Here is a 57,671-nt window from a genome sequence, read left to right on the forward strand (position 1 = left end):
ATTGCCAATTTAATGGCGGGGAACAGTGTGTTGCTGAAACATGCCGAAAATGTGACCGGAACGGCCAAACTCCTGAAATCGATATTCGATACGGCGGGATTGCCCGAGGGACTCTTTAGTGTCTTGGTGATTACCCACGATCAATCGGACACCATCATAGAACATGAATTGGTGCGGGGAGTAACCCTGACGGGGAGTCCGGGTGCCGGAAAGAAAATTGGCGAAAAAGCCGGTGGCGAACTGAAGAAAACGGTATTGGAGCTGGGCAGCAACGATGCCTACCTTATTTTGGACGATGCCGATATCGATTTGGCCGTGGAAAAATGCATCCAGGGACGTATCTATAACAACGGGGAAACCTGTATTGCCGCCAAACGCTTTATTGCGACGGAGGCGGTCTATGACGAGTTTCGGGAGAAATTCGTAAAAGGCATGAAGGCCCTGAAACTAGGTGATCCAACCGATTCGGAAACGGATTTAGGTCCTATGGCGCGTAAAGATCTTCGGGAAAAATTGCACGAACAGGTACAAAAGAGTGTAGCGAACGGCGCCGAAATCCTATGTGGTGGGGTGATGCCCGGTGGCGAAGGCTATTATTATCCAGCGACCGTCTTGGTTCAGGTAAGTGAAGGACAACCGGCGTATGACGATGAGTTATTCGGCCCGGTAGCCTCATTGATCAAGGCCAAGGACAATGAAGATGCCATGCGCATTGCCAACGATAGCCGATTCGGACTCGGAGGCGGCATTTTTTCCAAAGATGTAGATAAAGCTATAGAAATGGCCAGCAAACATTTTGATACCGGAATGGTGTTTATCAACTCCTTTGGCCTGGCCGAACCCAATATGCCTTTCGGAGGTGTCAAGAACTCGGGGTACGGACGCGAACATGGTGGATTCGGGATGAAGGAATTCGTAAATGCGAAGTCCATTATGATTGGTGACGCGTAAGAAAAACGAAACCATGAGTCTTTAGAAAAATATGGACGAAAGCAAAGGGGTAATCGAACGGTTGCCCCTTATTTTCATACTACAGACACGACAAACCGATTATATTTAAAGGAAGAACGTAAACGCTCCCTTGGGGATAACTTAAAATTACTAAAAACCCATTGTGGATTTTGAACCTGTCATCTTGATCAAAGGGTCAGTTCGAGTGATTTTTCGCAATGCAATGAAGAAAAATTGTATCGAGAACCTTTTTATGACCCAAAGGGTTCTCGATACACTTGATTTTCGATGGAAAAAATCGAAAATCAACCCCTCGAAGGGATACTTTTATGTGAAATTTTTAAAATGCATACGAAATAACCTAACACAAAAACGATATGATGATACAAACAATAACCTTAAAAAAGCGTCCAGTAGGGGCGCCTACCCTAGACAATTTTGAACTTACGGAATCCGAAAACGACCTGACCCTAAAGGATGGGGAAGTGCTTTTGGAAACGAAATACCTTTCCGTGGACCCTTATTTACGGGGACGGATGAGCGATGCCAAATCCTATGTCCCTCCTTTTGAAGTGGGACAACCTCTCAATTCCGGCATCATCGCGGAAGTAATCGAATCCAAGAATGAAAACTTTAAAAAAGGTGATTTTGTGAGGGACCGATTGGATTGGAAAACGCTACAAATATCCAACGGCGAAAACCTTCAAAAAGTGGACCCGGACAAAGCGCCCTTAAGTGCCTATTTGGGTATTGTAGGGATGACGGGATTAACGGCCTACTTGGGGCTGCATGAAATCGGAAAACCGAAAAAAGGGGAAACCTTGATCGTATCCGGTGCCGCCGGTGCCGTGGGTAGTGTGGTGGGGCAGATCGGGAAAATCTTGGGCCTTACGGTTATTGGCATTGCCGGTTCCGATGAAAAGGTGGAACTGTTGAAATCCGAATTCGGTTTTGACCGGGGCATCAATTATAAGACCACGGACGATATAAAAGCTGCCATTAAGGAGGCCGCACCCAACGGTGTGGATATCTATTTTGACAATGTGGGCGGGGAAATCTCCGATGCAGTGCTCTTCAGCATCAACAAGTTCGCCAGAATCATCAATTGCGGGGCGATATCGGTTTATAACAACACCGAAACACCGACCGGGGTGAGCGTACAGCCTTTTTTGATCAAAAACAGTGCCTTAATGCAAGGCTTTATCGTTTCCAATTACGCCGATAAATTCCCCGAAGCCATGCAGCAGTTGTCCAAATGGTTGGCCGAGGAAAAATTGACCTATCGGGAAACCATCGTGAAAGGATTTGAAAATACCCCACAGGCCTTTTTGGACATGATGGATGGCAAGAAAAAAGGAAAAATGATCGTAAAAGTTTAATTGCCTGTCCCCTGAGCGGCTTGTACTGAGCGGAGTCGAGGTAAGTCGAAGGGGAATCAGGTATAAAAATGTGATATGTCTCCCCCAGCGACCCGTACCGAGCCTTTCGCTCTGCTGCGCAAGGTGCGTCCAAAAAAACATATATTCTTTTCACCCAATGCCTAAGGTAAACTAAAGTGGAAATACCTCGAGGGGTTTTTCACTTCTAAAAGAGACAAAACAACATAAAGGTAGAGTGTGGTATTTACGCTTCATGTTACAAGCTAAAACCTTCATTTTATGACGAATACCCAAATTATATTTTGTCAATAGCAATCATTTCACAACATATAACCCAGGGTTGGCAACATAATTTTTATACTAAGAAATTAAACCTTTTCTTTGAAAGTAAAATACTACAATTTAGATTTCAGTAATGAAAAGAACTGCCCTCTCCTTGGTGACGGCCAACGTACTCCTAGTACTAGGGACTTACTTTTCATTCTCCCAATCCAATTTGGATTCCTTGAATTTTATACCGATCAAAGCACCTATATCCCAAAATACGGTCACCGAGATATTTGAGGATAAACACGGTTTTCTCTGGGTCGGGACCACCAAAGGTATCAATAGGTACGACGGTAGCGATTTTAAAGTTTTTGAAGAATCACGTGATAGTACTTTGGGCTTGACTCATGGCCATATTGAATATATATACGAGGATCTGAAGGGAACGTTGTTGATCGGCACCAGCAGAGGGCTTAACTTGTATGATGAGAAGCTAGCGGTCATTAGGCCCTATCCATTCCAAACGGAAGGCGGGAAAATACAGAGCGAGCATATCATGGTGATCAAAAACATTCAGGAATCCCTATGGTTGGGAACCTCTGAGCATGGTCTGTACCGTTATCATACCAAAACAGGAAAAACTGGACATTTGGAGTTTCCGAAGTCGGAACAGGACAAACCGAACAACAACCGAATTATTGAAATATTTCCCTTGGCCAACCAGGACTATTTCATCGTAACGGAGGGCAAAAGCTACATTATCGATGAAGCGTTGACCATAAAGCAGGAAATCGATAACCTACAGAACACAAGCAGTGCCCTACAAATAGGTGCCTCCCAATTTTTTCTTGGTATGCGGAATGGGGAACTCCTAATTTATAACTTAAAAGAGGGCTCATTTACCGCCGAGAACCCGATTATGGTCAGTCAAGGCCATGCCCTATTGGCCATGGAACAAGATGATTGTGGTAATGTTTGGTTGGGTACGGAGAATGGCGGACTGTCCCTCTACCAGCTAGCCAACGGTACAATATCCAATACGAAACTGGATTATAAAAATCCAAGTTCCATACCCAATAATTCCATTTGGTCGCTACATAAAACACGAAATGGGGTCATGTACGTGGGCACCTACAAGAAAGGAATCAGCTTTTACGACAGGAATTACTACAAATTTCAAAAAATAGCGGCAAACCCTTTTGACCGTAATTCACTGAGCAATAATATCGTAACGTCCTTCGCAGAGGACAAAAATGGGGGCTTATGGATTGGAACGGACGGTGGCGGTCTCAATTATTGGGATAGGAAGGCGAACCGTTTTGAACATTTTTCCTTGGATGTGGGCAACTTGAACACCAACGTGGTGCTCACACTGACTTTTGATAAGGATAAATTATGGATCGGTTCCTGGGGTACGGGTTTTACCATTTTTGATACGGCTACAAAAGCGTACGAAGTGTGGGATACGACGAACTCCTCTCTTTCCTCCAATAATATCATTGATCTTTTAAAGGATAGCAAGGGTAGGATATGGATTGCCAATTTTAGGGGAGGACTGCAAGTGTACCACCCAGATACGGAATTGTTCGAAGATATAGAACTGGAATCCGAAATCTATAGTGAAAAAATTTCCTCGGTAGCACGTTTATTGGAGGACGACGAAGGCACTATATGGGTAGGTACGGAAACCATGGGCGTCTTTAGGCTAATTGAGGAAAACGGTGCTTGGTCCCATGATCAATATCACAATTTGAGCGATACCAATTTCCTGAGCGATAATTTTGTGAACGTACTAACCCAAGATGATGATGGCAATATCTGGGTGGGCACGCAGGCGGGACTCAATAAATTTGACCCTGAAAACAACACCTTTACATCCATTACCAAAGCCGATGGATTGCTAAGCGATGCGATACGGGGATTGGTACAGGATGTAAATGGCTTTTTATGGATCAGCACGGATAAGGGCATTACCAGATATGAGGAAGAGACCGGCGAGTTTTTGGATTATGACATGTATGATGGCCTACAAGGCGATGAGTACAATTCCTCTGCCTTTTACAGGACTTTCAATTTTGATATCGTTTTTGGCGGCCCAAATGGGTTCAATATTTTCAATCCCAAACAGGCGGCAAAACAAACGGACGCCCCAGTAGTTTTGCTGTCCGACCTTAAGATCTTCAATACATCCGTTCGCCCAAATGATCGTTTTGGGGTTTTGCAGGAAGACATCAACCAAGTGGATTCCATAACCCTCAGTCACAAACACTCGGTTTTCAATATTGAATTTAAAGCGCTGACGCTAAAAGCGGCAGAGAAAGTGCGTTATGCCTATTATTTGGAAGGGTTTGAAAACAAATGGAACTATGTTGGAAACAAAACATCGGCCACCTACACCAATTTACATTCCGGAGATTACGTACTACACGTTAAATCCACAAATTCAGATGGGATCTGGAATGCCAATGAAAGGCTGCTTCACATACGCATTACTCCTCCCTTTTGGAAAACATGGTGGTTTGGCTTGATCTTGACCTGTTTTATATTAGGACTGATATATCTAATCCACTACATCCGCATCCGGAGCCTTAAAGCAAATCAATTAAAGCTGGAAAGAAAGATTTCCGAACGTACCAAGGAGCTTCAAATCCAACAAAAAAAGCTACTAAAGGCCGCGGATGAGCTATCCCTTCAAAATGAGGAAATACAACGATTTACGTATTCGGTAACCCACGATTTAAAGAGCCCCCTGAGTGGAATAAAGGGAATTGCGAACCTTATTCCAATGGATATAAATTTGGCCGAAAACCCCGATATGGAAAAATATCTTGAAATGATACATACCTCCTGTGATACCATGGGCGACCTAATTGGTGATTTGGGAAAAATGGCAAGAATTGGAAAAATAAAGAACGAAAATGAATTTTTGAATTCAAACGAAATCATCCAACTGGCACGTAATTTAGTTTGGGGTAAATTGGAGGTCAATCACATTGCATTGGAAATTCACGAAAACTTGCCCACTATTTACGCGGATAAAAACAGAATGATTCAGGTTTTTAGCAACCTCTTGGACAATGCCATAAAATATATGGGAAACCAAAACAAGCCATTGATTGTTGTTAAAGCTAAAAAAACTGAAAAGGAAGTAGAATTTCAGGTCATAGATAACGGATCGGGAATGGATAAAGAATCCTTAGGAAAATTATTTTCTCCGTTTGAGCGATTTCACCCAAATGTTAAGGGAAGTGGTCTGGGCCTTTATATGACAAAACAAATTGTTGTGTCGCATGGTGGGGACATTAGGGCAGAATCCAGTGGAAAAGGAAAGGGAACTACCTTTTTTATAACGCTACCAAACACCAGACCGGGCATTGAAGATCGGCACGAAACAAAAAGTTGGGATACAATAGCCTCCCTTTGATTGTACCAAGGAAGTAGCTCTTGGCCGTTTTAATATGTACATTTTAAAAACATTACATTTCAAGGGATGCCTGTTGACCTTCGATTCTAGGCAAGCTACTCCTTCATAGATTTGGGCACTACACTTAAAAACCTAGCTGAGGTGGGCGGAAAGTTATATCGATTGGTTTTGGGTACCTTTGACAAAAACGAGCCAACCCTATATAATGAAACCCTTGAAAACCCTAGTCTCCTTTCTTATTTTATGCTTTATATCGAATTCGGTTATGGGTCAATTGGTCAATATCGAGTCAAAGCGCATGCAAACAGATTCGACCCGATTCGCCCTAAAAAGCGATGTGCTTTTCGATTACACGGATAACAATGGGGATTATATATTCCAAGTGGCGTCCAACCTTACCACGCAGGTAAAATCCAAGGATTTAAACAAAATTTACTTTTTCATCGGTAACTATAAGCTCATACGAAGTAAAGCCCAGGATTTTCAGAACACCTGGTTTTTCCATGTGCGGTATAATCAGAAATTGTCGAAGCTATTTCGCTTGGAAGCCTTTGTCCAGAACCAGAACAATGCCTTGTTGACCATTACGAGTCGGAATTTGGTCGGTGCCGGTATTCGGTTAAAGTTTTTATCCACCGAGCGAACCACCGCTTATTTTGGGAATGCGTATATGTATGAAATTGAAGAAGTGGCGGAAACCGACCAACGATTCTTCAATCACAGAAACAGTAGTTATCTCTCCGTTAACCAAGCGTTTAAAAATACCAAGTTGGATATAACCGGAACGGTATATTTTCAGCCCCTGTACGATGCCATCAACAACCACCGAATTTTATGTCAGCTGAAAGCGGAATTACCTATTAGTAAAATTATTAGCCTCTCTGCACTCTATAACTACTTCTACAGTAGTTTTTCGCCAATCAGGGAGAATGACCGTGCCTCCAACGTTAGCTTTGGACTGACGTTTACGATTTAAATCTATTGGGTTTAAACTTTTTCTAGCCAATTATTGGGAAAATACAATGGCTTTATCCGTTTTGAATACCAGTAGGGAAAAGTTCGCAATGAATGTATTTTGAATCTTTGATATTATGATTACAAAACTGTACCATTTTCCAACCAACGTTGCAAAAGCGGTTCATTATGGGAAATGGCCACAAGATGAAATTTTTTGAATTTTGTAAGCACCCGTGATTCATTTAGTTTTTCCATACAGACGGAAACAGGTGAAAAATAGTTGGAATGAATTAAAAGTAATTCTCCGTCCCTTTTTAAAAGATAGCCCACGTGGCCTTCATCAAAACCTATAAAATAGAGTCCTTCGTGAGTCAAACGATCGATTTCCGCCAAGGCATTCTCCGGGGTTTCTTGTACAAAACTTTTAATTTCAGACCCACAACTGATCATTTTTGCTTCATCTAAGGGCGATTTTTGGGCCAAGGTATATCGATTTAGCTTTACACCCATATCACGTAAGGTGGTAGATATAAAATATCCACATGCTATTTTTCCTTGATTGGGAACTTCTGTATGACCCCCGAAACTCCAAGGTGTGCCATACCAGTGTGGAAGGATTTCATTAACCAACTGATTGGTGAAGGCCTTTTTAACGTGGTCAAGGGTAATAGTGCCTGTCCTAAGGTCTTTCTGTAATTTTACTCGTAGGGATTCGGCGGCCGTTTTGGTATTTTTATAGGAAATGGCGATACTATCGGAATCCATCTCAAAAAGTGCTGTTTTCTTTTCGTTATCCTCCTTTAATTCTTCAAGAGGCCCTTTCATTTCCGATGCATGGGATACATCCCTATTTTTACCGGCATTCACCTTAGAGGGAAGTGTAAAAATCAGGGAAAATAATAACGAAAGATAAAACATGATTTTTCCAAGTGCTCGTGTTCCTTATAGTAAAGTAACGTATTCATTACGAATTAAGTATGTATAAAAAGTTAAATCCTGCACCTTAACTTCCCCTATTCCCTAAATACTGAGGTTAACCCCCCACCAAACTTCGTAATCCCTAGGTACCAAAGGTCGGTAACTTTGAAATCCTTGATCGGCAATCTTAAGGCCTTCAATTTCATTTTTTTCATTTCGCACGTAAGCGATGAAAATGAAGGAATGTCCGTAGGGGTCCAGTTTCTTCACATCAGCTCCCTTTACCACTTTTTCATAGTCATCCTTAAATCGCCATACCTGCATCAACGCCCCGGGTTGCAACTCCCCTGCCCAAACCCCCTTTGTATCGACTAAGGTTCCCATACCGGCATACGCCACAGCCCCTGCGTTTCCCTTGCCTCTGTAGGCTTCCGGAAGGCTTCGCCAACCCCTTTTCGTATCGGAAGCGGACACATAGAGTAAATTATAGACCTGTTTTGGGGTATACCTCTTTGTGCCCATATATTCCGGTAAGTCCTGATAAACGGAGTGGCCATGGATTTCTTTGTAAGCTTTTTCAAAACGGGTTTTACTCACGGTGAGACAGTGGCCCGTGGGTTCCTTATTCTCGCTTTTTAAATAGTTCTCAACGATTCTTTGCGCTACCAGACTTTTAGGAGTTACATCAACAGATACTGCCTTATCCCTTTGTGCTAGCGAGTCCAATGTACTAATTGCGTTCAAAGGAGTCATATTTAAAGGCAGGTTAATGTAATCATGGTCATCAAATACATAACTCCAGGTATTCGACCTTGTTCGATGGCTGTTTGGCCGTTCTAGCATAACTTTCTCCTCTGGTGCGGCTAGAGTTATTCTTTGCTGGATATTTTGTTTGGAAGCACAACCAACCAAAACAAATCCAAAAGTAATATTACCTATAAACCACTTACAGAACTTTCTAAGCCCTTTGGATAACAAAATGCGGGTCATTTTTAGCCAACGGTTCTAATTACTACTCTTTCACAAACACCATACAATGTTGCCAAGGAAGGTTGCCATCATTTTGCTTTAATGTAAACCCTCCAGCTTCCCACTCCTTTGTGGCTTGGGCCTCGGTCATTTTATGGAGCTCCTTTATGGGAACGCTCCTATCCTCTCCTCTATACTCGATCAGAAATACAGCTCCATCCGGTTTCAGCGCTTTTTTTATGGATGCAATCATTTCTTTCGGATAGGCAAATTCGTGATAGACATCCACCATCAGCACCTTATCGACCGCATTTTCCGGAAGGTTGACACTCCTTTCACTTCCCAGTACAATTTGAACATTCGGTACATTTTGGGACTCTTTTTTTGAGTCGATGGCCGCAAGCATTTCCTTTTGGATGTCCACGGCATACACGGTTCCTTGTTTTGCCTTAGGAGCCATTTTAAATACATGGTAGCCGGAACCCGCCCCGATATCGGCAATGACATCCGTGGGCTGAATATCTATGTTCTTGAGCAATTTGGAGGTGTTCTCCTCTTCCTCACGCTCCGGGCGTTCCAACCAGTTCATGCCTTGAAATCCCATGACATAGGCAATTTCCCGCCCCATATACCATTTCCCGATTCCATTTGGGTCGCCCTTCTTATAAACATACTCCCCAGTGGCATCCTGTGCCTGCCCCTTACACGAGCAAACCATAAGTAAACCGATGCATAGAAAGATTCTGGTTGCCATACTTCTTGCTTTCATCATTCCGATTTAATATCCAGCCGCTTGACCATCCTTGCGGGATTCCGACGCACCCGAGTATACTTTATTTTCCAAATCGACACCAATGGCCTGATAGCCTCCATACATGCCTACCCCAAAACCAATGCGATGGCCTTTTTTTCGTAATTCCCGTCTGGTTTCAGGTGCAAAACCGGACTCAAGATTCAAGGTGCCTCCGTTGGTCATTTCGGATCCTGTAGGCTGTGAACTTCCTGTGTGTCGCATTCTGGGTGCATCCCCAGCTTCCTGCAAATTCATACCAAAGTCAACAACGTTCACTACAATCTGTGCATGGCCCTGGGGCTGAACGGCCCCGCCCATGAGTCCGAAACTTACCCACGGTTTACCATCCTTGGTAATGAAAGCAGGGATTATGGTATGAAAGGGGCGTTTCCCCGGTTCCAGGGCATTGGCATGCTCTTTATCCTGTACATTGAACATTTGTCCCCTGTTCTGGAGGACAAATCCCAATCCGTCCGGCACCATGCCAGAGGCAAATTCGGAATAAATACTTTGTATCAAGGAGACCATGTTGCCGTCCTTATCGGCTACGGTCAAATAGGTTGTATTACCCGTTTCAATTTCCATATCCCCTGCGGGATAGGTATCGGCCGCTTTGTCCATGTTTATAAGCTTTCTTCGTTGCGCAGCGTATTCATCCGATAGCAATGTTTCCAAAGGAATTTTGTTGAAATCCGGGTCGGCATAGAACTTCGCCCTATCTTCATAGGCCAGTTTTTTTGCTTCCGTGAGCACATGCAGGTATTCGGTACTGCCAAAACCCATCCCCTTGATATCAAATCCCTCCAGGATATTCAATATCTGCAGGGCTGCTGTACCTTGTCCGTTGGGCGGCAATTCCCAAACATCATAACCCCGATAGTTCACGGACACAGGTTCCACCCAATTGGAAGTGTGGTTGGCCAGATCTTCATAACGTAAGAATCCGCCGTGCTTTTTCATGTAGCTGTCAATCGTTTTGGCAATAGAACCCTTGTAAAAGGCATCCCGACCCTCTTTGGCAATAAGCTGATAAGTATTGGCTAAATCGGTATTTACAAACACCTCCCCCTTCATAGGCGGACGGCCCTTGGGCATATAGGTCTCCGCAAAACCGGGCTGGTCTTGAACCGATTCATAGTTCGATACCATTTCATAGGCGATGACCTCGGATACGGGAAAGCCGTTGTTGCCGTAGTCGATGGCGGGTTTTAGGATATCCTGCATAGGTATTTTCCCGAATTTTTCATGGAGCTGAAACCAACCGTCCACACAGCCCGGTACCGAGACGGGCAGCGGTCCGTAAAACGGTACGTATTTCATACCATTATCCATAAAATAATCGATGGAGAGGGATTTTGGTGCCCTACCACTTCCATTGAAACCGTACAGTTTTTGTTCCTTGGCAGACCATACGATGGCGAAGATATCGCCGCCAATACCACAGCTTGCAGGCTCCACCAAGCCAAGCACCGCATTGGCGGCAATGGCCGCATCCATGGCACTACCCCCTTTTTTAAGGATGTCCAAGGCAGCTTGGGTGGCCAAGGGCTGACTAGTGGCGGCCATCCCGTTTTGGGCCAGAATTTCTGAGCGGGTAGTAAAGGTTTCTCCGGTGAGTCGGTCTTGGGCATTTAGTACGGCCCCCAAGGCAACCAAGGCAACCAAGGCAATCATGGTGGTTACAAATTTCATTTTCATAGGTTTTTGGTGACAAAAATGTTTGACCGGAAAGGCACGGTCGTCTTATACCCTTAAATATAAGGATAGTCCATTCGAATTTCACGACTTTTATAAAAATTGATGCACAAGGAAGCGCAAAAACCCTTCGGTTCCCCTTTTTTGAAGTGGTCGTGAACAGGGACGGATAGCCCTTAAATTTATTCTTTGATTCGTTTAAAAGCGCTATCCCGAATAATCACGGCAATTCCCGGATTTTTATATCACGGAACCAGGATTCAAAATACCAATTTTGGAGAGCAATCTTTCCTTTGGTGGCCTTCCCAAAGGCGGGCCGGTCCTTAAAATTGGAGGCTGCGACCGTTTTGGACCATTCTGGAGCCGTTAGATCCACATCCGCTGTACGTATCCCATTGAGATAGAATTGAAGCCGGCCATCTTGTTGCACGATCTTGGCGGTGTTCCATTGTCCAGTGGGATGTGCTTCGGCCTCATTGGTTTGTGGATACAGGCCCCAAAGGCAACCGGGTCTTTTTAGGGGCGTATTTGTATCCGAGTGTTCAGGGTCCAATAGTTGATATTCTGGACCGGTCTCATAGGTCGCACGATACACTGGGGTTTCCTGAACATTGATGAAGACACCGCCGTTACCGCGAAGGCCCATTTGCCACTCGAATTGAAGTTCGAAGTTCTCGAATTCGGTATTTGTTACCAAATCCCCAAATACTCTGCTTTCATCTGTAGCGTTGCAATAAATGGCACCATCTTTCACTTCCCAAGCCGAAAAGCTTGTAGAATCGGGTTTATTAAACAAATGCCACCCGTCCAGGGTCTTACCATCAAATAGTAACCTCCACCCCTGCTCTTTTTCGATATCCAACAATTGATTGTGAACCTTGTTTTTAATGGCGAGTTCCTTGGAGCGTTCAATTTTGAATTTCGCTTTTTCTTCCTGCTGCTTACAGGAAAAAATCAATAGCAAAAAACATAGAAAACTAAAGGAAATGCGATTTAATGAAATGGTCATTTGATCATTTTGAATTACTTACTATCGTTCATAAACTTGATTTGGGTGCCATACCCAAAAGTTTTCTAAAGTAACCAAAATTTACTTAGGTGCTGATAGTAATGTAGTTTTCTACTATGACAAGTATTCACGTCTACCACCAATTCCAAAAATAATCGTTGTTGGAAAATATTTGGGTAGTTTCACCCGTAAAAATACTCTCGAACCTTGGCGCTGCCTTTTTAAATGCCTTATTACCTTTAATTATCTGTTCTAGATACGAGTTATAACCATTGAATGATTCATATCTACCTACGGATACCCTACCAATCTCAATCTGATTATTCTTGTAGACATCGTAAATTGGAAAATTCTGTAACAGTTCGGGTATTTTGGGTAATGCTATGGATGTGATTTTAGAGCTATCAAAAAACAAATTCCATTGATAGGGCGCCCCTATATCATAGCCACCTTCCATATAAATTTCACCTATCGAATGCCCTGTTCCAGTGGTCGAAATTTGTACTTCGTTATTTGTCATTGAAAAATTAACGGTCCAATCTGGAATGCTAATATTATCCCGGGGAATACCTAAACCTTTGGATTGATAATTGCCTGAATTAAAAGTATAGGCATGGGAATAAAACTGGGTATTTAAAACATAATTGTATCCAAAACTGGCATTGGCTCCATATCCGTAACTCCAAATTTGATGGTAGATATCATTGACTTCACCTGTTTGATTAAAAAAACCATAAATACTTAAATTCTTTGTTTCGGTCATATATTCTGCAGGTGTCATAATTATTTGTTTATCAACTAAATTGTCCTGAACGAAATCTGAATAATTAATCTCGAAACCGGAAGCTATAGGCCTCTCAATCAATAAGTAACTGTAAAAATTGGTAATGGGATTAAATCCATACATATATGCAGGATCCTGAGTATTCATCATGTTTGAACTTGTAAAATTGGTAATAAGGGGATCGCCTGCTTCATTAGAGGAAAAATAATAATCTCTTCCAAAAAAGGAGAGCTGTAAATCCTGAGGTTTTCCATTAATGGGATAATACGTACCGCCATCCCCGGTGTAACGAGTGGAGGTCTCCAGGGTAAGTGTATTTAGGTTTTCTAGATTGACATTGGTTATACTGTACAAATAAGAAGCAACACCATTTGACCCCAAAGATGCAAAAGTTATGGTGAATTCTTGATCTATAGCAAAGTTCTCAACTGCATGTAATTTTACTTGTCTAGAATCATGGGTGAGTTGTTCAATATCAATCAAACTACCGTCCAAATTCGAAGCTATGACATAATGAGAAGCAGGGATATTATAGCTTAAATAATCATCCGGAATATTTAAAGTAAATATGAGCCGCTGTAATAATATACTCCAAATAGAAATGGTTTTATTACCCAAACTATCCGTGGCAATAAATTTAATTTTTCCTTCTCCTAATTCAAAAAGGTCAGGATTGAAATCAAAACTAATTTCTGTAGTTAGATCAAATTCATGAATCAACTCATCCCTAAAGTATAGTTGAAGTGTATCTACCTCTGAAAAGGAATCGGTTACAACTGGATTTAGGGTAATCTGTTCATCGATTATCATATCCGGTTCCAGCGCGTCCAATACTATCTCAGGTCCTGAGTTGTCGACAAGAAAAGTAACAGTGTAGGAGGCTGTATTACCTGCTAAGTCAGAAACCTGAATTTGCAATTCATTGGGTCCATCTTGAAGGTTTGATGTGTCTAGGTTAAAATTGTACTTATTTTCTTGAGCATACGGTATCGATTGTCCATTAACAAGAACAGAAACTGAGGAAATTTCGTCATTATCCGTAGCGGAAAACATAATTGCATTATCAATTCCCTGTAAAATTTCACCTTCTTCTAAGGTAACTTCCGTTATTAAGGGCATATCATTGTCTATTATTATTGTAAATTCTTCAAGAGTTTGATTATCAGCGATATCCGTCACTAGAATACTCAATTTATAATCCGCATTTTTTGAACTAATGACCTGTTTTTTTGCGGAGAAAGAAGTCAAGTCTAAAATCAATTCATAAGGTGCGATTAAATCCTCACCAACTTTTTGATCATCAATAAACGCTTCCACTCTTTTTATTCCACTTTCGTCCTTAGCATCAATACTTATATTTACGCTACTACCCACTTTTATTGGCCCCATGCTTAAATTGGGAATACCTGCTATAGAAACCTCTATTACCGGTGCTACGGTATCAGGAATTTTTTGTTGCTCTTCTTCGGTGGAACATGATTGCAATGAAACAACGAATAAAATGGAATAGCATAGTTTTCTAATCATAAAAGGTTGGTTTTATAATTTTGGCTATGTAAAAAACATGACCCAAATCTTTTTAATAAGAAGGTAACGAATATAGAAGCATTTTCTTACAAGACTTACTATTTATTCCACATTTTATTTGGAAATAACTTTAAAAAAAGCTGTTGTGCGATGCCGAGACTTTTTATTTTTTTTTAAATATTACTGTGTTACTTACCTTTTTGGACATGCTGCGCATTAAGTAACTTACACTTTTTTGGTATTTATTCTTTCACATACCAGTTTAAGAGAATTATGGTGAGCTAGAATCCATGTAACCCAATCAATATAGGTATTTGCTACAGATACTAGTATCTCAACGAATACCATATTTTCTTAACAAACATAATTAATGACCGACCTAAGAGCTTCAGAAATATGTTACACCTCCCAAAAAATTTACATACAAAAAAGCCCATTCCAAACTTTTGGAACGGGCTTTTTGGATCGGACCTTAATTTTCCGAATTATTTTTTCATATTCACAAAACCAATAGGTTGCAATAAGGTTTCCATTTTAGCAATGTGCAGTCCTTCACCGGTACCTTTAGCCGCAATTCCTGGCGTACCTTTGGGCAGATCATAGGATTCCCCAACGCTGGCAGCCCCATACCCTAAATCCGACATAGAGCCTGCTGTGATTCTGCTTAACGGGTTTTCTCCTAAATTTAGGAATCCCGTCATCAACTCGTTGTTGAGAGCTCCTTCATCCCAGTGCCCAAAACGGGTGCCTGGACCAAAGTCGCCTTCGATGGGAAGCTCATCCGTACCACCTTCCGCATTCCAGAACACATTTGCTTTTCTACCTGCAAAATAAGGAGCATCGGGCGTACCGACACGTAATGTTCTATCAAAACCAAAAGGTGCTGTGTTCCATAAGGTACCTATTCCTAGAACATGGCCCATTTCGTGCACGATGACCTCTTCGAACAAATCCAATTGCTCCAGAAAATCCAAGTCGGCCACATCAAAGAACATCACTCCGGATAGTGTCAGGAAATCATCAGTTCTCACAAAGCTTGGCCCTGCCTGACCTAAAATATTCCCTGGACCGTCAATGGGTGCCAACGCTACTTCGATTATAATATCATCCACGGTTCCTTCCTCTACAACAGGTGGCAACCCATCAAATGCGGAAGGTAATGTACCCGTAAAAGATGGAACATCCTTTATGATTATCCGTTCCCATCTGGCAGCGGCAGCCTCAAAGACTTCAGCCTGCCTATCCGTAGGAGGTAACAAATACTTCAACGTAATGTTGAATCGTCCACGGTCCACCCCCGCTGCTGTTGTTGTTTTAAATGCTCCTTCGCCCAAATCATCGATGATTATGGGATCGACCGTACTGGATTTTAATGCCAATTCCATTTTTTGTGCATCCCCCATATCGGGTTCCGGGGAATCCATGGAATCTTCCGTACATGAAACAAATAAAAAAGCACCACAAAGGGCGCCAGATACTAGAAGCTTTGAAAAGCCTACATTCAAATTAATTCTGTTTTTTTTCATTATTAATGTTCGTTTTAATTAGTTGTTAAAAATTATAACATTTAATAGGTTTGAACAAATAAATATCACGATTTTCGATGTATGCACCTTATGCATCAAATCAACCTTATTTCATTTGAACCAAACTTCTTTTGAAAAAGACAGGGGTTTCCAAAAAACAACTGAGAACTAGACACCAAACCACAGCAATCTACCTCGTCACCTTACTTATTTCCTCGTTACCAACAATATTTTTGCGATTCCTGTACCCTTTTGGAACTTTAGGGTGAGAATTAGTTGCATGCTGAAAATCATATTTGAAAAGAAATACCGAAAACTGGGTAACCGAAGACGCTATTATTTCTTTGGGTGTTTCCTTATGTTTTTAGGTCAACTAAGGGCCCAAACCACCTTTGCCGATACTTTTTCAACGGTTTCCTACTCCAGGAATGACGGAAATACCAATTGGGCTACCAACTGGATTGAATCCGGGGACAGCAACAATGGCCCCACGGCACAATATATCCGCATCCAAAGTCAGCAGCTTTACATGTATTATATATGGTCTGAGGAAATTCGAAGAACCGCAAACCTATCCGGGGCAACCTCGGCAACCCTGAGTTTTGATTACACCACCAATAGTTTGGGAGGAACTAGGCAACTGGGTGTTTATATTTCCAGTACGGGCGGTGCCCCATATACGCAAATAGGGACACTTTCCGGTAGTGGCGCATTTTCCCAGGATATATCGGCCTATATTTCGGCAAACACCACGATACGCTTTGCAAAGTCGAACGCCAACTGGAATTCCGATGACAACGCCAGTATTGACAATATGCTTCTCAGTGCTGTGATACCTGTGGATACGGACGGTGACGGCATCGAGGATGTTGCCGACCTTGATAATGACAATGACGGTATTCTGGATTGGGACGAATGCACCTTTACGGCCACCACAACACAAAATTTCACTACTTCCGGGGGTACTTCGGTCACCAATACCGCAACCTCCGGGCGTGGTATTATGTATATTGATTTTATCTCGATCGACAACTCCTTTAACCTGACCGTCAACGGAACGGATATAGCTACCGAGTTTCAGTTCCAGCCTGGGGCACCCGGCAATTTTGCACGGTTCAGTACGGGCTTTACCTATGGACAGGGCGGGGTTCCACAACTTTGGTCCATGACAGGAACGCTGGCCAACCCCATGCTACGGGTAATCGTGGACGCCGATGGAAACCTGAAACTTTTTGGTGCGCAATCCCCAGGCGGCACCCTTTTACCATTAACCTTGGATACACCACCTGTAACGGTGCCATGGAATCCTTCAGGAACCAATACGATCACCATTGGGCAGTTCGTGACCGGACCAACCAACATGAACGGGCAGATCAGGTTCAGTGGGGAATGCGATACGGATGGCGACGGGATCTTTAACAGATTTGACCTGGATAGCGATAACGATGGCATCTATGACGCCGTGGAAGCAGGCCATGGACAGGCGCACACAAACGGTGTGGTGAATGGGGCCGTTGGTACGGACGGGGTTCCCAATTTGGTTCAGACCGACCCTAACGGCGGAAGTACCAACTACACCTACTCCGATAGCGATGGCGATGGTATTTTGGACTCCATAGAACTGGATTCCGATAATGATGGGTGTAACGATGTTTTGGAAGCCGGATTTACGGATACCAATTCGGACGGACTCCTAGGCCCAAACCCCGTTACCATGGATGCCAACGGTGTAGTCACCTCTGGATCGGACGGTTATACGGTGCCTGCCGATGCCGATGCGGACGCCGCGTTCGATTTTAGACAGGCCGGAGTACCGCCCAGTATAACCACACAGCCCTCGGATACCATAATTTGTCCTGGATGTAGTGGTAGTCTATCGGTTTCGGCAACGAATGCCGACACCTATCAATGGCAACGGTTTATAGGAGGTCTTTGGACGGATATTACGGACAATGCCATGTTCAGCGGTTCAAATTCGGCTACCCTCAATATCACCAATCCCACTCCTTCGCAAGATGGGGAGCAGTACCGAGTTGTCTTGACCGATGTTGCCTATATCTGCGCACAGACCACCAGTGCCACCGCCAGCCTACAAATACAGGTAAACACCATCATAACCAACAGACGCATTACCTATAGGGTACGTAAGAATTAGTCGGGCTTCCCAAAGACATACGTAAACCCCAAAAAAGGACGTCAAAATTCGTAAGTTCATTTTTTGGCCATTTGCGTCCCCATAAGTCAGTATCATAATTTACTTTTGCCAAAAATATAGGATATGGCATCAGGTTTTTTTGCAGTACTGGATGATGTGGCAACACTTTTGGACGACGTAGCTACCATGAGCAAGGTGGCCACCAAAAAGACCGCCGGAATCTTGGGGGACGATTTGGCCGTAAACGCCGAGAAGGCATCCGGATTTGTTTCCAAGCGCGAAATCCCCGTGCTTTGGGCGATTACCAAAGGTTCCCTGCTCAACAAGCTTATCATTCTTCCCATTGCCTTCTTGCTGAGTGCCTTCCTTCCTGTTGCCGTAACCATCATCCTGATTCTTGGTGGACTTTATCTGGCCTATGAGGGTGCCGAAAAGATATACGAGTTCTTTTTCCCCCATCACCACGAGGTACCCACCATAAAGGAGGTAGCCCCCAGTAAAAAGGATATCCTTGAATTGGAAAAGGAAAAGATAAAGTCCGCCATACTAACGGATTTTATTTTATCCGTAGAAATTGTAATCATTGCCTTGGGTACGGTCATAAATGAACCACTCACAACACAGATTGGGGTGGTTACGGTAGTAGCGCTTTTGGCGACGGTAGGTGTTTACGGTATCGTTGCCCTGATCGTACGGATGGACGAATTTGGATTGCGACTTATCAATTTGAACGAGGAGGACAATAGTTTTTCGGATAAAGTGGGTCGGTTTTTTGTAAATGCACTTCCAATCGTAATAAAGTCACTTGCCGTTATTGGAACCATAGCCTTACTTTTGGTATCCGGGGGAATCTTTGTACACAATGTACCATTTCTTCATCACATATTCCCCAGCATACCATCCATTTTGTTGGAGTTCGTCATAGGACTTGCAGTCGGTCTTGTGGTACTGCTGCTTGTTAAAGGAATAAAGAAAATCTTTAAAAAATAGGTTGCAACTTATCTATCGTTGATTTCCACCAACTTGTCCTCGTTCCATTCGCCGCTGGCCACTACATCACCTTCTGAATCGAAAAACTTACCAGAACCACTTCGTTTGTCCTCCTTCCACTGACCTGCGTATTTTTCTCCGTTCGGCCAAAAATAGGTGCCAAAACCGTTTCGAAGGTCATCTTTGAACTCCCCGGAGTAATATTCGCCATCTGGCCAATAAAAAGTTCCCTGTCCATGGCGTTGATTGTTCTTCCAATTTCCCTCATACCTGCTTCCGGTTGCCAATAACGCTATGCCATAGCCCTGTGCCTTTCCATCCTTCACCTGACCTATATAATGTAGCTGGTTTCCCTTTCTACTCTTAAAAGTGAGATATTCTCCAAAGGATTTTTGCTTTAGTTGCTTTTTGACTCGCTCCAATTGAAGCTTGGTCTTTTCTAGATTAAAACTTAGGGAGTCGAACTGCCGTACTGCAGCTTCTTCTGATAGGGTATTGATTTGTAGACTATCGGCATTCAAGATGCTACTGTCCTTTGGATTATTGGGATTTCTATTTTGGTTCAGCAGTTTTTCCGCGAGCGCGATGCGAAGCGGAATGCCCATTTTGATTTCCTTGCTCCTGTTGATGGTATCACTATATGATTTTATGGCCAATTCGTAATCGCCTTGCAACAATAGGGAATCCATTTGGGCCAAACGCTCAAAATCCTTCAAATTGTCCAGAATTACTTCCTTTTCTTCCTTAAGTTGGCTTATTTGATGCTGCTGCTGGACGAATCTATAAAGCAATAACATGACCCCTAAAATGGCAACAGCTAAAGCACTAAAATAAAACACTTTTCTTGACTTCATAGTCGGTTCATTTGGTACACTAATACGTACGGTCTAATCCGTCATATGGATTTCCGGAAGTTTATTTTTTATACGCCTAAAATCTGGGGAAAAATACATATGGAAGCGTAGGGTCCACCCTTGTTTGTAATCCCCCGCAAAGACGCGGTCCTGCCCTTGGGAGTACATAATCCCTGCCGCAAAGGTGAGCCGTGGGGTCGCGATGTAACCCAAGGTAGTGGTCAATCGCAAATCTTCCATTGGGCTAGCCACAACGGCCTTGCCACTCTGCATGATAAGTTCCGCTTCTGGGGAAATATAATAGGTTTTCGGTTTTAATTGGGTATCGTTCAGGGGGATTTTAGCGCGAAACATATACCGCCACCGATTCCGGAAAATATATTCACTATTTTCCGCAAACCCCTGTGTCCACCGATGCTCGATACGAATCCGATGATACAACATGGCGGAATATAAGGGCATAGCGAACTGGTATTGATGCCAAATACGCCACTCGGGAACCACATTTCTGTCCGTGGATTCTTCATCGGTATTAAAATTGACGCGCACTACCCCACCCAAACTAAAGTTGGTTTTTTTATCGTAGATGTAGCCAATGGCGTGTCGGTTATAAATTTGAGCGATCTGCCCAATGAACGGGGTGTTCTCCGTTTCCTCGAACCTGAAATGGGTCTGGGCATCCCAGAAAAAACGCTTGCCGATTCGTATGTTCCCGTAGGTATTGAACCACACCTTGGATACGGGCTCCTTATATTTTGAATTTTCCGGCAAAACTATGGGTTCGGATTCCTGTCCGTAGGTAACGAAAACAATCGCCAAAAGGGAAAGGATACACCCAAAAAAGTTCAATTTACCTTTTCTCATGCCTAGTCTTCTTTTGGGATTTGCTGTTGGAACAACTTCAAGATCTCTTCTGCCGTTCGTGCCCTTTTAAGTTTTCCTTCCAATTTTCGGGTTTCCTCGTTTCGTAAATCCACCATTCGGTTATTGGCATACACAATCTGTTCCCGTAATAAGGCAAACCAATCACATTCCCCTGTTTGTGAAATAGTTTGTACAAAATAAGGCACCAAAATATCCCTATACGCCTCCACGATACGCTTTTTGACCTCTTCCTCCATGACAGTTGCCATGAAGGGATTCCAGATATCGTCCGTATAGAGCGCCTTAATTTCTTTGATTTTTTCCGGAAAATTGGAAAGAAGTTTGATCAGGGATCTGATATCCTCCAAACAGGATTGTAGGTCTTCCCCAAAACTCAATTTTTCGCCCGGGTTGGAAATATTTGCATAGGTTGCCAATTTTTGATTGGCCGTATCGCCCAAATTTTTCAAGGCATTGGCATAATTTTCCGGAAGCTGGGGCAATAGGGAATCGATTTGCTTTTCAATACCGTTGTTTACGGAAATTAGGTTGGTCTCCAGTTCTTTTAAGGATTGGATCTGAATATCGTCCGATAGTTTATTAGACAGTTGGTCCATGACATATTCCATGCTCATTTGGGCATAGACACTTATTTGCTCCATGGCTTGAAGACCACTACCTTGAAAGTTGAAAGCATCGGCTTCGGGCAGTTGAAATGGCTCTTGCCCGACCTGTACCTCGATAGTCTTATCGGGAATTCCGACCGGAAAGATACGCTCTTCAATAGTGGATGGATTTACAAATTCAAAAATTTGATTTTGGTAAAGATCTACATAGGATTCCAAGGGACTCAGAAATTCCGATACCAATTTTTCGGTAACCGAATACCAATACTGAGCATCGGTATCCGTTCTTCGGATAATATTGAGGTGGCTATTGGAAAGGATAGTCTTGGACAGTTCCGATGCTTGGGTCAAATTATCGGAAATCCGTTCCAAGGTCTCCTTTTGAAGGCTGTCCAAAGCATACACAGGAACCTGTACCTTTATATTCGTATCAAAGGGAACAGAGCCCAATTGTGTAAGTATCGAATTGATCTTTTGGTACGCTTCGCGGTTCCTGGACAACAGTTGCAACGTGTTGCCCTGACCTATCTTATCCCGCAAGTTATATCGTAAAAGCAACAGGAATCGGTCGTCCAAGGAAATCGTCTCGTACCGTGGTGCCTCCGTATCGAAAATCACGACCTCCTCACCAGTAGCATCAAAAACGATTTTTTGTAGGAGTCCGTCTTCAAAGTGCCATGTTTCGTCCACTTCCAAGGCATTGCTTCCATAACTGGTCCATGCATCATGCGCCAAACCGTTTCTAAGAAACCTTCCAACAAGCGCGCTACTATCACTTTCTATCCTGAAGCTTTGCTGGGGAACGCCCTTTTCAAAGTTGAATTCACTATGGAACAGCTTGTTCGTTACTTCGGAGTTTTCAACCTCCTGTACCGAAATCTGCCAATCGCCATCCGGGAGACCGTCGGATAAAACACCGGTCGCCATTTCCTGGGTGCCGCTGACCAAAATCCGATATTCAAAGTCCACGACCTCGCTTTTACTGTCCGAGGTATATTTTCCAAATTGAAATTGCCACGGACCATTGGCCAAGGCGTCGCTAAAACTGCCCTTGATGGTAAATGAGGCGTCCTGTTCTTTCAATAAGGTCTCCAAATTGGACTTTTGAAACAAAAATGGGCCATCCAGCAGCGTATCGGTTTCCGAAGTATAATACTGATAACGTGCATTGCCCGTGTATTTTCCAATTTGGAACGGTCCTTCATATTCACCTTTTTCCTGAGCAATCAGTAAGGTCTGACAGAAAAGCAGAAAAAGGAGTGTGAATCCTTTGTATGTAAACCTATTCATGCGGCAAAAATAGTGTTTAAGAAGCATTTAGATAGCGTTAACACCTTGTTGATTACAAAATGAATCTTTTGGGTCAAAAAAGAACGCTAAAAGATTAACCTAGACTTTCTATAACACGAAAGGCACGGTCTATTTCTTCCTTTGAATTATAGACATGAACGGAATGACGGATCATTTTATCGCCCACGGACCGAGGCTGCAATCGCTCCTTTTCCCACATGGCTGTTTGCAAATCGGGTCCCGAAATACCGGCAACACCATAGGTCGTAATCCCTGCGGCCATTTCCTCATTCGTGGAGGAGTAAATGGTAACATGCGGAAGCTGTTTTAGACCATTGCGCAAATACATGCCCAATTCCTTGATCCTCCCCAGCCATTGTTCCGCCCCAATCGTATTGAAGAAATCCACCGCGGCATCGTAACCGGCCAAAAGTCCGGCATTCCCCGTACCATTTTGCATGAGTCGGAATCCATGGTCTTCCTGATTGTCCCAATTGTAACTGGCGATGGTGGACCATATATCCGAAGCAACATCCTTGTTGATGTACAAAAGGCCACTTCCGGCAGGCGCCAAAAGCCATTTGTGCAGGCTGGAATAATAAGCATCGCAGCCTATGTCCCGTACATCTACCGGAACCTGCCCAACACACTGGGCGCCGTCCAATACCGTAAAGATACCCATATTCTTGGCCTTTTGGCATATTTCCTTGACCGGCATCACCGTTCCATAACCTGACACGATATGGGGTATGGCAATGACCTTCGTTTTTTTGGTTACCTGCTTAAAAATAGCGTCCACAATTTCCTGCGGGTCGTTGGCCGGTTCTGGTAAGATTGCCTGCTTGTACACACATCCCTTGCGTTTTGCCAATAATTGCCAAGCCCCAAAGCCACCACCGTGTTCCTGATTTGTGTTCAGCAATTCGTCCCCGGGCTTGAGGTCCAGCCCCATTCCTACATAGTTCATCCCAAACGTCGCGTTTTGGATAAGACTGATTTCCCTAAAATCACAATTGATAATGTTCGCCAACTTAGTGCGAAGTTCTTCGTACGAGAAATAGCCGCTCAACAATTTGGGACCTGAATTATTTTTATAGTCGATGGTGGCCGCCTCTACATTGTAATGCAACATATGGTACATCATTTTGTCTAACACGTACCCCGGTGTTGGGCCCATGGTCCCATTGTTAAAATAGGTCTGTCCTTCTTTTAGGGGGAATTGCTTCCGAACGGAATTCCAATACGCATCGTCATAGAAATCCGTTTTTAAAGCCCCTAAGGACCACTCCTTTTTTTGGTCAAAGGACAGCAATGGGGCTGAAAGCAAAGCCAAAGCCCCTTGTTTTAGAAATTTTCTTCGGTGCGACATGGCAAAGGTTGCTTACTTGAACATTCAAACAATTTATAGATTCACTTTTTGTTTCACGGCTTGAAACTGTTGCTGCAAATCCTTGAATCTTTGTACTTCTTCATTGCCCGGTTTTTTATCGGACCCACCTAGGATGTTGGACAGATAGGAAATCTGGGCGACCATCATCTGTTGCGGATAGGCCCCGTCATCGTTTTTTATTGATTTTAATACATTTTCCAAGGCTTCTTTCTCCGCTTTGTCCTTGGTTTCCTTGATTTTCTTTTCCAAGGAATCCTGGAATTTTCGAGCTTCGGACAAAAGGTCGTTTACCTTGTTTTGTAGGGCCAACTGCTCCTGTATCATTTCTTGGGAAACCCCTTCCCGCTCCAAACGGGGATCCATCAGTATATCGAAGGTTTGCTCGGTAGATTTTCCGTCCACCGTCAGTTTGACGGTATAGGATCCTGGCAAAACCATGGGGCCATTTTTATAACTTCTGCTTTTGTTGGAATTCCAGGCCCCTTTTTGCCTTAGGTCCCATGCAAAACGATTGATACCTTTCTTGGTTTCCAATTTGGTGTCCACATACTCAAAGATCATACTCAAGCCCATATCCTCCACGGATTCCTTGGTAGATCTTAATTGGGTGGAATCACTCACGATGGTCGCCACCGTATTTCGGTCCGAGTCAAGTATTTCAATGCTTACCCCATTTTTGTAATCTTGCGGTAGGTAATAATCGATGCTTACGCTGGTGGATGGATAGTTGGGGAAATCACCGGAACCCCATGGCGATCTATAGCGATAGGTATCTTCCGGTTTGAAAACTACCGGTTCCTCGCCTAAGGCTGTTATTTTGGAATCCCTGATGGCACTCACATCGTCCAAAATCCAAAAACCGCGTCCCATAGTGCTCAATATCAAATCACCGCGATGCAGGATAATATCGGTAATGGGAGTTATAGGTAAGTTTTGCTGAAAGGATTTCCAACTTTTCCCGTCATCGAATGAAATGAACATCCCATATTCCGTTCCCAAATACAATAATCCAGGGGTTTTAGGATCTTCTCTGAGTACCCTCGTGGTATGGTCCGATGGAATGCCATTGGCCTCGGTACTCAACACCGTCCAGGTTTTTCCATAATCTTCCGTTTTGTATATATAAGGTTTTTCATCGCCCAGTAGATGTCGGTCTACGGCAATATAGGCTTTGGCAGGGTCGTATTGGGAAGGTTCAACGGACTCCACCCTTCCTCCTTTAGGGAGTTTCTTAGGGGTGACATCGCTCCAAGTCTGTCCCCCATCTTGGGTTACCGAAATAACCCCGTCATTGGAACCTGTCCAGATAAGCCCTTCCTTTATTTTTGACTCCCTGATGGAATAGAGAGTACTGTAATACTCCTCCCCGGTGATGTCCCTTGTGATGGGACTACCGGAAATGACCTGTTTATCGTCCTCATTGGCCGTTAAATCTGGGGAAATGGTTTCCCAAATTTGACCGTTGTTCCTCGTTTTATGAAGATATTGAGAACCCATATACACTACATCCGGATCATGGGGAGAAACATGAATGGGTGCTACCCTTTGGAACCTGTATTTTAAGTCTTTTGGATTATGTCCGTAAATATTGGAGGCCCCAATGGAGTATTCGCGGTCCGTACCCGTAAGCTTGTTAAATACGCTAAACCGACCTTTACAGTTGTTGTACACCACATTAGGATCGCCAGGTTTTGGGATGGCTGGACCGGTTTCACAGCCGCCCACATCCATCATGATCTGTGTACCCTGCGGACCACTGGCTGTCGGTGCCGAACTGGGAATAGCTATGGTGGTATTGTCCTGTTGCGCCCCATAGACCCAATAGGGATACTGGTCGTCCACGGCCACCTGATAGATTTCGGCCGTGGGCTGATTGAATTGTGTGGACCACGTCTTTCCCCCATTGTGGGAAACGTTCGCCCCACCATCATTACATTGGATCAACAGATCGGGATTGTTGGGGTTTAACCAAATATCATGGTTATCACCGTGAGGTACGCTCATACGTTTCCAGGTCTTTCCGCCATCAACCGATTTTAATAGCGGATTTGCATTGGAGTAAACGATATCCGGGTTGGTGGGGTCCAATTCAATGTTGGTATAGTAAAAAGGTCGGTTTACAAGTCCCTCATTGCTGGAGGTTTGGGTAAAGGTCTTTCCTTGATCTACGGATTTATAGACCCCTCCTTCCTTTCCCGGTGCTTCTATTACAGCGTACAGAATACTGGAGTCGTTAGGGGAAACGGCCAAGTCAATTTTTCCAATGAGGCCTTTTGGCAGTCCATCTTCCAATTTTACCCAGTCCTTGCCGCCGTTCACGGATTTATAAATGCCCCCTTCAGAATTCTCTCCGCCCGAAATAATGGTCCAAGGGGTTCTTTGCGCCTTCCAAGCAGCGGCGTACACCACATTCGGGTTACCGGGTAGCAATTCCAGATCGGCAAAGCCCGTTTCATTGGAGACGAAAAGCACCTTTTCCCAGGTATTTCCGCCATCCATAGTTTTGTAAATACCCCGTTCCTCATTGGGTTTAAAGGCATTTCCTATGGCAGCTACCCAAACGATATTGCTATTGGTCGGGTCAATTTCAACGGCACCGATCTGTCCGGCATTTTCCAAGCCGATATGTGTCCAGGTTTTCCCAGCGTCGATGGATTTATAGACCCCTTTTCCGTTGATAATATTACTTCGAATGCCATCCGAACCCGTACCCACATAGACGATATTGGGGTCATTTTGGGCCACTTCGATAGCCCCAATGGACGGTGTCTTAAAAAATCCATCAGAAACATTGTTCCAAGTGGTCCCGTAATCGTCCGTTTTCCACACACCCGCACCTGAAGCTCCCAAATAAAATGTACCCGGAAGCATGGGCGTACCCGTCACGGTGGTGACCCTTCCTCCCCTGTTGGGCCCGATCGTGCGGTATTGGAAAGCGTCAAAGTTTTGGGAAAAAACGGTAAGTCCTAAGAACAGGAAAACAGTGGATAGCAATAGCCTTTTCATGAAAAATGATATTTGAATGTTGGTTTCGCCTAAAGTTACACATTACTCCAAGTTTACCAATTTCCAAAATGGATTTTTAGGATTATCGAAATTCTTTGGGGTAGGATATGTAAAGATTCCGATAATCCATCGGGATATACTTCAAATTTCTATTTGTGCTGTTGTGCCAACCACTCCATAATCGTAACGGGCCTGCTGTCGATAAGGACCGGGCTACCATCATAATCAAAATCGGCATCATTGGCATGGGAATAGATCCACGACCAATGCCCTGGAAAATGATAATCTTCCCCACCATACATACCATTCAAATCGGTTACATGGTCATAGAGGGATAAATGCACGTTGGGTGCACCAGCGGCCACCAATCTTTCATAAAGGGGTACTACGGTTTTTTCGGGAACGGTAGTGTTATCGTCCTTGGAATGCACGAACCATATAGGAATATTAATTATGCTGTTCAATTGTGCCTCCGAGATGAACTCATTGTGATAGGCCAGCGCACTAATGTAGCCAGCTGCGAAATAATCAGGATGGTTCAATAAGAGTTTGAGACTCATGTAACCCCCATTGGAACAGCCACCGATATAGATTCTATCCTTATCGATTCCCGGGTTTTTACCTACGTAATCCTTGATCAAGGCCATCAAGGCCTCGTTGTAAATATCATTGGTGTTCCCCCGTGTATATTCCCCGGACACACTCTGCATCCAAAAGGTGGGCGTCTGGGGTGCCAGTACATAGGCACCTTTAAATATTTCCTGAATCTCTGCGGAAGCATAATTGACAGCTTTGTTGGCAATAAGGGGAATACCAGGGTCGGTGCCACCTTCCCCACCACCATGAAGCCAAATGATCAATGGAAAGCTTCCGGTGCCTTTGGGTTTAAAACTTCCATAAGTAAGGTCGATATCCTTATGGCTAAAAGTTCCCGTTAAATCAAAAATATCAAGGTCGGGAATCATTCTTTTGCCTTCCTTGTCCCACGTTGTTCCCGAAGGTACATGGGTAACGGTCAATTCATAATCGATCCATTGGTTACTGGCCCTGCCATTGGCACCTCGATAATATTTGATTGGGGAACTTAATGGGTCGTTGGGTGCTACCATGAGAACCAATGTCGTAAATTCTCCAGTCTCACTGCGGTCCCCATCTGCATTGGATGGATAGGCATATAACACATTCCTGGTTCCTTGGGCTTCCCCCTCCCGCATTTCTACATTTTCCTTGCTTCGTATAACCTTCACCTCATAATCTCCAAAAACAGCGGGTGTTTCGGATTCAACTTTGGGTACGATTATCTTGTTAACGGCCGGACCCCAATCATAGGCATCAATTAGTAAGGTGTACGTGCCCTGCATGTCGCTTTGGGCCGAAATGGTTAAAAGGGGAAAAATCAAAAATGCGAGAAGAATTTGATGGATGCGTTTCATTTTCAGTCGGTTTAGACTTTGAAAATAAACGATTTCCTTGATTTCACAAAACCCTCCACAGGAATACAGTGCTACCTTTCAATAGTTTTCAATCGAAGGAAGGCTTCCTGCAGCATTTTTGTAATGGGCCCGACATTATTATTCTGATAATATACATGGTCATCCATTTGCCGTATGGAAGCTATCTGTGTGCTCGTACCTGTAAGGAAGGCCTCGTCCATCTCACGGATTTTGTCCATTGGAACGGCCTCCTCACGCAATTCCAAGCCCAATTCTTGGCAAAGCTGAACCACTACCAAACGGGTAATGCCATTTAAAATAAATTCATTGGCCGGATGTGTATACACCACCCTATCCTTCACGAAAAAAACATTGCAATGCGAAGCTTCCGTAACCATGCCGCTTCGGTATAACACCGTTTCATAGCATTCTTGCTGCATGGCCTCCTCGTTGAGCATCACGTTGCCCAAAAGAGAGGTCATTTTAATATCGCATCGGGACCACCTAAAATCTTCCCGGGTAATCACATTTGCATGCAGGGTATTGATATCGGGCAACACCTTAGGAAGTGCATACATAAAAACCGTAGGCCTTATGTCTTTTGGAAAGGAATGCTGTCTGGGGGCAACACCCCGTGTAATTTGAATATATAGGAAACAGTTCTTTCCAATAAGGTTTGTAGCTGCCAGCAATTTGTTGACTTCCTCAGGTATTTGGCCGACATCATACCGAATATTGATTTTTGAAAGCCCCTCTGCAAGCCGAGCCAGATGTGCCTCCTCGTAAAAAAAAGCTCCATTGATCTGGGCCATGGCCTCATAGATGCCATCGCCAAAAATAAACCCTCTGTCAAAGACCGATATTTGGGCTTTTTCAGAAGGTATGATTTCTCCGTTCAGATATACTTTTTCAGGAAACTGGGCCATGATTAGTTGGAAGCTACTTGGGTATCGGAATACGTAACCCTGTAAATGGCGTCTCCATAATCATCGGATATCAACAAAGACCCGTCTTTCATCCACAGTAAATCAACGGGTCTGCCCGTTACTTTCTGGGTCTCGTCATTCAACCAACCATCGATGAAGGGCTCCGTACCCTTAACTTCACCATTTTCTATATCGGCCAGCATAATTCTATAACCTACCTTTTTACTTCTGTTCCAGGAACCATGCTCGGCGATAAACGCTTTTCCATTGTAAGATGCTGGAAACATAGTTCCTGATTTAAATTTCACCGCCAAGGGTGCCACATGTGCTCCCAAAGCTTTAGCAGGTGGCACAAAATCCGAACAAGGACGTTGATCACCAAATTCCGGGTCTTTTACTGTACCTCCGTGACAGAAAGGATAACCAAAATGCTGACCGGCCTCGGTAATATGGTTCAGTTCACAAGGAGGAACATCATCGCCCAACATATCCCTGCCATTGTCCGTAAACCACATCTCACCTTTATCATCCCAAGTAAAGCCTACGGAATTCCGTACGCCGTGGGCGTAAATTTCACGGTTACTTCCGTCGGGGTCCATTCTGGTGATGGTGGCAAAACGTTCGTCTACCACGGTCGAATCACAAATATTGCAGGGGGCACCCACAGGAACGTATAATTTATCATCAGGTCCAAAGGCAATATATTTCCAACCGTGATGGAATTCCGTTGGATAATCATCATAGACCAATTCCTTGTTCAATGTACCACCCAACTGGCTTTCAATATTGGGATATTTCCATAGACTACCTACCTGGGCAACATACAGGTCTCCGTTTCGCATGGCAATTCCGTTGGGAACCTCCATAGTATCGAGCACCATGACCGTTTCGGCTTTATAGTCCCCATCTTTGTCCTGTATAGCGTATACGGTGTTCTCGTTTCTGGTTCCGACAAACAGTGTCCCGTCAGGTCCCAAGGCCATGGAACGTGCACCATCCACTCCCCTGGCATATACCTTTATCTCAAAACCATCGGGTAAATTCAAATCCAATAATGCCAAGTCCGTACTATCCATGGGTACTTCCTCCTTGACATCAGCGCTTTCTTCCTTCTTGTTTTCCTTACAGGAAAATATGCTGAATGCCAGTGCAGCGGCACAGAAAATTTTTAAAAGTGATATTTTGTTTTTCATTGTATTTCAGTTTGCCGCTAAGATACTGAAGCATCCTTACATATTGAAAAATTTTCAATCATTCCCATTGCTCAGAAAAGGGATTATCCTCCCGAAAGGTTTAAAAATCAAAAGCTAAAAACCTGTTCGGTTTTTAGCTTTTGATTTTGGTTTTTTGAAAGTGCCAATCCTTCAAATTGCCCAGTTCAAAAAAAATTATTTGTTCTCACCGGTTACTGTTACCACATGCTATTATTAAAACGTGAATTCCTTTTTCGATGCGATTATTCTGCGTTCAATCAAAATCTTCTGTAATAATATTCTTTTTTGGAATATCCAATTCCAACAAGGCATTATACACACTATCCATCATTGGAGGTGGTCCGCAGAGGTAAAACTTTTTGTCAAGATTCTCGGTGTGGTTTTTAATAAATTCCTTGTCAATGGTACCATGGGGAAACTTGCTGCTATGTTCATCGGAAAGTATATTGATAAAATCTTTTCCCAGCCACCTTTCAAAATCGGATTGAAGAATAATATCACGCTCCCTTTGATTACCAAAGATCAATTTGTTGCCTTCTAAATTTCCTTTTCTGGCCAAATCCTTGATAATTGCGATAAATGGGGTAACTCCTGCCCCACCGGCCAAGAAAATTCCTGGTCCTTGATAAGAAATTGCCCCCCACGAATCACTTATCAACAGCGAATCTCCCTGTTCCAATGTCTGTAATTGATCGGTAACTCCATCGTGGTCCGGATACACTTTGATGGTAAACTGTAAGAAACCATCATCCGGCAAACTGGTAAAAGTAAAGGGTCGTTTTTCTTCTTTCCATTTGGGTTGGTCAATGGACATTTCGCAAGCCTGACCCGGTGTAAAATCATATCCCGAAGGTCTGTCCGTCTGTATTTGGAGTACGTTATGTCTTATAAATCCTATATCTTGAATATTTATTTTATGTGCCATCTTCTTTTGTCTTTTTCTATTTGCTCTATTTTTTTAGTTCTATAAATGAGACCCTCATCGAGGGATTTGTTTTTGTAAATTAAAGATTTTCAATAATTTAAATAATTAATTATCAAGTACTTAAAAAATTTTAATCGTGTAAAAATCATCTAGGAGACCGAATCCAACGCTTTTCCGATCAAGGTATCACCTTCCAAAATTTCAAACGTTTCGTTCGTACCGGCATCTTCATGTAAGGCATGAACTAAGGTTTGGGCCACATTGTCACGGGTAATGGAACCATGCTTTTCAAAATGCCTTTTTAAACTAATCTTTCCTGTTCCCGTATCATTCGTCAATGAACCGGGCCGAACAATCATATAATTTAAATCCGTAGATTTTAAGTATTCGTCCGCATTATGTTTTGCTTGTAAATACTCTTTAAGATCTTCTGTAGTTTCTGGATTATCAGCCCCCATAGAACTTAACATTACAAATCTTTTTACGTTAGCGTTTCTGGATGCATCGATTAATCTCTTGGCTCCTTCCTGGTCTACAGCTACAACTTTTTCACCTCCTGAGCCCGCGGCAAAAATGACTTTATCAATATTTGCAACGGTATGTGTGATATCTTCCTCCAGATCACCTAAAACCGTATCTATCCCGTCGTTTTCAAATTGCGCCAATTGTTCCTTCTTACGAACCATGGCAACAGGATTAAAATATTGGGACTTTTTTAGTAGTTGAACTACTTTTTTGCCAGTAGTACCATTGGCACCGGCAACTAATATATTTTCCATAGTGTGTGTCTTTTTCATTTATGTTAAGATAATAGGAAAGAAGTATGAACCTTACCCGAAATAGTGTAATTATTAGCTCAAATCCTGAATAAAAAAATAACTAGCCAGTGTTTGAAAACAGCATATTTATCTTGGATTTAAGTCAATCCCAGTATTATAAAACTATTACCTTATCGGAGCATTATTAATCTTAATTTGAGAATATGAGTAATCAAAAAGAAAAAACCTACAATTCAGATATTACAAAAGAGGATTTGAACGCTTTGGGCGAAAAAACAAAAAATTCGAGAACCGATCAAGGAGATGACCAACAATTACAGGAAAGGGAAAAAGACGTGGATTTTGCAGGTTCTGATTTGGATATTCCGGGTCGGGATTTACCAAAAGACAGAACCAGGAAAACGGTTAAGGACGAAGAAAATCAATTGTACAGTCAGGGAGGTTCAGGAAATGAGGATTTGGAACGGAACAAGGACCATATCAGATGGACTTTTGAATTAACGATATAAAAAAGCAGCCTAGATGGCTGCTTTTTCTTTGCAATGTGTTTTTATTTCTATGCTAAACTGACATTTAGTACGATTTCCGTATCCAATAATTTGGAAATGGGACACACATTTTTTGCCTTCGTAGCAATTTCTTTAAATTCCGAAGCTTCAATTTTCGGTACATCACCTTTAAGATCTAAGGTCACTTTTACAATCTCCCCGTCCTTAAAGGACACCTTTGCGCTTACGTCAAGCGTATTGGGTGTATAATCAGCCTCACCAAGCAAAAAACTCAGTTGCATGGCAAAGCATCCCGCGTGTGCCGCTCCAATGAGCTCTTCGGGATTGGTACCTTTTCCATCCTCAAATCTCGTATTGAAGGAGTATTGGGTATTTTCCAAAACGGTACTATCCGTCGTTAATGTTCCGTGTCCTTCTTTTCCACTTCCTTTCCATTGTGCTTTCGCATTTCGTGTAAAATTCATTGTATTTTTTTTATTGTTAAAAATTAATTCAATCTCTACTGAACCGACTCTTCTTACTTGTGGGTTTCATAGTCTATATAACCCTCTTTGCCTGGCGTGTAAAAAGTGTCTTCGTCCCAGTCGGCCATATCCCAATCATTTTTAAACCGTTCCACTAAATCGGGGTTGGATACATACAATTTCCCAAAAGAGACTAAGTCGGCATTTCCACTTTCGATGACTTTATTTCCAGATTCCTGGTCAAAACCACCGTTTATCATTAATGTGCCATTATACATGGGTCTAAAATGTTCCGCTATGTTCTCAACCGCAAATGGGATGTCTGAGACATCATTAAAAGGTTCCGAAAGATGTATATATGCAAGGTCATATTCATGATCCAATTTTTTAATGATATACTCAAAAGTTGGAATGGTTTCCTCATCCATGGTCATTCCAAACATTCCATTTAAAGACGGATTAAAGCGAGCTCCAATCTTGGATTCGGGAATAACCTTTTTGACTTCATCCAAAACTTCAAAAAAGAATCGTGCCCTATTCTCGATGCTACCGCCATATTCATCCGTTCTTGTGTTCGAGGTTGCATTAAAAAATTGATGAAAAAGATACCCGTTTGAAGAGTGGATCTCAACGCCATCAAATCCCGCCTTAACCGCATTTTGGGCTGCATTTTTAAAATCCTCGATTGTCCTGGCAATATCTTCTTTGGTCATTGCCTTTGGTATGACCGTATCCTTAAAACCTTCTGGGGTATACGATTTTGCCTCTGGGTTGATGGCGGACGGAGCTAAAGGCAAATCCCCATCGTGAAAATCTGGATGGGACATTCTACCCACATGCCATAACTGAATGAAGATGGTACCGTTTTTTTCATGAACTGCCTCGGTTACCTGTTTCCAACCCTCTACCTGCTCTTCAGTGTGTATTCCAGGTGTATTTATGTAGCCAACCGCTTCTTCGGACACTTGTGACCCCTCAGTGATTATGAGTCCGGCCGAAGCTCTTTGCTGATAATAAATATCATGTAGGCCTTCTTCCGGTTTTTTGGCCTCGTTCGCGGCCCTACTTCGGGTCATGGGGGCCATGACCACCCTATTTCTTAACGTAAAATTTCCTTTGTTATATGGTTTTAACAATGCTTTTTCGCTCATAATCAGTTTTGAATAAATAATGGATTTCTTCAAATATCCTTCAAACAAAGGATAATCATTAACTCTAATACCTAAATTAGTATCGGAAATAATAACAAACTACAAAGGAGCACTTTTTAAGACTTTTCAATCTTTGTTAGACCGATAGTCGAAAATGCATTTTATGAATCCAAACCGATGATTTACATGAATTTTAGCTTCTTTTTTGCGGTATGGAAAAAATAGACTCCTAAAATTTGAGTAAGTTGCACCGCCAATAGAAATATCCCCCGCATGAGCCAACGTGGGATTCATAAAAAACAACCTAAAAATTCGAGATAATTATCGGAAGGATTTCTCGATTACCAAATTAACCAATGAAGGATTACCTATGCACCATTGTGTGCCTATTTCTTTTCGTCCACTTAGTAACCGCACAAAAAAAGAACACCGACTATCGTTTACACATTAAAAAGACGAACCACCCCGTAAAAATCGATGGTATTGGTGATGACCGGGCGTGGCAGGATGCCGAAGTCGCTACGGACTTTTTTAGGGTACTTCCTATGGACGACGGACTGGCCACCGAACAATCTGCCATAAAAATGACCTATGACGATAAAAACCTCTATCTGTTGGCCACCTTTTACAATGCCACCGAAGCCAATTACTTTGTAGAATCGCTCCGTCGGGATTTCTCCTTTGGTAGAAACGACAATTTTTTACTGTTTTTGGACCCCTTCAACAATCAGACTACGGGCTTTTCCTTTGGTTCCAATGCTTTTGGCGCACAATGGGACGGTACTATGTTCGATGGTTCTCGAATCGACTTGAATTGGGACAGCAAGTGGATTTCTGAGGTGACCCGTGACGATGACAAATGGGTTTTTGAGATGGCCGTTCCCTTTAAGTCCATTCGCTATGAGGCCGGTGTAACGGAATGGGGCATCAATTTTAGTCGGTTAGACCTCAAATCCAGTGAAAAATCCAGTTGGACCCCCATTCCCAGACAGTTTCCAACGGCCGCACTGGCCTACACGGGAACCTTGGTCTGGGATGCACCCCCACCGGCCCCGGGCACCAACTTTTCAATTATCCCCTATGTATTGGGAGAGGTGAATCGGGATTTGGAAGCCAACGAGGATACCAAAACTATAGGAAAAATTGGGGGTGATATAAAGTTCAGTCTCACTTCTTCCCTGAATCTGGACCTTACCGTAAATCCAGATTTTTCGCAAGTGGAGGTAGACCGACAAATTACCAATTTGGACAGATTTGAGCTTTTCTTCCCCGAAAGACGACAGTTTTTCCTGGAGAACGGAGATCTTTTTGCCAATTTTGGGTATGAGACCATACGGCCCTTCTTTTCCAGAAGAATCGGACTAGGGGTGCCCATTCAAGCCGGGGCCCGTGTTAGTGGAAACCTCAATGAAAAGTTGCGCATGGGCCTTATGGACATGCAAACGGCCGCTGTGGACGAAACCGGCTTGCCCAGTCAGAATTTTGGAGTGCTTTCCTTACAGCGTAAGGTCTTTGGTCGAAGCAACATCGGGCTTATGGTCGTGAACAAGCAGTCCATCAACTATCCCTCGGAAAACGATTCCATAAACGCCCACTATGCAAAATACAATCGGAATCTGGGCATGGAATACAATCTGGCTTCCTCCAACAACATTTGGAACGGCAAGGCCTTTTTCCTGAAATCGCTTGCCCCGGATGAAAGTGGCCGCGGTATTGCCCAAGGGGCACATTTGGAATACAGTAGTAGAAAATGGAACTGGCGTTTACAGCAGGAATGGGTAAGTAACGATTATACGGCAGAGGTGGGTTTTGTACCCAGAAGAAACTATGTCAATTTCACGGGGAAATTAGGCCATCTGTTCTTCCCGAAAGCGGGTCCCATCGTGAGTCATGGACCGGAATTGAACGTCACGTGGTTTTTTAACGAAGCATTCCGTGAAACGGACCACCTGGCCTATATGCTCTATCGTTTTGATTTTAGGAACCGTAGCAATGCGTTTTTCTTTCTATCCGATGATTATGTGGAACTGTTGGACCCCTTTGACCCCACCCGATTGGGCATTGCAGAATTGGCAACGGGCACGAAACACCAATGGAACGCCTTTGGTTGGGAATACCAATCCAAGCCCCAAAGCCTTTTCACCTATTCCTTAGGGGGCCGTGTGGGAGGCTATTACCAGGATGGAAACCGCACAAGCCTGACGACGGAGCTGGGATACCGATTTCAGCCCTACGTAAGCTTGAGCGCGAATTTAAACTACAACCACATCGATTTACCAGCACCGTGGAACACCAACGAATTTTGGTTGATCGGTGCGGAGGCGGATATTACCTTTACCAATAAAATATTTTTTGCCAATTTGGTCCAATACAACGAGCAAACGGGCAATATGAACCTAAATTCCAGGTTTCAGTGGCGTTATAGTCCAGCTTCAGATTTGTTCCTAGTGTATACCAACAACTATTTCGTTACACCTTTTGAAACCCGTAATTGGGGCTTGACATTGAAGTTTACCTATTGGCTGAACAATTGATCAGTTTCTCTTTTCCAGAACTTCCAATACCCCTTTAGCGGCCATTTCTCCGGAAAGCATAGCGGCGTTCAGAGATCCATTGAGCAAATAGTCACCGGCCAAAAACACGTTTTCCGTTAGTCGGGTTTCAGAAGGCATCAAGGTGTACCTAATGTCTTTCAATTGTGGCAGTGCCCTTTTTATCGGATAGTGCTTCAGGTATTGGTCGGTGGTAATTCCACAAAATTTCTTTAGATCCTCTTTCACTTTTTGGACGAGTTGATATTCGGATAAATCATGATTTTTCACAACGGTAACCGAAAGCAATTCCGATGCCCCTTTTTGAGCCATTTCCAGGGAAGTATGGTAGAAAATATTATTGATCAATGCCTCTTCATCCGCGATCAGACCGATCAGGGGTTTATCTATAGTGCGCTCTTTGGATGTAAAATACAAAGTATCCGATGTATGCCAATCCAAATGCTGCTTGCGCAAATTTGGCACCAGCGGCGACGCATCGGTAGCGATAATCTTATAATCGAAAAATGCCGCTTTACCATCGGATAAAGTGATTTTTTCATCGGTACAACTTTCTACAGGACAATTAAATATGAATTGAGTTGCCTTCAAATTTTGTTGTAATTGATTAGGTATGGCGCCGATACCTGCCTTGGGCAATACGGCAAGCCCTGCACCGAACATTTTATAAACGAACTGAAACATCCTTGAGGAAGTAGCCAAATTAGGTTCCAAAAAGATGCCGGAAAAAAAAGGCCTGAAAAATTGGTCAATTATTTCTTCAGAAAAATGAAGCGATTTTAGATACTCAAGTGTAGAAGTTTCCGGTTCCTCAAAAATTCCCTCCAGGGATTTTTCCTTCAACATTGCATTTAATTTCAACACTTTGAATTTATCCCCAAAAGTACCGATACCGGAAGTCAGTGTAGGGAACAATAGACTAAGGTTGCGAAGTGGATCACCTATGATGGCACTTTTCCCTTTATGGAACACTTGGGCTCCCGGCAGGAATTTTTGGAGTTCCAATGCTTCGTAGTCCAGGTATTTCTGGGCCATGGGATAGGCATCCAACAAAACCTGAAAACCATGGTCCAATTGATATCCATCAACGATGTCCGTTTTTACACGTCCGCCAATACGCTCCGTGGATTCATAAATAGTGGGGGAATACCCTTCCTTTTCCAAGGTAATGGCAGCAATCAAACCACTGACCCCTGCGCCAATAATGGCGATTTTAGTCGATTTCTTTTCCATATGGTAAAAATAGGAAAAGTAATGGGCGATTTAGTAAGGAGATAATAAGATAAACCTAAATACTACTCCTCCGGCGGATGCCCGTTAATATTCTCGTAGACCGAATCAAAATTTTCCCGCAGATATGCATTCAATTTCTTTTGATAGTCATCCTTCAACCAACTCAGGAAATTATGGGTACTTTTACTGATACACTTGGCGTAGACATGGATACGATTGTCAATATCCTCCTTCAACAATTTGGCTAAGGCCAGGGCATCATAGACATCCTCGCTGTTTTCTATACAGATATAGGCATGCTGCTCTATGGAACGCTCCAGAACCACCTTGGAGGACTCGCCAGCCAATGTAGCTTGTTCATAGGTTTCGCGGATATCGAAATAGGTTTCATTGGAGTTTTTGAACTCCTCCTTTATGTCCTCGGATAGGTCGTGCTTGAAACCGGCCTCGATATCCTCATCATCACGGATCCTGTCCATGTAATAATTGGGCGACTTGAAAATAGCCTCCCAATCCAAATCGGCGCCCCACGGTCCAAATCGGTATAAATTATTACCCAAATCGATGACCGTGAATTTAGATTTGTTGTTCAGTACCCGTGAACCCCTACCGATCATTTGGTAGTACAAGGTCAAGGACTTTGTGGCACGGTTCAGGATGATACTCTCAATGGTAGGTTCATCAAAACCGGTGGTCAGAATACTTACCGAAGTCAATATGGCATTTGGGGTTTCCTTGAACCACTTTAAAATCTGCTTTCGCTGCTTTTTCGTCGCGGTATTGTCTAGGTGCATGATGGGCAATCCGGCATTTCTGAACGTATAGTAGACCTGAATGGAAGTTTCTATACCATTATTGAATATCAGCGTCTTTTTATCCTTGGAATGTTTGGTATAGGCTTCCAACAATTTGTTCAACATGGCCGGACTCGTATACAGGTCGGCAGAGGATTTTACGGTATAATCCCCATTGGACCCCACCTCCAAGGAGGTAAGCCCCATGTCATAGTGATAGGTTTCGGCACGGGCCAAAAAATCGTTCTCTATTAGATTTTCAATGGACTCCCCGGGTATCAACTCATCGTAATTGCCGTTCATGGGAGTTTCCTTGTTGGAACTTAACGGCGTTGCCGTAACCCCCAAAATAAAGGAGTTCTCAAAGAATTTGAACAATTTGGTGAAGGAGTTGTAATGGGCCTCGTCGATGATGACCAGACCGACATCGGAAATATCCAATTTATCATCGTTCAAACGGTTGTTCAAGGTCTCCACCATGGCCACATAACAGCTGTACTTTTCCTGATCGTCCAAATTTGCCTTGCTATTGACCACTTTATTCACCACGCCAAAACTAGTAAGCATGTCCGAGGTCTGGTTGCAAAGCTCCACCCTGTGGGTCATGACCAATACCTTTTTGGAATGGTTTTTTAAATACTGACGGACGATTTCCGAAAAGATGACCGTTTTACCACCACCTGTAGGCAATTGGTACAAAAGATGGTAATCCTCACGTTCGTTGTCAAACTTTTCAAAAATTTGTTGGATGGCTCCCTGCTGATAGCTATACAGCTCTTTATCCGTCTTTTTCTCCTGTAACTCGTATACGGTCTCTTGCATGTACTCCTTTTCTTTTGAAGGTTGCAAAGGTACGGTCTTCTATGGCCGAATGCTAATCCATGCGATAAAAAGGGTATCTTTCCGACCAATTGATGCTAAACCGATTCCTTTTCAGATGGATGTCCATTCCCATTTTAAAATGTACAAACCCGTTGGTTTTTTGAGTCAGATGACATCGGGTGAAGCAAGACAAATACGGAACAAGAGGTTCCTGACCGAACTCTATGATTTTCCCGAAGGTACCATGCCAATTGGTCGTTTGGACGAAAAATCCGAAGGGCTGTTATTGCTTACTACCGATGGAAAATTAGCCGATACCATCAATAGCGGCGCAATCGAAAAAGAATACTGGGCACAATTGGACGGTAGCATAGATTCCCTTTCCATTAAAAAGCTTGAGGCTGGTGTCACTATCGGAATATTCGGAAAAAGCTATACCACCAAACCTTGTAGGGTGGAAAAATTAGTAGAAGCCCCTACCCTGCCCGATGCCGATCCAAAATTACGAATCGGACTTCACCGCCCTACATCATGGATTAAAATAATTCTGACCGAAGGAAAGTTTCGGCAAATTCGAAAAATGACGGCTGCAGTGGGTTATCCTACAGTGCGACTCATTCGCGTACGGGTAGGTTCCATTTTATTGGAAGGCATGCAAGAAGGTTCGGTGGAAACAATAGCTGATTTATCAGCCCAACTTCTTAGAGGTAAACCTTGAAAACAGGGTGATTCGTTTTTTCGTATTGATAAAATAGACCCCGGTAAGCAAAATCAGGGCCGCAATGACGGATTGTAAGGTAATCTCCTCCTTTAAAAAATACCAACCCAAAATCATGGCAATGATCGGATTAACATAGGTGGAAGTTGCCACTTTTTCTGGGGACACCACTTTGAGCAGATAGTTAAAAGCCGTAAAAGCTACAATACTGCCCAGCAAGATCAACAAAAGCATTGACCATTGTACGGGCACACTCCAATCAACAGGAGAAATCCACTCCTCCCCAATAAGTGCGCTGATCAAAAACAGTTGTATTCCCCCGGTTACCATTTGGTATCCGGTATTTACGAAGTAGTTGGGCGGCAGATCCGCCTTTCCCACAAAAAGACTGCCGTAGGCCCAACTGATCATACAGAAAAATATAAGTATCATTCCTAGAAGCGCACCGTCCTGTGAAATGATCTGTTTTTGGCTCACCAAAAGATATATGCCTATCATGCCCAATCCTACCCCTATAAAGGACATGGGTTGAATTCTTTTATTCTGTAGTATTCGCATCAGCAATAATACCACGAGTGGTTGGGCGGATATCTCAAGGGCGGCAAAACCACTATCCACGAATTTCAATGCCCACACGACTACACCGTTGCCAAAGGTCAAAAATAGAAAACCGGCTATGATGGAGTTACCCAACTGGCGCTTTGTAACTACCAAAGGAATTTTTAAAAATTTGGCGATTAAAAAAATAAGACTTCCCGCAGAAATGAAACGTATACCTGCCAACATGAATGCCGGCAGTTCCGTAACCGCAATTTTATTTAAAAGATACGTACTGCCCCAAATAACGTAAATGGCAAAAAAAGCAAGTAAAATAAGTACCGTATTACGCTTAAGTAAGGTCATTGGGTTATATAAATATTCAAGGTAATTAGATTTTCTTGACCCTAACAGCCTTCATACCCTTCATTCCCTTTTCAAGTTCAAAGGAAACCTTGTCGTTTTCAAAGATTTCATCAATGAGGCCACTTACATGCACAAAGTACTTCTCATTATTTTCGGAATCAATAATAAATCCAAAACCTTTTGAAGAGTCAAAGAAAGAAACCTTACCATTTCTGACTGGATCAAATTCCTCCGTATCGCTTTCTTCCTTTTTTGGTATTCCCAGCACAATATCTTCTGCATCTATCTCTACCTTCATTGTTGGATCTGGCGGCGTATCCACCAAATTTCCGTTGAAATCAACATAAGCAATGGGGATTCCGGAAGACCCGCTTTCTTTTGAAGCTTGTTTGCGCGCCTCTTTCTTTTTCTGCTTCTCTTCTCTCTTTTTTAATCTCTTTTTTACTTTTTCTGTTTTATTGAAGGTTTGCTGTGATTTTGCCATTCGCGATTTTTAAGTTTCTATTTAATTTTTAATAAAGAAAGAACAGAAGTTTGAGTAGCCTTTTACAAAATTTCATCTCTAGGGTTAAGAGAAAGATTCCAATTATTGGTCGGAGCAAGATTCCTAACTTTTCTTTAAACTACCCCAAAGATAGCATATGTTTTATAATAATATCGGTATTAAGTTTTAGTTCTTAAAGGTCCAATTACAACACTGAATTTAGTTTAGCATATTTTTAACATTTATTTTATTTGATTGATTTTCAATACTTTAATTAAAATATTTCTATTAAATAGTACCTTTTATTACATAGTACTGTAACAAATATAATCCATCTTCGTCTCCTAGATATAACAGCAATTATCAATTAGTAGTTAGAAAATAAATTAATCAACCCGAAACATATCGGGAAAAAAACGAACAACATGAGAACTTTTATCAGACAATTACCCACGGAAGCTAGAAGACATTCCTTCTTTAGCAATTTTAGAAACAGTAAACGCGTGCAATGGGCCGAGGTTAGAAACCATACCCATTAATCCGGAATTCATCAATCAATTAATCATCAATCAGCTCCCGATTCATTTCGGGACAAAAACGAACAACATGAGAAATTTTATCAGACAATCACCCACGGAAGCCAGAAGACATTCCTTCTTTAGTAATTTTAGAAACAGTAAACGCGTGCAATGGGCCGAGGTTAGAAACCATACCCATTAATCCGGAATTCATCAATCAATCAATTAATCATCAATCAGATCCCGATTCATTTCGGGACATAAAAAAACGAACAACATGAGAACTTTTATCAGACAATCACCTACGGAAGCTAGAAGACATTCCTTCTTTAGTAATTTTAGAAACAGTAAACGCGTGCAATGGGCCGAGGTTAGAAACCATACCCATTAATCCGGAATTCATCAATCAATCAATTAATCATCAATCAGATCCCGATTCATTTCGGGACAAAAATGAACAAAATGAGAACTTATATCAAACATTCAATAACCGAAGCGAAAGGGCTGACCAAAGGTAAAGTCCGTTGGGTAGCTGCCAAGGAAGTCATAGCTTTGGTTTAGCATACACATAAAATGAAAAAGGATAAGACCTCATTAATCTTATCCTTTTTTTGTCTGCCATTTTAAGGGCAAATGTTTTAGTCACGCAGGGTAATCTCCTCTTCTACTCCATTTGGGTAGGTAATGGTGGCAACGTTATCACACGTACTATCGCCAAAATCTACATTTACGGTAAGGCCATTTTTAGAAACGGTCATATCACCGGCGGCTACATACCCACAGTTGACACTACTTGTCAACGGAGCATTTACCGTGACGTTGTACGTATTTCCTTTGTAAACAACGGTCCAAGTTCCAGCAATGCTATAGGTAGTCGATTCAAGCGAATCACCAAAAGTAAGGGTAAAAGACCTTTCGCCTTCGTCGGAAATTAAGGAGCCATCGGCCATTTCAACCGTAAGGTTGCTAGTTACCGAAAATGAAACACTATTTCCTTCAGAATTGGCACTTAACTGATATGATCTGGTTCCATTGATTTTGATTTCGCCTACATAAAAATCTTCATAACTGGCCGAAAAAGACCCTTGTTCCCCGTCGGTGTCATAGGTCACGGTTAGGGTTCCGTTAATATTTTCGGTACCATTGAGGACACAATTGTTAAATGTGGCCACATATCCCGTATCCGTATACTGGGCACTGTAGCACTCATTGAACATAGTTTTTCCAGTACTTCCGTTATTGTTGTAAAGTTCGAACAGGGCAACATCGATACCACCTACAATATCGTCCGTTTCCAGCACCGCCTCCAAGTCGGCTTGTGAAAGTACAATATCATTGTCCTTTTCGGCATCATCGCTACAACTATACCCTAACATCAGGACAGTGGCCAAAAGACTTAAATTCTTTAACGTGTTTTTCAAAATTTTCATCTGTTTATTTTTTTGATTTGTTTAAAGGGTTACCTATTACAACCATAAAAACGTGCAACCAACACAAATAGTATGGTTTAAGAGCACGCAAGCCGTGCATTTCAACGAATAATTTCCGGCTGCGGACTCCAATCGACATACTAGAGCGCCAAAAACAGAGTTAAAATCATATACGATATATTATATTTGAAAAATGATCCAGAAAATAAACCTAAGGGACCAGGTAAGGGATTACTTGCTTTTTGAAATGAAACAAGGGAAGCTGCACATTGGTAAGACCATCAACCTGGCCGCCCTTTCCAGGCAATTGGGCGTTAGTGTGACTCCCATACGGGAGGCATTGACCCAACTACAGCAGTCCCATATCATCAAGGCGGTACCCAATCGCGGGTTTATCATTGCCGAACTCGATGTTAAGGAAGCCGAGGACCTCTACGGACTGGTCGCCAGCTTGGAGGTGATGGCCATTGAAAACTCGGAATTCGACCAAAATCATATCGACGCCCTTAGAAAGCAACAGGATGTATTCGAAAATGCCCAAGATGCCATTAGCCGGATTCAGGCCGATTTGGAATTTCACCACCTGCTAACCAAAGGGTATGAAAACGAACTGGCGTTAAAAATCCTGCAAGATTTACGAACCCGAATATTCTTTTACGAGCGCGCCTTTACTTCGGACGATTCCTTTTACAATAAATCCGACAATCAGCATGAGGCCATAATTTCTGCCATTGCCGATGACAACGTGCCCACCGCCTCCCTCCTATTAAAAATGAACTGGATGTTGATCCTCAATTACATCCAAAAGAAATTGACGGAATAATCATGCTTCCAAATCCTCCAACAGTGCTTCGGCAGAATTCGTTACCTTTTCATAGCTTCTATAGCCCCATCGGCTTACAAAAACCATTAGAATGATAACAAATACTATGGCTATTATCTGTTCAGGTTTCATTTCCGAAAGGATCAAAGTCTTGTCCCTGAGCAGCTTTAAGGCCAAGGCCGGCGAGAACAGTAGGGAAATAAAGCTCACGGCAATGGCAATTTGCTGAAGTTTTAGGAGTCGTTTTTTTTCCTTAGTATAGGTTATGAGGTTTTCCCTGTACGATTTAGTAAGGATATCAAGGTTTTTTATCCGATGCAATGCACGCAACACCAAGGTGGGCAAAATCGTTAAAAAAGCTAGTGTAAATACTCCAGAAAGCTTTAAGTACAAGGTATCCAGTTTCCAGAAATTAAAAAGTATAAACCCTGCCAATATATAGCATATAATGGCCCCTAAGTTCTCGTAATTGTTGAGTTTGCTGAATTTGTTCCGATAGTTGTTCCGTGTCATTTTTAAGATGATTTCGTTCGTTAATTTTTTTTGCTTTTCCAATTCCTGGCTCATGGCCATCCAATTCGCCTGTAATTCTTCCAATTCCATCTGTTTATGTTTTTACCATGTTTTTTCTAAGTTTTTCCTTAATTCGGGATATCCTGGTTCCCACATTGGACGTATTCAATCCCGTTATTTCCCCTATTTCCTGATAGGATTTCCCCTCCAATAACAGCAGCATGATACCCTTTTCCAAGGAATTCATTTTTTCAATCTGCCGATGTAACAATCTCACGCGTTCCTGAAAAAGGTCGTCAGTGCCCTCCGCCATACTAACCAGGGATTCCTTGATGGGTTCCGATTTTGGGATGCGTTTTGATTTCTTCAAATGCGTAATGGCCGTGTTCATGGCCACCCGATACATCCAAGTACTAATCTTGGATTCGTTCCTAAAACTGTCAAAATACTTCCAAAGCTGATAGACGATTTCCTGAAACAAATCCTCCCGATCCTGTTCATTATTTGTGTAGATAGCGGAAACTTTGTAAAGTAACCCCTGATGTTCCCGTATAACCTCCGCAAAAGCATCGCTATTCCCCATGCATGTTTTTCTTCATTTCCCTATAGGTATGCAATGTGTCAAAAAAATCACATAACGGGGCAAAAAACTTTTTTGGATTGGATTTAATTTGCTGGGATACAACAAATAAAAAAGGGATTCGTTTCCTTTTAAAAACATCCAATCATGCAATATTTGAACAAAGAAATTGAGGCGCTGACCAAAAGGAAGAAGTCGGCCTCCTTGGTAAAAAGGGAAATCTCCTGTGGAGTTTTTCAAGATGTTGAAAAGCTTCCACAAAAAGATATCGAAACCGACCTGTAGACCCTTATTCAAATAGAGACCTATCCAACCCTGGAATCAAATTCAGGGCATTTTCATAATATACTTTTTTGAGCACCTCGTCCGGTAAGTTTAAACCGTACATAGCCCAAAATGCGTGGTATTTCTTATAATAGGGAAAGTATTCATCGTTGCTTTCCAGTACCCTAAAATACGTGGGGAATTCATCCGGGTTCCAACTGTCCTTGCCAAAAAGTATCCTATCCTGATATTTTATAAAGAACTTCCTGGCATTCTGTGGTTGCCGACCCAATTCTGCAATCACCGCTGATATTCCCACGTTCATATTGGGCATCTCATCCAGCAATTTGCCCAGTTTTTCCAAATTGTTCGCATGCCAGCCCATGTGGGCATTGATAAATTTTGTTTTGGGATGTCTTTTGAAAACGTTGTGTTGTTCCTGAATGATTTGCTCCCAAGGTGCCGGATCGGTATTGGATCTTTTTCTTCTGGGATGCGTTTTTAGTTCCAGCCATCGCTCGTTATCGCTATCCATATCGTCCCAAAAAGACTTAGGGTCAGCTGCATGGATCAAAACGGGTACGCCCATTTCCGCACATTTGGCCCAAATAGGGTCCAAACGGGGGTCATCAATGGCCAATCTGTTCCCGGATGCATCGGTATTGCGAAGTCCTAGACTTTTAAAGACCTTGAGTCCCTTTGCCCCATTTTTGATATCCGCCTCTAATTGTGCGGCGGCCCTTTGACCCCATTCGGCACCATCCGCTCCTTCAAAATCGACATTGGCAAAGACAACGAACCTATTGGGATAGCTTTTCTGGATATTATCGACCTTCTCCTTGAGACTTTTCCCCGAACCACCACTCAGGTTTACCATAACTCCCTCGTTCAGGGATTCCATATCCTTTAACAGGCTGCCCAATTTTTCGACGGACATGTCCCTTTGATGGCTGTGGACATCTATAAATCGAAATTTTGCCCGATTTATCTCCTTGCCGGGAACTACTAGGGTCGAGGTAGGGTTGTATTCCTCAAAACTCATTTCCTGTGAAAGAATAGCTTGGGGTAAGGTAACAATGAAAGCGGCAGTGGCTATAAGGGTATACAGTTTGTTCATAAAAAAGGATTTATTGGTCGTGATTTTCGTTGTAAATTTTTTGATAGACTTCCGGAGTATCGATATCGGCCAAAAACCCTTGGGCATCCAAGCCCAGGGTGACGGATGTGTAGGAATCCAGTATGTCCCGGGCCCCATAATCGGAGTCCAGCCTTAGGAGCGTATCATACAAATCCGGTCCAAAAATTGCCGGAACGCCCAATTTTTTTCCATAGTTACTGGCTACGATGGAAACGTTTTGGGTTGAGAATTCAAGCAATATACGGTTTAGATAGTCTGGGGTGACCAATGGCTGATCGGCAAGACATATCAACACGCCATCCAAAGGAGAATAGGTTTCCCTAAGATATCGAACACCGGCGGCTATACTATTTCCCAAACCTTTTTCCCATGTGGCGTTTTCAATGATATCCGAGGTAGAGGGGTCGGTTTTTAAACTAGATTTTATTTTTTGGGCATTGGCACCCAAGACGACCACAATTCTTTTGGCTTCCAGTTCCATTACGCGGTTCAGCACATATTGCAATAAAAAAGTACCTTTCCATGGCAATAATTGCTTGATATCCTGCATCCGACCGGATTTTCCAGCGGCCAATACAACAACGCCTATGTTCTGGACCGATTTCAATTATGGATGCCTTCTTTCTTGTCTTTCAACATGATGGGTTCCTGCTTTCGAATGACCGCCAAAATCTCCGAAAGTATGGCAATGGCGATTTCCTCCGGAGCTTCGGCACCAATATTGATTCCCGCCGGTCCATGAATGCTCTCAAAAAAAGCATAGTCCTCGTCAGGATATAAATCGATGTACTCATTGAATAGTTTTTCCCGTCTTTTGGAAGGTCCCAAAAGCCCAAAATACATCGGCTTACATGCTTTTACCGCATGTAGGTATTTTAAATCCTTCACGTAACTGTGCGTCATCAACACCAAGGCCGTTTGATCATCGATTTTCTCTACGGGCAAATCATGTGGTTCCACGTTCCAAAGCTCGTCGATGCCCGGAAAATCGGCTATGGTCTTTCCCTCAGCCGGTACTACGCTTACGGAAACCTCCCATCCCATTTCCAGAGCGATTTTGGATAGTTTTACCGCATCGTGTTCCCCGCCTACGATGGCCAGTTTATAGCACGGTTTTAGGGTCTGCTCGTAAGTTGAACGTTCACTTGAATCGGGTTCTGCACCCAGGGGAATCGGTTTTTCATCAAATAAAAACAGGGAACCAATATTGGCATGTTCCCCGTATTCCTTCACGTAATAGGAAAGGATTTTAAACGGAGTCCTAGTTTTTATGGACCTATGGAAGCCCTTGAGCAGTGCTTCCGTCGGTTCAAATGGCTCAATTAGAATATATAATATTCCCTCGCAACCCAAACGAAACCTACCGTCATAGGTCATCATTTTCGGGGTGTCGGTCTTAAAAACGCTCGCAGCCTGAAAAAGCACCTCCTTCTCAACGCATCCCCCGCTAACCGCCCCAACCATGGTACCGTCCTCAGAGATTAACATACGAACCCCAGGCCTTCTATACGAAGAGCCATCCAGGGCCACCACACTGGCCAACACAGTTTTGAGACCTTTGGCCCGTAAGTTTCCATACTCCTGAAAAATTTTTTTGAGTTCGTGCGTCATTTTGAATGGCAGTTGCTATAGTTTTGCCTACTAATTAGCGAAAATTACCCAATCCCGCCTGTTTTTTAAAGACTGGGTACTTTCTTTAACACTCTTTAACATAATTTTTTCAATGGCCCATAATTTCCGAGCGGAAAGTGCGTTCTGCTTGATGAACTCAAAATGTATGACTATGAATTTGTTCCTAAGAACCTTTGGTTTTTTATTTGCGCTTTCCCTTTTTGTTTCCTGTGGTAATGCCGATGACGATGTAGACCTAAACCTTAATTTGGGTGATGGCCTTGGAAAAGGAGTGCCCGTGGACGATTGTTTGGGGCTGGAAGAAGGTGAACTCGTACTCTCAATCCAGGACCAGTATACGACCTTACCTGGAAAAGTATCCATATTTTTTAGGGTTTCCGATACCAATGGAAATCCCGTACCCGGATTAACGGCAGAGCAATTTACCATTTACGAGCAGGGAAGGAACGACGATTGTTTCAATACCATTTCCACGTCTGAATCTTTTGCACGTATTTCCCCAAATTCACAGATATTCTCCAACAACGCCCTTTTGGTGCTGGATTTGAGCAACAGTGTCTTGGAAAGCAGCTTGCAGGAACTGAAAATGGCCAGTGCCAGTTTTGTGGACAACGTGATGCCCGATGCAGAGTCCGACTCCTTTAAAATGGCGATTTATTGGTTCGATGGTGAAAATGAACTGCATTTGTTGAACGAACTTACATCCTCCAAAGACGAATTGATTACATCCATCAATGGAATTACCGATAACATCAGTACCGACCCATCAACGGATCTGTACGGAGCGGTCATAAAATCGACCGATATCGCAACGGACATTATTAATAAAACAACCAGTGGAGACAAGATTGGTGCCGCTTCCGTGGTCATCTTTACCGATGGTACGGATCAGGCTTCCAGGTTTACCGAAGAGGCAGCACTCAAAAAAGTGAACGACGCCAATTCCAATATTTCTTTTTTCAGTATTGGATTGGGTAGCGAAATCGATACACAGGTATTGATGGATATAGGGAAGACTTCCAGCGTATTTGCGAGTAACAAGGATGATTTGGAAGATACCTTTAACGAGATTTCAGAAAAGGTTTCGGAGCGGGCGAACAGCTTCTACCTCTTCGAATATTGCAGTCCAAAACGGGACGGCAGTGGAGAAAATAATTTGGCCATCGAGGTAAATACGGGTACGAGACAAGGTGCGGTACAGACCAAGTTCAACGCCAAAGGGTTTACCGGCGGTTGCGAGTAAATAATATACCGATTGATTTAAAAAGAGGCAAAAATTGCCTCTTTTTTTATATCTAAATTTTAACAGCCTAAACCTTTTTATATCAACAATTTAAAGCCTTTAAAAAGAGGTCGATTTCCAAAACATTGCCATACCAAAAAATCCATTCCCAAAAAATTCCCGTACATGTTATTGAAAGATTATTAACTAAATACACACTTGAAATGAAAAAATTATCAATAATCGGGGTAGCATCCATTGTACTTTTATCTTCCTGTGTTTCGAAAAAGAAATACGTGGCCTTGGAGGACAACTTGGCACAGACGCAAAGTAGATTGACCAAGACCCAGGTAGAAAAAGAAGAGTTGGAAACTAAAATGGCCAAAATAGAGGCCCGAGTGGAAGAGTACAACTCCAAAATAAATTCACTTAAGGAAATAAACGACAGTCAGTACACTACCGTGGATGATGTTGCCGTAATGAGCAACAATACCAAGGCAAACATGAGAAAGACCTTGGAAAACGTAGATCCAGCAAAACTAGCCGAAGCCAAAACACTTCAGGATTCCATGAATTTGGCAGTTTCCTATAAACTGAAACAATCCATCGCGGACGAAGGGGAAGATGTGGACGTAAGCATTGACAAAACCGTGGTAATGATAAACATCTCTGATGAATTGTTGTTCAACACTGCTGGATATAGGGTTAGCAACAAAGCCGATAATGTACTTAAGAAATTGGCCGATGTCATCAATTCCGAACCCAGTATGGAAGTAATGGTAGAGGGTCATACGGATTCCAGAACCATCAATACTCCCTTGTTCGAGGATAACTGGGATCTTAGTGTGAAAAGGGCGACTTCCATTGTTCGCGAACTACAGAACGAATACAATGTAAATCCAAAACAGTTGATCGCTGCCGGTAGAAGTAGCTACCTTCCCTTGGTAGAAAACGACAGCAAGGAAAATATGGCCAAGAACAGAAGGACCAAAATCGTAATCCTTCCAAATTTGGACAAATTCTTCGCCTTGATGGATGCAGATACAGCTAGTATCGACTAGGAAAAAACTGAATATTTTAAACTAAGGGTGGCAATTGCCGCCCTTTTTTATTTCAGGAATCTCTGGTAGGGTTTGGTGGTCCGATAATTGTTTATATATTATAATAACCCCAAAGAATACCAAACAAACACATCCTAAAGGCTATTGGAATGTTCAATTTAAAAATTAAACGTCATGGATGTACTCAAAGAAATTTATTGGAAAAGTGCTTTGGGCATTTTGCCAAACCCTCTTAAAAGTCTGGTTTTACTCATATTCTCGGGAATTGTAGCCATATTGTTCACCATGTTATATCTTCTTTTAAAACATGGTCATTATTTAAATGTACAATTTGGTTACTAGATTATTTTCTAAAAATCATGGCATTGGGAATAGTAATGTTTTCGGACGCTAAGTCGATAAGAAAACCATTGATGACCGCAAACGTATACTTTCCATCCTTTCTAAGGAAAAAAGTGGGATTGATACCAGGCTGGAGTCGTAAATCCAGCGCCTTAAAATTAATGCTCACCAAGTGCAAGGGTATGGGCGAATTCAATTGTTTTAGCGGAATATCGGATACTTTAAGGTAGCCATAGCCTTCGGATAACAATTTTTTGGCATCCAACTTTTTTGCTTCGGCCATAGTGGAAACCGTTTGACCATATACCTTTGCCGGAACAATTTCATGACCTGCGGCATCCAAAGTCTCATAACCGTAATAGGTGGATAAATCGCCTTGATCCCAAATCCTACTGCTGTACCAAAAATTATCATGGTCCTCATAATCCACCTCCACCTGATTGATGCCCAAGTCCAAAATATAGGAATCACCCATTAGATTATAGGTCGCACCTACAATCTTTAGGTCAAACAACATCCGGTCGTTTTCAGGTATTTTTTCATATTCCGAGATATCGATTTCCTTAAAATTTTCTTTGGCAATTGTATAGATGGCCGACAAAATGGAGACATAGTTCAGTTTACGGATTTCCTGCTTTTCAGGGTCTTCAGGATACCCACCCGATTCAATCAAAATGGTAATGGTACCCCATTTTTGGATGTTATCGCCAAAGGCCCTAGGTTCAAAGGCATCGTTATAACGTCCTACTTGTCCCGGTGCATATTTTTGAAGGATATTGTTCATGAAAACAATGATTTTCATGGCATTCCCGCGCACTTCATTGATATCCTTTTCGTAATTAAAAGCGGGGGCCAAATAGGATATGGTGGCCGGCTTTTCCGTGCGCTCCGCATTGTAGTACGTACTTTGATCGTGTAGATTAAAGCCAAAATCGGCCTCCAGACTATCCCGCACCTTTTTCAAGGTTTGTCCCTCGGGCGATTGCAAACGAAGGGCGTCCCTATTGATATCGATTCCCAACAGGTTACGACGTTGAAAGAGTTCCGCCCCATCCGGATTGAGCATGGGCAAAAAGTGAATGGTCAGGTTGGAAAGCATCGCTTCCTTTTCTTCCTGAAAATCGGGACTATCCAAGAAATTAAGGATATCAAAAATTGCCTGGGTGGCGGTGGGCTCGTCCCCATGCATCTGGGACCACAAAAAAACATCGGTTTCACCGCTACCGATACTGACCAAGGAAAGCGATTTTCCACCTATGGAGGTGCCAACGTTATTCACCGTGAACTTCGGATTCCTTCTGAATTTCTCCAACAAGGGCTGTATATCGGCGTGCTTTATTCTTCTTTTCCCAAGCGTGGGTTCCTTATATTTTTCATACGTCTCATACAATTGTTCGGTTATATCCTGTGCCTGGCTGGTAAAAATTGTCAGGATTAAGAAAGCAATAATAACACAATGAAATCTTTTCATTCGTTTGAAATTTGGTTAATAGCTTGGTTTTTAAATATTTCCTTTTGTAGACGTACTAAACTTTCCTTATAAAATCCATTGATGAGGGTTTCATTCAGGGATAGGTTTAAAGTTCAGGTCCTTTACGGCGTTCCTAACGTTTTGCATAAAATCGGTTCCCGGGTCGGTCTTCTGGGTCCTATAGCCTTCGTCCTGCTCCAACCATAAGGGATGGTTCTCAAATTTTGAGTATTCATAATGTCCGATCAGATATTCGATATCATATTTTTCCGCCAAATAGCGAACGAGCCAAATATTGGATTTTAGCTGGGCCTTGGTCAAGGGTTGTCCGGTGTCCCCGCCCACATTCTCCACACCTATGGCACAATGGTTCAAGCCTATAACATGCCTGGCCATGGTCGTTTCAGGCATTAGTCTATAAATGGTACCATCGCGGTCCACCATAAACTGGGAGGAAACGTTCAGGGTCCCGGCAGCGTTAATATCGGGCCTGGAATTGGGCAAGGTTGGCGAATCAAAAGCGTTGAAGGATTTTTCAAACGTTGGAATCACGGTCCAATGCAGCACGATCATTTTAGGTATGATATTCGGGGATTCCTTTACCAATCCGTATCTGTCCTGCATATATTCCAAGGTCAATATCCTTCGCTCGTCATCAAAGGTAATGGGCTTGTCCACGATGGTACGGGTCACCGAACAGGATGTCAGGCAGACAACTAAGGCCAGTATTTTTATAACCTTCATTTTTGAATTTCGTTTACGGTGTCTTTTTTCTTAAGAACGGCATACTGTATCTGGACCTTTCTCCGCCCCCACTCCTTGGCCTTCTTTTTGTCCTCACCCATATAAATGTCGATTCTATTGCGCCATCTGGGGTGCATCTTGTCCTTTACGATATAGATTCCCTCAAATGTATCGATTTTTACCAAGGTATTGTGTCGCAATCCCTGTCTTAAAAGATCTCTGGAGACAGCGATCCACTTGACCCCAGGTTTGATGGAGTCGCCCCAGGCAGTTACTTCTGGATGCTCAAAGGACGTCTGCCCTGGGAAGGAATTATAGGCCGTGGCCGTAACGGTTAGGGGAACCCAATCATACGTATCCGCTTCCTTGGACCTTTGGTCACATCCTATACTAACAAAAAGCACAAAAAGCCCCAGAATTCGATGCATGACTTTTAAATGAGACATGGAATATACTAATAATCTCTTTTTGTCAATACGACCCATATAAACCTTTTTCTCTAATTTAGAAGCCAATAGATGGAATATGAAAAAAATTAAATGGGCCTTTGCCCTTCTGTTGGTCGGACTTCTGATATTTGGCTACATCAATTATCCCAAACTGAACCTCATTTCCGGTTATGCCTCCAAAAATTTGGCATCCAATGTATTTCTTGCAAAAAGGGACGCCTATTTCGTGAACACAGTAGACCACGATATGCCCCTGATAAACCTGGCTACGGCCGAAGCCGATTCGGAAATCAAATCTGCCAAGGCTTCCGTATACGGACTCATGGAACGGATATCGGTCTACAAAGAAGGGCTGGGAGCCGTTCTGACCAATACCGAGCATCAAAAACACAACTTTTCCATAGTTCCGGAACGAAACCAAAAAAGGGACACCCTACATTTTCCGTATGGAAATCAAGGGGTTAAGGATACCGTAATGGCCAATGTGGATTATGATGCCTTGGAATATGTACTGAGCCGGGCCCTGCAGGATTCCGTTCAAAAGACCAGAAGCCTATTGGTGGTCTACAAAGACCAGATCATTGGGGAAAAATATGGTGACCAATTTACCAAGGACACCAAAATTTTAGGCTGGTCCATGACCAAAAGTATTCTGGGAACATTATATGGCATTTTGGAATATGAAAATGGAATTTCCTTGGAATATCGTCCTTTTGAATCGCTTTATAATACCGATGGCCCAAAATCAGAAATAACGCTGAACCATTTATTGCGGATGCAAAGCGGATTGGCCTGGGACGAGGATTACTTTAAAATTTCCGATGTCACCAGTATGTTGTTCCTCGATTCCGATATGTCGCAAGCACAGGCCGATAATGCCGTAATTGCGCCACCCACCGAAGTTTGGAACTATTCTTCGGGCACCAGTAATCTGCTTTCGGGAATATTAAGGAAGCAATTTCCTACGCATCAGGAATACTTGAATTTTCCCTATGCGAAACTAATCGATAGAATTGGCATGCACTCCATGCTAATAGAGACCGATTTGGAGGGTAACTTCGTTGGCTCCTCCTATGGGTGGGCCACCACAAGGGATTGGGCCAAATTCGGACTGCTATACCTTCACCGGGGCGATTGGAACGGTGACCGAATCTTTGCAGATAGTTGGGTGGACTACATCACCAAACCCACGGAACATTCCAACGGTACCTACGGCGCCCATTTTTGGTTGAATGCGGAAGGGAAATATCCCGATTTGCCACGGGACCTGTATTCTGCCAATGGTTTTCAGGGGCAACGCGTGTTTATAATTCCATCAAAGGACATGGTCATTGTTCGAACAGGATTGGAGGAGCAGTCGGACGAACAGTTCAATACCCTGATCGGCGATATTCTAAAAACCATTAAATAGGCCGTTTTCAAAAACCCAAAATATGCAATAGAAAATCTATTACGGCTTCAAACTACTTCAAACACACGCTGTTTAAGCCGTTTTTTAATTTAACCATAGCGATGCTATGCCAAAATCAAGAAAACAACTGTGTTTATTGTATTTTAAACCCTCATGACGAAGTCCTAATGCATAATTTGAGTTAAAATTATTGTACGATTTTTCAACCAGACTACAAGATTCCATTGGTTGACCACATTTCTGCCTTGGGAGACAACAATAGTTTCCCCAAGCCCGCCTTCCTAGCTACTTTTAGAGTGTTACAAAAACGAATTAATTTTTTTCATTTTCATATAGTGTTCTCGTAAAAGAGTCCGGTCGAATTGATCGGGCTCTTTTTAGTTTTTAGCAATTTGGCCTAGTTTAAGCCCAGAGGCATTCATTTAAGGAAAACAGCGCATAAAACGTAATACTAACAGAGCACCGTTATCATGGTGCGAAGAGGAATCCTACCTTACCCTATTCTTTTTGGGATTTCTTTCAGCTTTCGAATTGACAATAAGTTCAAAGAAAACCAATTTATTCAACAGTTCTCAATGGCCTGATTGATAAGTGTTTCGCATATAACTTAATAAGAATCAAGGCAACCAATTGTTCTTGCCAAAGTTGGGCTTTCTTTTTTCCAAAAAGGCGTTCCTGCCTTCCTTGGCTTCTTCGGTCATATAGGCCAAACGGGTAGCTTCGCCGGCAAATACCTGTTGCCCTACCATGCCGTCATCCGTGAGGTTCATGGCGAATTTGAGCATTTTAATGGAGGTGGGGGATTTCTGTAAAATCTCCTGGGCCCATTCATAGGCCGTATCCTCCAATTCGGCATGGGTAACCACGGCATTGACCATGCCCATTTCAAAAGCTTCCTGTGCGGAATAATTCCTGCCCAAAAAGAAAATCTCACGGGCCTTCTTCTGACCCACCATCTTGGCCAAATAGGCGGACCCGTATCCTGCGTCAAAACTGGTAACGTCGGCATCGGTCTGTTTAAAGATGGCGTGTTCCTTACTGGCCAAGGTCATATCACAGACCACATGGAGGCTGTGACCGCCTCCAACGGCCCAACCGGGAACCACGGCAATCACCACTTTCGGCATAAAACGGATCATACGCTGCACTTCCAGAATGTTAAGACGGTGCTGGCCATCGGCACCCACATAGCCCTTTTCTCCCCGGGCCTTTTGGTCACCACCGCTGCAAAAGGACCAGATGCCATCCTTGGTGGAAGGACCTTCCGCAGAAAGCAATACTACGCCAATGGAAGTGTCTTCCTGGGCATCGTAAAAGGCCTTTATCAATTCACTGGTGGTATGGGGTCTAAAGGCATTCCGAACATTGGGTCGGTTGAAGGCAATTCGGGCGACCCCGTTACTCTTTTTATAGGTAATATCCTCAAATTCCAAGGCGGTTTTCCATTCGGCTACAGTCATTTCAAATCGGTTTTAATTTGCGATATAAAGATAGTTGTTCCTTGGGAAGTCTGCCAAGCGGAAATGAAATGAGTTATTATCTATCCATATTTTGTCCGTCCAACTCTAAGAATAGGCTTACATTAGAGGTATAATAGAACAATGTCAATGAAGAAAGCGGTCTATCGAATCATAAAATCCATACGTACCCTGCTATCCGAGCTATTTCATGCAAAGGATTCCCGTCTGCCCTATATCATTACGGTTATCGTCTCCCTTGTAATTGTGGTAGGAGGAATCAACCTGTTCATAGAACTTACGGATACCCTAAAAACCGATACCCTTGCAAGATA

At 42.8% G+C, this 57,671-nt stretch carries 48 protein-coding genes (2 of these 48 cut by a window edge); 15 read left to right on the plus strand and 33 right to left on the minus strand.

The annotated features are described in order from the left end of the window. From ACZ41C_RS17270 to ACZ41C_RS17285, 4 genes are all read left to right on the plus strand, one after another. On the plus strand, window positions 1-951 hold the 3' portion of the coding sequence (locus ACZ41C_RS17270) for an NAD-dependent succinate-semialdehyde dehydrogenase (RefSeq protein ID WP_464563240.1). Its footprint begins 447 nt before the window's first position; 951 of the gene's 1,398 nt are visible here — the last part of the coding sequence; the start codon falls outside the window, past its left edge; its stop codon occupies window positions 949-951. A gap of 380 nt (window positions 952-1,331) precedes the next feature. After that, complete coding sequence (locus ACZ41C_RS17275) at window positions 1,332-2,330, plus strand: NADP-dependent oxidoreductase (protein ID WP_464565777.1); 999 nt, start codon at window positions 1,332-1,334, stop codon at window positions 2,328-2,330. A 415-nt stretch (window positions 2,331-2,745) separates the two neighbouring features. After that, complete coding sequence (locus ACZ41C_RS17280) at window positions 2,746-6,021, plus strand: ligand-binding sensor domain-containing protein (RefSeq protein ID WP_464563242.1); 3,276 nt, start codon at window positions 2,746-2,748, stop codon at window positions 6,019-6,021. A gap of 205 nt (window positions 6,022-6,226) precedes the next feature. Beyond that, a complete protein-coding gene (locus ACZ41C_RS17285) occupies window positions 6,227-6,997 on the plus strand; it encodes a DUF481 domain-containing protein (protein ID WP_464563244.1) in 771 nt (256 codons plus the stop codon). Window positions 6,998-7,116: 119 nt separating this feature from the next. Here the strand turns inward: ACZ41C_RS17285 and ACZ41C_RS17290 are convergent, their stop codons facing one another. From ACZ41C_RS17290 to ACZ41C_RS17320, 7 genes are all read right to left on the minus strand, one after another. Then, window positions 7,117-7,896 (minus strand): hypothetical protein, encoded by a 780-nt coding sequence (locus ACZ41C_RS17290; protein WP_464563246.1) that lies wholly within the window; start codon window positions 7,894-7,896, stop codon window positions 7,117-7,119. A 102-nt stretch (window positions 7,897-7,998) separates the two neighbouring features. Next, entirely contained in the window at window positions 7,999-8,886 is an 888-nt protein-coding gene (locus ACZ41C_RS17295) for a hypothetical protein (RefSeq protein WP_138259641.1), read from the minus strand. Window positions 8,887-8,908: 22 nt separating this feature from the next. Then, window positions 8,909-9,619 (minus strand): class I SAM-dependent methyltransferase, encoded by a 711-nt coding sequence (locus ACZ41C_RS17300; protein WP_464563248.1) that lies wholly within the window; start codon window positions 9,617-9,619, stop codon window positions 8,909-8,911. A gap of 24 nt (window positions 9,620-9,643) precedes the next feature. Next, a complete protein-coding gene (gene ggt, locus ACZ41C_RS17305; RefSeq protein WP_464563250.1) occupies window positions 9,644-11,350 on the minus strand; it encodes a gamma-glutamyltransferase in 1,707 nt (568 codons plus the stop codon). A 223-nt stretch (window positions 11,351-11,573) separates the two neighbouring features. Beyond that, a complete protein-coding gene (locus ACZ41C_RS17310; protein WP_464563252.1) occupies window positions 11,574-12,362 on the minus strand; it encodes a 3-keto-disaccharide hydrolase in 789 nt (262 codons plus the stop codon). Between the two features lie 133 nt (window positions 12,363-12,495). Continuing rightward, window positions 12,496-14,673: an Ig-like domain-containing protein gene (locus tag ACZ41C_RS17315; RefSeq protein WP_464563254.1), complete on the minus strand. Its 2,178-nt coding sequence runs from the start codon at window positions 14,671-14,673 to the stop codon at window positions 12,496-12,498. A 485-nt stretch (window positions 14,674-15,158) separates the two neighbouring features. Next, a complete protein-coding gene (locus tag ACZ41C_RS17320) occupies window positions 15,159-16,199 on the minus strand; it encodes a leishmanolysin-related zinc metalloendopeptidase (protein WP_464563256.1) in 1,041 nt (346 codons plus the stop codon). 280 nt (window positions 16,200-16,479) lie between these two features. Here ACZ41C_RS17320 and ACZ41C_RS17325 point away from each other — a divergent pair, with 280 nt between their 5' ends. Both ACZ41C_RS17325 and ACZ41C_RS17330 read left to right on the plus strand, forming a co-directional pair. Beyond that, window positions 16,480-18,354, plus strand: coding sequence for an immunoglobulin domain-containing protein (locus ACZ41C_RS17325; protein WP_464563258.1), 1,875 nt, complete (start codon window positions 16,480-16,482; stop codon window positions 18,352-18,354). Window positions 18,355-18,477: 123 nt separating this feature from the next. Continuing rightward, window positions 18,478-19,344, plus strand: a complete 867-nt coding sequence (locus ACZ41C_RS17330) for a DUF808 domain-containing protein (protein WP_464563260.1) — start codon at window positions 18,478-18,480, stop codon at window positions 19,342-19,344. 8 nt (window positions 19,345-19,352) lie between these two features. Here ACZ41C_RS17330 and ACZ41C_RS17335 read toward each other — a convergent pair whose 3' ends face one another. From ACZ41C_RS17335 to ACZ41C_RS17380, 10 genes are all read right to left on the minus strand, one after another. Further along, window positions 19,353-20,198 carry an MORN repeat-containing protein gene (locus ACZ41C_RS17335; RefSeq protein WP_464563262.1) on the minus strand — a complete coding sequence of 282 codons (846 nt, stop codon included), beginning with the start codon at window positions 20,196-20,198 and terminating at the stop codon, window positions 19,353-19,355. Window positions 20,199-20,231: 33 nt separating this feature from the next. After that, entirely contained in the window at window positions 20,232-21,062 is an 831-nt protein-coding gene (locus ACZ41C_RS17340) for a DUF2490 domain-containing protein (RefSeq protein ID WP_464563264.1), read from the minus strand. 2 nt (window positions 21,063-21,064) lie between these two features. Continuing rightward, a complete protein-coding gene (locus ACZ41C_RS17345) occupies window positions 21,065-22,978 on the minus strand; it encodes a hypothetical protein (protein ID WP_464563266.1) in 1,914 nt (637 codons plus the stop codon). A gap of 94 nt (window positions 22,979-23,072) precedes the next feature. After that, window positions 23,073-24,311, minus strand: coding sequence for an aminotransferase class V-fold PLP-dependent enzyme (locus ACZ41C_RS17350; RefSeq protein ID WP_464563268.1), 1,239 nt, complete (start codon window positions 24,309-24,311; stop codon window positions 23,073-23,075). A gap of 69 nt (window positions 24,312-24,380) precedes the next feature. Further along, entirely contained in the window at window positions 24,381-27,374 is a 2,994-nt protein-coding gene (locus ACZ41C_RS17355) for a VPS10 domain-containing protein (protein ID WP_464563270.1), read from the minus strand. Window positions 27,375-27,523: 149 nt separating this feature from the next. Then, complete coding sequence (locus ACZ41C_RS17360; RefSeq protein ID WP_464563272.1) at window positions 27,524-28,807, minus strand: prolyl oligopeptidase family serine peptidase; 1,284 nt, start codon at window positions 28,805-28,807, stop codon at window positions 27,524-27,526. Between the two features lie 71 nt (window positions 28,808-28,878). Beyond that, window positions 28,879-29,733 carry an aminotransferase class IV gene (locus ACZ41C_RS17365; RefSeq protein WP_464563274.1) on the minus strand — a complete coding sequence of 285 codons (855 nt, stop codon included), beginning with the start codon at window positions 29,731-29,733 and terminating at the stop codon, window positions 28,879-28,881. A 2-nt stretch (window positions 29,734-29,735) separates the two neighbouring features. Continuing rightward, on the minus strand, window positions 29,736-30,926 hold the full coding sequence (locus ACZ41C_RS17370) for a PQQ-dependent sugar dehydrogenase (protein WP_464563276.1): 1,191 nt from the start codon (window positions 30,924-30,926) through the stop codon (window positions 29,736-29,738). 274 nt (window positions 30,927-31,200) lie between these two features. Then, window positions 31,201-31,872: a flavodoxin reductase gene (locus ACZ41C_RS17375; RefSeq protein WP_464563278.1), complete on the minus strand. Its 672-nt coding sequence runs from the start codon at window positions 31,870-31,872 to the stop codon at window positions 31,201-31,203. Between the two features lie 149 nt (window positions 31,873-32,021). Then, window positions 32,022-32,651 carry an SDR family oxidoreductase gene (locus tag ACZ41C_RS17380; RefSeq protein WP_464563280.1) on the minus strand — a complete coding sequence of 210 codons (630 nt, stop codon included), beginning with the start codon at window positions 32,649-32,651 and terminating at the stop codon, window positions 32,022-32,024. A 203-nt stretch (window positions 32,652-32,854) separates the two neighbouring features. On the opposite strand from ACZ41C_RS17380, the gene ACZ41C_RS17385 reads away from it, so the two are divergent. Further along, the gene (locus ACZ41C_RS17385; RefSeq protein ID WP_464563282.1) at window positions 32,855-33,160 is read left to right on the plus strand and encodes a hypothetical protein; all 306 of its coding nucleotides are present in this window, start codon (window positions 32,855-32,857) and stop codon (window positions 33,158-33,160) included. 47 nt (window positions 33,161-33,207) lie between these two features. Here the strand turns inward: ACZ41C_RS17385 and ACZ41C_RS17390 are convergent, their stop codons facing one another. After that, a complete protein-coding gene (locus ACZ41C_RS17390; protein ID WP_464563284.1) occupies window positions 33,208-33,624 on the minus strand; it encodes an OsmC family protein in 417 nt (138 codons plus the stop codon). A 53-nt stretch (window positions 33,625-33,677) separates the two neighbouring features. After that, window positions 33,678-34,775, minus strand: coding sequence for an alkene reductase (locus tag ACZ41C_RS17395; protein ID WP_138259660.1), 1,098 nt, complete (start codon window positions 34,773-34,775; stop codon window positions 33,678-33,680). Between the two features lie 356 nt (window positions 34,776-35,131). On the opposite strand from ACZ41C_RS17395, the gene ACZ41C_RS17400 reads away from it, so the two are divergent. After that, on the plus strand, window positions 35,132-37,309 hold the full coding sequence (locus ACZ41C_RS17400) for a DUF5916 domain-containing protein (protein WP_464563286.1): 2,178 nt from the start codon (window positions 35,132-35,134) through the stop codon (window positions 37,307-37,309). On the opposite strand, the gene ACZ41C_RS17405 is transcribed toward ACZ41C_RS17400, so the two are convergent. Next, window positions 37,310-38,560: an NAD(P)/FAD-dependent oxidoreductase gene (locus tag ACZ41C_RS17405; protein ID WP_464563288.1), complete on the minus strand. Its 1,251-nt coding sequence runs from the start codon at window positions 38,558-38,560 to the stop codon at window positions 37,310-37,312. 62 nt (window positions 38,561-38,622) lie between these two features. After that, a complete protein-coding gene (locus ACZ41C_RS17410; RefSeq protein ID WP_138259663.1) occupies window positions 38,623-40,176 on the minus strand; it encodes a DEAD/DEAH box helicase in 1,554 nt (517 codons plus the stop codon). A gap of 115 nt (window positions 40,177-40,291) precedes the next feature. On the opposite strand from ACZ41C_RS17410, the gene ACZ41C_RS17415 reads away from it, so the two are divergent. Further along, the gene (locus ACZ41C_RS17415; protein WP_138259664.1) at window positions 40,292-40,894 is read left to right on the plus strand and encodes a pseudouridine synthase; all 603 of its coding nucleotides are present in this window, start codon (window positions 40,292-40,294) and stop codon (window positions 40,892-40,894) included. On the opposite strand, the gene ACZ41C_RS17420 is transcribed toward ACZ41C_RS17415, so the two are convergent. The 3 genes from ACZ41C_RS17420 to ACZ41C_RS17430 form a co-directional block, all read right to left on the minus strand. Then, on the minus strand, window positions 40,865-41,797 hold the full coding sequence (locus ACZ41C_RS17420; protein WP_464563290.1) for an EamA family transporter: 933 nt from the start codon (window positions 41,795-41,797) through the stop codon (window positions 40,865-40,867). The two genes, ACZ41C_RS17415 and ACZ41C_RS17420, sit on opposite strands and share 30 nt — an antisense overlap. A 25-nt stretch (window positions 41,798-41,822) precedes the next feature. Further along, window positions 41,823-42,281 (minus strand): cold-shock protein, encoded by a 459-nt coding sequence (locus ACZ41C_RS17425; RefSeq protein WP_464563292.1) that lies wholly within the window; start codon window positions 42,279-42,281, stop codon window positions 41,823-41,825. A 1,156-nt stretch (window positions 42,282-43,437) separates the two neighbouring features. Next, window positions 43,438-44,229: a hypothetical protein gene (locus ACZ41C_RS17430; RefSeq protein ID WP_464563294.1), complete on the minus strand. Its 792-nt coding sequence runs from the start codon at window positions 44,227-44,229 to the stop codon at window positions 43,438-43,440. A gap of 193 nt (window positions 44,230-44,422) precedes the next feature. Here ACZ41C_RS17430 and ACZ41C_RS17435 point away from each other — a divergent pair, with 193 nt between their 5' ends. Continuing rightward, complete coding sequence (locus ACZ41C_RS17435; RefSeq protein WP_464563296.1) at window positions 44,423-45,052, plus strand: GntR family transcriptional regulator; 630 nt, start codon at window positions 44,423-44,425, stop codon at window positions 45,050-45,052. Here ACZ41C_RS17435 and ACZ41C_RS17440 read toward each other — a convergent pair whose 3' ends face one another. Beyond that, on the minus strand, window positions 45,053-45,655 hold the full coding sequence (locus ACZ41C_RS17440; RefSeq protein ID WP_464563298.1) for a hypothetical protein: 603 nt from the start codon (window positions 45,653-45,655) through the stop codon (window positions 45,053-45,055). It lies immediately after the preceding gene. A 4-nt stretch (window positions 45,656-45,659) separates the two neighbouring features. Further along, window positions 45,660-46,148, minus strand: coding sequence for an RNA polymerase sigma factor (locus tag ACZ41C_RS17445; protein ID WP_138258841.1), 489 nt, complete (start codon window positions 46,146-46,148; stop codon window positions 45,660-45,662). Window positions 46,149-46,292: 144 nt separating this feature from the next. Here ACZ41C_RS17445 and ACZ41C_RS17450 point away from each other — a divergent pair, with 144 nt between their 5' ends. Next, entirely contained in the window at window positions 46,293-46,430 is a 138-nt protein-coding gene (locus ACZ41C_RS17450; protein WP_162850216.1) for a hypothetical protein, read from the plus strand. Window positions 46,431-46,434: 4 nt separating this feature from the next. Here ACZ41C_RS17450 and ACZ41C_RS17455 read toward each other — a convergent pair whose 3' ends face one another. From ACZ41C_RS17455 to ACZ41C_RS17465, 3 genes are read right to left on the minus strand one after another with little or no spacing between them, the layout of a single operon-like run. Continuing rightward, a complete protein-coding gene (locus ACZ41C_RS17455) occupies window positions 46,435-47,526 on the minus strand; it encodes an amidohydrolase family protein (protein ID WP_464563300.1) in 1,092 nt (363 codons plus the stop codon). Window positions 47,527-47,536: 10 nt separating this feature from the next. Further along, complete coding sequence (locus ACZ41C_RS17460; protein WP_464563302.1) at window positions 47,537-48,154, minus strand: nucleotidyltransferase family protein; 618 nt, start codon at window positions 48,152-48,154, stop codon at window positions 47,537-47,539. Further along, on the minus strand, window positions 48,151-49,158 hold the full coding sequence (locus ACZ41C_RS17465; RefSeq protein WP_464563304.1) for an XdhC family protein: 1,008 nt from the start codon (window positions 49,156-49,158) through the stop codon (window positions 48,151-48,153). The genes ACZ41C_RS17460 and ACZ41C_RS17465 overlap by 4 nt, the downstream gene beginning before the upstream one ends. Before the next feature lie 172 nt (window positions 49,159-49,330). On the opposite strand from ACZ41C_RS17465, the gene ACZ41C_RS17470 reads away from it, so the two are divergent. Then, entirely contained in the window at window positions 49,331-50,422 is a 1,092-nt protein-coding gene (locus ACZ41C_RS17470; protein ID WP_138258845.1) for a vWA domain-containing protein, read from the plus strand. Between the two features lie 203 nt (window positions 50,423-50,625). Further along, window positions 50,626-51,462: an OmpA/MotB family protein gene (locus ACZ41C_RS17475; RefSeq protein ID WP_154919127.1), complete on the plus strand. Its 837-nt coding sequence runs from the start codon at window positions 50,626-50,628 to the stop codon at window positions 51,460-51,462. 343 nt (window positions 51,463-51,805) lie between these two features. Here ACZ41C_RS17475 and ACZ41C_RS17480 read toward each other — a convergent pair whose 3' ends face one another. The 3 genes from ACZ41C_RS17480 to ACZ41C_RS17490 all read right to left on the minus strand — a co-directional run bounded on the left by ACZ41C_RS17480 (window position 51,806) and on the right by ACZ41C_RS17490 (window position 54,465). Then, on the minus strand, window positions 51,806-53,275 hold the full coding sequence (locus tag ACZ41C_RS17480) for a M14 family metallopeptidase (protein WP_464563306.1): 1,470 nt from the start codon (window positions 53,273-53,275) through the stop codon (window positions 51,806-51,808). Between the two features lie 90 nt (window positions 53,276-53,365). Next, entirely contained in the window at window positions 53,366-54,019 is a 654-nt protein-coding gene (locus ACZ41C_RS17485) for a peptidoglycan recognition protein family protein (protein ID WP_464563308.1), read from the minus strand. Further along, window positions 54,016-54,465 carry a 3D domain-containing protein gene (locus ACZ41C_RS17490; protein ID WP_240042751.1) on the minus strand — a complete coding sequence of 150 codons (450 nt, stop codon included), beginning with the start codon at window positions 54,463-54,465 and terminating at the stop codon, window positions 54,016-54,018. The genes ACZ41C_RS17485 and ACZ41C_RS17490 overlap by 4 nt, the downstream gene beginning before the upstream one ends. A 79-nt stretch (window positions 54,466-54,544) precedes the next feature. Here ACZ41C_RS17490 and ACZ41C_RS17495 point away from each other — a divergent pair, with 79 nt between their 5' ends. Continuing rightward, a complete protein-coding gene (locus ACZ41C_RS17495; RefSeq protein WP_464563310.1) occupies window positions 54,545-55,879 on the plus strand; it encodes a serine hydrolase domain-containing protein in 1,335 nt (444 codons plus the stop codon). A gap of 617 nt (window positions 55,880-56,496) precedes the next feature. Here the strand turns inward: ACZ41C_RS17495 and ACZ41C_RS17500 are convergent. Next, window positions 56,497-57,339 (minus strand): 1,4-dihydroxy-2-naphthoyl-CoA synthase, encoded by an 843-nt coding sequence (locus ACZ41C_RS17500; RefSeq protein WP_138258851.1) that lies wholly within the window; start codon window positions 57,337-57,339, stop codon window positions 56,497-56,499. A gap of 147 nt (window positions 57,340-57,486) precedes the next feature. Here ACZ41C_RS17500 and ACZ41C_RS17505 point away from each other — a divergent pair, with 147 nt between their 5' ends. Next, window positions 57,487-57,671 carry the start of a phosphatase PAP2 family protein gene (locus tag ACZ41C_RS17505; RefSeq protein WP_464563312.1) on the plus strand. Its footprint extends 544 nt past the window's final position, so only the first 185 of its 729 coding nucleotides appear in the window; it begins with the start codon at window positions 57,487-57,489; its stop codon lies off the right edge, out of view.

This window comes from Maribacter sp. C-4077, assembly GCF_055378385.1.

Bases quoted from the DNA above. Each gene is read 5' to 3' on its own strand.
- ACZ41C_RS17275 (WP_464565777.1), top strand. From the start codon at position 1,332: ATGATACAAACAATAACCTTAAAAAAGCGTCCAGTAGGGGCGCCTACC.
- ACZ41C_RS17280 (WP_464563242.1), top strand. From the start codon at position 2,746: ATGAAAAGAACTGCCCTCTCCTTGGTGACGGCCAACGTACTCCTAGTA.
- ACZ41C_RS17285 (WP_464563244.1), top strand. From the start codon at position 6,227: ATGAAACCCTTGAAAACCCTAGTCTCCTTTCTTATTTTATGCTTTATA.
- ACZ41C_RS17290 (WP_464563246.1), bottom strand. From the start codon at position 7,896: ATGTTTTATCTTTCGTTATTATTTTCCCTGATTTTTACACTTCCCTCT.
- ACZ41C_RS17295 (WP_138259641.1), bottom strand. From the start codon at position 8,886: ATGACCCGCATTTTGTTATCCAAAGGGCTTAGAAAGTTCTGTAAGTGG.
- ACZ41C_RS17300 (WP_464563248.1), bottom strand. From the start codon at position 9,619: ATGGCAACCAGAATCTTTCTATGCATCGGTTTACTTATGGTTTGCTCG.
- ggt (WP_464563250.1), bottom strand. From the start codon at position 11,350: ATGAAATTTGTAACCACCATGATTGCCTTGGTTGCCTTGGTTGCCTTG.
- ACZ41C_RS17310 (WP_464563252.1), bottom strand. From the start codon at position 12,362: ATGACCATTTCATTAAATCGCATTTCCTTTAGTTTTCTATGTTTTTTG.
- ACZ41C_RS17315 (WP_464563254.1), bottom strand. From the start codon at position 14,673: ATGATTAGAAAACTATGCTATTCCATTTTATTCGTTGTTTCATTGCAA.
- ACZ41C_RS17320 (WP_464563256.1), bottom strand. From the start codon at position 16,199: ATGAAAAAAAACAGAATTAATTTGAATGTAGGCTTTTCAAAGCTTCTA.
- ACZ41C_RS17325 (WP_464563258.1), top strand. From the start codon at position 16,480: ATGCTGAAAATCATATTTGAAAAGAAATACCGAAAACTGGGTAACCGA.
- ACZ41C_RS17330 (WP_464563260.1), top strand. From the start codon at position 18,478: ATGGCATCAGGTTTTTTTGCAGTACTGGATGATGTGGCAACACTTTTG.
- ACZ41C_RS17335 (WP_464563262.1), bottom strand. From the start codon at position 20,198: ATGAAGTCAAGAAAAGTGTTTTATTTTAGTGCTTTAGCTGTTGCCATT.
- ACZ41C_RS17340 (WP_464563264.1), bottom strand. From the start codon at position 21,062: ATGAGAAAAGGTAAATTGAACTTTTTTGGGTGTATCCTTTCCCTTTTG.
- ACZ41C_RS17345 (WP_464563266.1), bottom strand. From the start codon at position 22,978: ATGAATAGGTTTACATACAAAGGATTCACACTCCTTTTTCTGCTTTTC.
- ACZ41C_RS17355 (WP_464563270.1), bottom strand. From the start codon at position 27,374: ATGAAAAGGCTATTGCTATCCACTGTTTTCCTGTTCTTAGGACTTACC.
- ACZ41C_RS17360 (WP_464563272.1), bottom strand. From the start codon at position 28,807: ATGAAACGCATCCATCAAATTCTTCTCGCATTTTTGATTTTTCCCCTT.
- ACZ41C_RS17365 (WP_464563274.1), bottom strand. From the start codon at position 29,733: ATGGCCCAGTTTCCTGAAAAAGTATATCTGAACGGAGAAATCATACCT.
- ACZ41C_RS17370 (WP_464563276.1), bottom strand. From the start codon at position 30,926: ATGAAAAACAAAATATCACTTTTAAAAATTTTCTGTGCCGCTGCACTG.
- ACZ41C_RS17375 (WP_464563278.1), bottom strand. From the start codon at position 31,872: ATGGCACATAAAATAAATATTCAAGATATAGGATTTATAAGACATAAC.
- ACZ41C_RS17380 (WP_464563280.1), bottom strand. From the start codon at position 32,651: ATGGAAAATATATTAGTTGCCGGTGCCAATGGTACTACTGGCAAAAAA.
- ACZ41C_RS17385 (WP_464563282.1), top strand. From the start codon at position 32,855: ATGAGTAATCAAAAAGAAAAAACCTACAATTCAGATATTACAAAAGAG.
- ACZ41C_RS17390 (WP_464563284.1), bottom strand. From the start codon at position 33,624: ATGAATTTTACACGAAATGCGAAAGCACAATGGAAAGGAAGTGGAAAA.
- ACZ41C_RS17395 (WP_138259660.1), bottom strand. From the start codon at position 34,775: ATGAGCGAAAAAGCATTGTTAAAACCATATAACAAAGGAAATTTTACG.
- ACZ41C_RS17400 (WP_464563286.1), top strand. From the start codon at position 35,132: ATGAAGGATTACCTATGCACCATTGTGTGCCTATTTCTTTTCGTCCAC.
- ACZ41C_RS17405 (WP_464563288.1), bottom strand. From the start codon at position 38,560: ATGGAAAAGAAATCGACTAAAATCGCCATTATTGGCGCAGGGGTCAGT.
- ACZ41C_RS17410 (WP_138259663.1), bottom strand. From the start codon at position 40,176: ATGCAAGAGACCGTATACGAGTTACAGGAGAAAAAGACGGATAAAGAG.
- ACZ41C_RS17415 (WP_138259664.1), top strand. From the start codon at position 40,292: ATGGATGTCCATTCCCATTTTAAAATGTACAAACCCGTTGGTTTTTTG.
- ACZ41C_RS17420 (WP_464563290.1), bottom strand. From the start codon at position 41,797: ATGACCTTACTTAAGCGTAATACGGTACTTATTTTACTTGCTTTTTTT.
- ACZ41C_RS17425 (WP_464563292.1), bottom strand. From the start codon at position 42,281: ATGGCAAAATCACAGCAAACCTTCAATAAAACAGAAAAAGTAAAAAAG.
- ACZ41C_RS17430 (WP_464563294.1), bottom strand. From the start codon at position 44,229: ATGAAAATTTTGAAAAACACGTTAAAGAATTTAAGTCTTTTGGCCACT.
- ACZ41C_RS17435 (WP_464563296.1), top strand. From the start codon at position 44,423: ATGATCCAGAAAATAAACCTAAGGGACCAGGTAAGGGATTACTTGCTT.
- ACZ41C_RS17440 (WP_464563298.1), bottom strand. From the start codon at position 45,655: ATGGAATTGGAAGAATTACAGGCGAATTGGATGGCCATGAGCCAGGAA.
- ACZ41C_RS17445 (WP_138258841.1), bottom strand. From the start codon at position 46,148: ATGGGGAATAGCGATGCTTTTGCGGAGGTTATACGGGAACATCAGGGG.
- ACZ41C_RS17450 (WP_162850216.1), top strand. From the start codon at position 46,293: ATGCAATATTTGAACAAAGAAATTGAGGCGCTGACCAAAAGGAAGAAG.
- ACZ41C_RS17455 (WP_464563300.1), bottom strand. From the start codon at position 47,526: ATGAACAAACTGTATACCCTTATAGCCACTGCCGCTTTCATTGTTACC.
- ACZ41C_RS17465 (WP_464563304.1), bottom strand. From the start codon at position 49,158: ATGACGCACGAACTCAAAAAAATTTTTCAGGAGTATGGAAACTTACGG.
- ACZ41C_RS17470 (WP_138258845.1), top strand. From the start codon at position 49,331: ATGAATTTGTTCCTAAGAACCTTTGGTTTTTTATTTGCGCTTTCCCTT.
- ACZ41C_RS17475 (WP_154919127.1), top strand. From the start codon at position 50,626: ATGAAAAAATTATCAATAATCGGGGTAGCATCCATTGTACTTTTATCT.
- ACZ41C_RS17480 (WP_464563306.1), bottom strand. From the start codon at position 53,275: ATGAAAAGATTTCATTGTGTTATTATTGCTTTCTTAATCCTGACAATT.
- ACZ41C_RS17485 (WP_464563308.1), bottom strand. From the start codon at position 54,019: ATGAAGGTTATAAAAATACTGGCCTTAGTTGTCTGCCTGACATCCTGT.
- ACZ41C_RS17490 (WP_240042751.1), bottom strand. From the start codon at position 54,465: ATGTCTCATTTAAAAGTCATGCATCGAATTCTGGGGCTTTTTGTGCTT.
- ACZ41C_RS17495 (WP_464563310.1), top strand. From the start codon at position 54,545: ATGAAAAAAATTAAATGGGCCTTTGCCCTTCTGTTGGTCGGACTTCTG.
- ACZ41C_RS17500 (WP_138258851.1), bottom strand. From the start codon at position 57,339: ATGACTGTAGCCGAATGGAAAACCGCCTTGGAATTTGAGGATATTACC.